The following is a 57671-nucleotide window of genomic DNA, read 5'->3' as shown; positions in this document are numbered from 1 at the left end:
GGTGGTCGGCACGCCGCGGGTGAGGACATCCGCGGCAGGCCCGTCGAAACGCGGGAACTGTACGGCCGCAGCATCATCGGTGCGGCCGTGCAGGGTGATCAGGGGATCGACATCCCCCAGGTCCAGGTTCCAGCGGCCCTTGCCCGCTTCGGTGAAGCGGTGTCCCAGCGAGCCATTGGGTACGGCCGGTTGCCCGTCCGCGTCCAGCAGAACCGTCTGGAATTCGACGCCTTCGCCCGCATGCCCGAGATCCGCGGCGGTGAGGAACTTCCCGGGCACGGCCACGCCGTCCTTCTCGTCGAGGGTGACGAGGTACGGCAGATCGGTGTAGCGCTTGATGTAGTCGGTGAAGTACGGGGTGGTGCGGTCGACGAAGAATTCCTTCAGCACCACGTGGCCCATGGCCATGGCGAGGGCGGCATCGGTGCCGGGGCGCGCGGGCACCCATTCATCGGCGAACTTGGTGTTGTCGGCGTAGTCGGGGGAGACCACCACGACCTTCTGGCCGCGGTAGCGAGCCTCGGTCATGTAGTGCGCGTCCGGGGTTCGCGTCACCGGGACATTGGAGCCCCACATGATGAGATAACCCGCGTCGAACCAGTCCGCGGATTCGGGCACGTCGGTCTGGTCGCCGAACACCTGCGGGGAGGCCACGGGCAGGTCGGCATACCAGTCGTAGAACGACAGCATCGACCCGCCGATGAGCGAAATGAAGCGCGCGCCGACGGCATGGGAAACCATCGACATGGCGGGAATCGGGGAGAACCCCGCCACGCGGTCCGGACCGTACTGCTTGATGGTGTAAACGTGTGCGGCGGAGGCGATTTCGGCGGCCTCCCACCATTCGGCCCGGACGAACCCGCCCTTACCGCGCTCCGACTTGTAGGCCTTGGCCCGCTCCGGATCCTCGACAATGGATTCCCATGCCAGCACCGGATCCTTGAGCGTCTTCTTGGCCTCGCGGTACATCTCCAGCAGCGTGCCGCGCACGTACGGATACCTGATCCGCGCAGGTGAATACGTGTACCAGGAGAAGGATGCGCCACGCGGGCAGCCGCGCGGCTCGTACTCGGGCTTGTCCGCGCCGACCGAGGGGTAGTCGGTCTGCTGCGACTCCCAGGTGATCACGCCGTCCTTGACGTAGATCTTCCACGAGCACGATCCCGTGCAGTTCACACCATGCGTGGACCGCACCACCTTGTCGTGCGCCCATCGATCCCGGTAGAAGTCGTCCGCGTCGCGCCCGCCTACCTGGTGCAGGGTGCGCAGATCTTCGGACACTTCACCGCGGTTGAAATATTTTCCCAGCCGAAGCAGTGCATCGGCGGACGATTGTCCGGTCCGCGTGTTTGCCATAACGCCCCCTTCGAGCTGAAAAACCGGGCTGCTGGCTCGACTGTAAAGACGTCGTTCCTGGCATCAAAACGGTTATCGCACAGTGCGCTCGACGGCATTGTGAGTTGTGAGAACGCCGCAACATCCCGGTCACTGTGGGATTGCGGCGCCACCCCACCCCATTTCCCTCGACCTGGGCGTATGCCTCCGACCGCTCGAATTAGGCTCGGTAACAGCCGCTTCCGGCGGGTGCCGGTGATGCTTTGGAAACGGTCGGTTCTTCGACGGTTTACATTTGTTAACACGTTTCGGAAGGGCGGCTGTACGCGATTTTCCGCCAACCGGGCAAACTCGCCACGCTTCTCATCACCCGCCGATTTCCCCGCCCGACCCAGTTAGCTGACAGATCGCGGCCATATATCCCGCACCTTGTCGGTCTGCCCGAATATCGTGCTGTCATGCACCGATTCGACGGCACCATCCACCCCGCGAACGGCGGCGGCGCGTATATCCCCATTCCCCCTGCCATCCTCGATGCCCTGGGCGGCGGCGGCCGAATCCCCGTCCAAGCCACCTTCGACGGCATCCCCTACACCGGCTCCATCGCCAATATGGGTGAAGGCCCCTGCCTGGGCATGCTCAAATCCATCCGCGAGACCCTGGGCAAACAGCCCGGCGACAAGGTGATCGTCACCGTGGAGCGCGACACCGCCGAACGCACCGTCGAGATCCCCGAAGACCTGGCCGAGGCCTTGTCCTCCGCCAACCTCCGCCCGGCCTTCGACGCACTCAGCTACTCGAACCGCCGCGAACACGCCAATGCGGTTGCGGATGCCAAGCGCCCCGAGACCCGAGCCCGCCGCATAGCGAAGGTCCTCGAGTCTCTGGGCGGGTGATCCCTTCGCGTGACTCGGGGCCTGGGTAGAGCGGGAAAAGAATGCGGGGTGACTCGGGGCTTGGGTAGAGCGGAAAAAGAAGTAGCGTGGTTGCGTCGCCTGCCGTACCCGGCTTGAGCTCCCCCATCGGGTGCCGTCGGCCGCCTATTCCGGCCTGGCTGGAAGGTTGTGGTCCCGTTCCGGGACCAAACCCCAAAGAGCAAAACCCAAAAGCGCCCGGACAAGAAGAGACGAACCTCGAGAACAAGACTCGAGACGCTCCGGCCGTGGATGCCCTCCCCCTGGCTCGCTGCGCTTCGCGTCTCGGGGCCTCGCTGCGCATCGCCTGCCCCTGCCTCGCTGCGCTTCGCGACACACCCCTCGCTTCGCCTCGACACGCCGCCCGCTCCCACCTCTGAGGCCACTTCACCCCCGTTTCCTGCACGTCACCCACGGAACAACAGGGGTGGAACGAGGGTGAGGTGCACGAAATCTGGGTGGAGTCACCGGGATTCGGCGTGTCGTCCCCTGCGTATGCGTGTCACCACGTGTCTTCGGCGAAGGGGCGAGCAGCGAGTGCGCCGAGCCGCAGGTGGTGGGTGAGGGAGCTGTGGTGGTGGAATTTGTCCGAATTCCCCACCACCACAGCTCCCTCACTGCCCTCACCGGCGTGTCGCCCCCGCGCCCCGCGCGCGCCGGATCCCGTTTTCATCGAAAGGGCTTCCATGGTGGCGACACGCCGTGAAACTCCGCCATGGAAGCCCTTTGATCGTCTGTCCAGCAATGGAATCGGGCGAATCGGCTGCGGAAAGCCTTGCCGGGCAGGGTAATCGAACGAATCGGCCCCACCCACCCACCGACCCGGCCTGCCTCACCCCGCCCACCCAGCCACCCCACCCCAGCCCAGCCACCCGCCCGGCCTTGCCCTCAGTCGGCCCACCCGCCCGGCCTGCCTCACCCAGCTCAGCCGCCCCTGCCCACCCAGCCCAGTCGGCCCTGCCCACCCAGCCACCCCTGCCCAGTCGGCTCCGCCAGCTCAGCCACCCGCCCACCCAGCCCAGTCGCCCCCGCCAGCCCAGCCCCCCACCCCAGGGGTCGGTCGCCCACCCACCCGGCCATGCCTCACCCAGCCCAGCCACTCAGCCAACCCATCCACCCAGCAGTCGGTCGCCCACCCGCCCGGACTTGCCCCCAATCGGCCCGGCCACCCCGCCCAGCCCGGCCAGCCCGGCCCGGCCCGGCCGGCCTAGCCACCCAGCCCGGCCCGCCCAGCAGTCGGTCGCCCACCCGCCCGAACTTGCCCCCAATCGGCCCGGCCACCCCGCCCAGCCCGGCCCGGCCAGCCACCCAGCGTGTCGTCGAGGGGACATGAGCCGGAGTTTGCCTGGATTGTCATGCCTCATGTCCCCTGAATGCGTCCCACCTTGGGGGTGCGCCATATCGGGTTGGGCGAAGCGAAGCGAGCCGGACCAGGTTCTTGTCCTTCTTGTCCAGGCGCTTTTAGTCTTTAGTCTCTTGTCCTTGTCCCTACTCCGCGATGAGCTCGGCCTCCGAGTCCAGGGCCTGCTGGATGTCTTCCGACACCCCGACCACACCCGGCCGGTAAGTGACCGACCGGAGGTTCCCGGTGTACCGGAACACTCCATACCGCTCCCGCAGATCCCAAGCGACCGGCCCGCGGGCGTCCAGTCCGACGGAGATGCCGGTCCACGGTGACATGCCGATCAGCTGCACCTGATCCGCGAGGTGCGCGGCGCGGACACCATCGATGCCGAAGGTGAAGTCCCAGCGGAGGTGGGGGCGGACTATGGCGGAGACGGTGAGATGCTTGCTGCCGGAGGGGATTTCACCGGCGTCGACCGTGGTGTAGCGGCCGTAGGCGTTGTAACCGAAGACGAGTCGGTTGTTCTCGACGTACAGCAGGTAGCCGCCGAGCGGATCGCCGTGTGCGACGAGTACGCCCTGATCGCCCGGGCGGTAACCGTCCAGTTCCACGGCAATCGTGAAGTCGCGGTAGGCGATCAACCGCTGGGAGCGGTACCGCTCCAGCGTCGGAGTGCCCGGGAGAATGCGCACCTTTTCGCCGAAGCGAGCTTCTTCGGGCCGACGCTTGGCCAGATCCTGGCGGGTGATCAGCGGGAAAACGGTGTTGTGCCAGGCGGCTTCGTCCCAGGCCGCCGAAAGTTCGGCGACCTTCTCGGGGAACTGGTCGGAGAGGTCGTGGAGTTCGGTGGGGTCGGTGCGGACGTCGAAGAGTTGCCAGAGCGGGTTGTCGATGCCCCGGGCGGGGTCGTGCAGGGCGAGGAGTTTCCAGCCGTCGCGGTAGAAGCCTCGGTGGCCGGTCATTTCCGAGTATTGCTCGACGTGCTGGGAGACCGCGGTCGGGTCGCGGAGGACATCCACGGCGGATATCCCGTCGAAATCTTTGGCGGGCAACCCGTTGCGTACGGTCGGGCGGTCCAGTCCTGCGAGCTCGAGGAGGGTCGGGGCCAGATCGGTGATGTACACGTATTCCTGGCGGACGCCGGTCTCGGTCGCAGTGGAGGGAAGACCCTTCGGCCAGGACAGGACGAAGGGGACTCGGACGCCACCAGCGAAGGTCTGGCCCTTGTAGAAGCGGAAGGGGGTGTTCGAGGCTTGGCCCCAGCCGCGGGGGTAGTGGACGCCCAGTTTGGCGGTGCCGATCAGTTCGTCGTCGTGGGGGACGTCGCGTTCCCAGTCCGGGTCGTCGACCTGCGCGAACTGGGCGAAGTAGGTGCGGGTGCCCTCGGGGCCGCCCTCGGCGGTGCCGCCATTGTCGGAGGTGAAGACGATGATGGTGTTCTCGAATTCGCCGAATTCCTCGAGGGTTTCGACGACCCGGCCGAGGCTCTGGTCGATGCTGTCGACCATGCCCGCGTACACCTCCATGTAGCGCTCGAACCGCGACTGCTGTTCGGGCGTCAGCGAATCCCATTCCTGCGCTTCATAACCCGGTTCGGTATTGCGCGGCTTCTGCTGGGTGCCTTCGGGGAACAGCCCTTGCGCGAGCTGTGCGGCGAAACGGCTCTGCCGCAGGCGATCCCAGCCCTCCTTGTACCGGCCGCGGTACTTGGCCTGGTCCTCCGGCTTGGCCTGCAATGGCCCGTGCATGGCGGTGTGGGCGAAGTAGAGGAAGAACGGCTTGTCCGCGTCGTGGGCGCGCAGTTCCTTCAGATAGCCGATGGCGCGGTCGGTGTAGTCGTCGGTGAGGTAGTAGTCCTCGGGGTACTCCTCCACATTCACCGGGGAGTTGTCGGAGATCAGCTGGTTCGGGTGGTAGAAGGAATTCAGACCTTCCAAAGAGCCGTAGTAGCGGTCGAATCCGCGCTGGGTGGGCCAGGAATCCCGTTGGGCGGCGGGGTGCAGCGTGGCGTCGCGCACCAGATGCCATTTGCCAACGGCGTAGGTGGCGTATCCATTGGCGCGCAGGATTTCCGGCAGGGTCAGTACATCGTCGGCCAGTTCCAGGCGCAGTCCGGGATAGCCGGGATCGGCATTGGCGACGAAGCCGAATCCCGCGCGATGCGAGTTGATTCCGGTCAGCAGTGCCGCCCGTGACGGCGAGCACAGGGGAGTGGTGTGAAAGTTGGTGAGGCGCAACCCGTTCGCGGCCAGTCGATCGAGGGTGGGAGTGTCGATCTCCGAGCCGAAGGGCCCGATATCGCTGAAGCCCATATCGTCGACCAGGACAACGATGATGTTCGGTGCGCCCGCGGGGGCGGCCGGGGGATAGGTCCACTCCGGGGTGGAGTCGGCGGTGGTGCGGCCGATCTCGCCGGAGAAGTTCTCATAGCCGCGGGCATGGGAGGGGACAGGCATCCTCTCAGCAAAGTTCGGTATCGGGGCTGCTCGCCAGGGTTTCACGCACGCTGCGCGCAACCGCTGATCGAGCGTCGAGCGACTGTTAGCGTCGCCGCATGCACATCAGCCGACCCTGCACGCCCTGCGCCGGAATGCTCCGGACCGCGCGGGCGCAGCGCTGTCGCCGCTGTCTCTGAGCACAGCCGTGCCGGATGCGCAGGCCCGCGCGTCCACCATTTCTCAAGTCCCCCGGTGCTTTCACGCACCCGCCGCCCCTTCGCGGCACGTATCTCGAGGATTTCCAGATGAATTCGTCCCCCGGTGGACTCGATCGCCGTCGTTTTCTGCGTGGTTCCGCGGTCGCGGCCCTCGCCATCTTCGGCGGCGGCGCGCTGGCCGCCTGCACCTCGGCGGTCAATCAGGCCAAGGGCGGCGGTGACGACAATGCGCAGCCGGTGCGCGGCGGCACCCTGAAGTACGGCGTGGGCCTGGACCTCATCCCGGCGAATATCCTCACCAATACCGGAACCACTCCGTGGGTGGTCGGCCTGGTCTTCGAGTCACTGGTCCGCTACCCGCACGACAAGCTGGAGCCGCAGCCGCTGCTGGCCAAGAGCTGGACGCTCGCGCCGGACGGCAAGTCCATTGCCCTGGAACTGCGCGATGACGTGAAGTTCCACAGCGGCCGGGCCTTCACCTCCAAGGATGTCGAGTTCGCGCTGCGCACCTACGCCGACCCGAAGTGGTCCGCGCAGTTGAAGAGCACCGCCGCGGCGATCACCGCCTTCGACACGACCGATCCGCACAAGATCGTGCTCACCCTGTCCCAGCCTTTGAGCAATCTCTTCGACCTGCTCGACACGGTGCCCATCCTGGATAGCGAGTCCATCGACCAGCTGGCCACCGGCGACAAGCTCGTCGGTACCGGGCCGTTCCGATTCGTCTCACGGATTCCCAACTCGCAGTTGGTGTTCGAGAAGAACCCGAACTACTGGATCCCGGACCGCCCGTACCTGGACCGGGTCGAGTTCACGGTGATCACCGACAATCAGGCGCAACTCAATGCGCTCAAGACCGGCCAGATCCATCTCGCGGACGCCATCACGTACCGCGACAATGAAAACCTCGGCAAGACAGCCGGATTCAAGACAATCCCCTACGAGGGAGCCGAGCTCCAGACGTACGTCGGTGCGAACGTGCAGGATCCGGCGCTCTCCGATGTGCGGCTGCGCCAGGCCATCGCCTACGCGATCGACCGGGAACGCATTGTCGCCGAGGTATTCCGGGGCGCGGGCTACCCCGTGAGCCTGCCCTGGCCCAAGGGTTCGCCCGCCTTCGACACCACCCGCAATGCCCGGTACTCGCGAGATCTGGCCAAGGCCAAGCAGCTGCTGTCCCAGCTGCCCAAACCGCCGAAGCTGCCGCTGACCTACAGCACCGCCTACAACGCCTTCGAGGCGACCGCGCAGATCGTGCAGGCCAATCTGGCGGAGATCGGCATCGAGGTCGAATTGCAGCCGGTGGAGAACGGCACCTTCGTCAAACAGCTGATCGGCGCGCAGTTCCCGGGCCTGTGGCTCACCGATCACTCGTGGGCGCAGCTGGTGCCCTCGACCCTTGCGGTGAGCGCCTACCCGTTCAATGCACGCAAGAACTCCTCGCACTACGAGTCGCCCGCCTATGTGGCCGCCTCCGACGCGGCCTGGAAGCTGCCGCAGGGCACCGGGCCGGAGGCGGTGCAGGCGTACGGGGCACTCAGTGATCAACTGCTGGAAGGGCTGTTCCTCATCGAGATCGGCGTCCGGTATCAGCAGGGCGCGGCCACCACCAAGCTGCACGGCTTCAACTGGACCAAACGCCGCGAGACCCTGTTCACCGAGGCCTTCCTGGCATGATCAACTATCTGCTGCGCCGGGTGCCGTCGGCGGTGGCGGTGTTGTTCGCCGCTTCCGTGTTCATCTTCCTGCTCCTGCGGCTGGTCCCTGGCGATCCGGCCACCATCCTGGCGGGGAATGACGCCAGCCCGGAGGCGATCGCGGCCATCCGGCATCAGCTCGGACTGGACCGCTCCATCGCGGCCCAATATCTGAGCTGGCTGCACGGCGTGTTCACCGGGGATCTGGGCCGGTCCTACATTATCGGCGGGCAGATCTCCGATCTGGTCGGGCGCGGGCTCACCAATACGCTGGTCCTCGCCGCGTCCTCGCTGTTCCTCGCGGTGACAGTGAGTCTGGCGGTGAGCATTTCGTCCGTGCTGTGGGACCGGCGCTGGCTCAATGCCCTGGTGGCCGCAGCCAATACGGTGGCGGTCGCGGTGCCGGTATTCGTGACCGGCGTGCTGCTGGTGCTGGTGTTCGCCATCGCGATTCCGGTTCTGCCCGCGGGTGGTATTCCGCCGGACGGGTTCCTCGCACGACCCGATATCACCGTGCAATACCTGCTGCTGCCGTCGATCTGCCTGGCATTGCCGGTGACCGCCGCACTCACCCGGTTCCTCACCGAGTCGCTGCGCACCGAACTGCGTAAGCCGTATGTGCTGACGGCGCGGGCGCTGGGCGTCTCGCACCGGCAGATCGTCACGCGGGGCGCTCTGCGCAATGCATTGCCCACCGCGCTGACCGCGCTCGGCATTCAGACCGGCACGCTATTGGGCGGAGCCGTGCTGGTGGAAGCCGCGTTCGCCTGGCCGGGCATCGGGCAGCTCATCGAACAGGGCATCAACCGCCGCGACTACCCGGTGGTGCAGGCGCTGCTGCTGTTCTCGGTGGCGGTGTTCGTGGCCATTCAGCTGACCACCGACGTCGTGCACGCCTACCTCGATCCGCGCATTCGCATCGGAGGCCGCGCATGACCGACCTGACTGTGGCAACCGATACCGCTGTGACATCCGAGACCGACGCGGCATTAGAGACCGGCGCGGAAACCAGTGCACGCCAGCCGGATTCGGCACGGCCGCTGTTCCATGCCCTGCGTAGGGGGCAGGGTTTGGCAGGGGTCGTGCTGGTCGCGGTCATCGCGCTGGCGGGACTGGCCGCCGGTGTGCTCACGAAATACGGTCCGCTGGAGCAGATTCAGGGAGCCAATCTACTCGGCCCGAGCGGTGAGCATTGGCTCGGCACCGACAAGCTCAATCGCGATCTGTTCTCGCGAGTGCTGCACGGTATCCGCATCAACCTGTTGATCGGTTTCGTCGCGGTACCGCTCGGCGCGCTGATCGGTTCGCTGGCCGGTCTCCTGGCCAGCGTGAACGCCATTGCCGATGTGATCACTCAGCGCCTGTTCGACCTGATCCTGGCCTTCCCGGCGCTGATCTTCGCCATCGCCTTGTCCGCCGTCACCGGTCCGGGCGCGCACGCGGTGATCATCGTTATCGTGGCCGCCGAGATCCCCATTTTCGGCAGGCAGATCCGCACCGCGATTCTCGCCGTGCGTGAGCAGGCGTTCGTGGAGGCCGCCGAGGTGATCGGCGCAGGCACTTGGTGGACGCTGCGAAAGCATGTGCTGCCCAATGTGATCGAACCCCTCACGGTGCAGTTGGCGCTGTCCATGTCCCTGGCCGTATTCATCGAGGGGGCCATGAGCTTCATCGGTATCGGGGTGCGGCCGCCGGATCCGTCGCTGGGCTCGATCATCTCCGAGTCCACCGCCAATCTGGACGCCAATCCGGCGTTCGCGGTCGGGCCACTGCTGGTGGTGTCCGGCCTGACCCTCGGATTCCTTTTGATCGCCCAGGCATTGGGCCGCGCCCGGAGGATCGGATGAGCGACAACGCTGACTCCAGTCGAAATACCGAACCGCTGCTGGATATTCGTAATCTGGCGGTGCGATTCGGTGACCGCGTCGTGGTGGAGGGCGTCGATGTCCACGTCGGACGCGGCGAAACCGTGGCGCTGGTGGGCGAATCCGGCTCCGGCAAGTCGCTGACCGCCCGCGCCGTACTCGGCCTGCTCCCCGACGGTGCCACCGCCTCCGGCTCGATTCGACTGGGCGACACCGAGATCGTCGGTACCGCGGATGCCGACCTGCGCCCGCTGCGCGGCACCCGCGCCGCCATGGTGTTCCAGGAACCGCAGACGGCGCTCAATCCGGTGCAGAAGATCGGCACCCAGATCACCCAGGCGCTGCGCGCGCACAATCCGATCGGTAAGGCCGAAGCCCGCAGCCGCGCCATCGAACTCCTCACCCGGGTCGATATTCCGGAGCCGGACAAGCGCGTCGACTGGTATCCGCATCAGCTCAGCGGCGGGCAGAAACAACGCGTGGTCATCGCCCTCGCCCTGTCCGGCGAACCGGATCTGCTGATCGCCGACGAGCCCACCACCGCCCTGGATGTCACCGTGCAGGCCGAGATCCTCGACCTGCTGCGGGACCTGCAGCGCCGCAATGACACCGCGATCCTCTTCATCACCCACAACCTCGGCGTGGTTGCCGAGATTGCCGATCGTGTCGTGGTCATGAATGCGGGGCAGGTCGTCGAAACCCGTCCCGTGCATGAGCTTTTCGCCGATCCCCGGGAGGCCTATACCCGCGTCCTCCTCTCGGCCGTTCCCACCCTGCCCGGCACCACCGCCGCGCCCCACCTGGAAACCGCCGTCGCGGAATCGCTCCCGCCCGCGGACCCAGCCGAGCCGGTTCTCCGCATCAGCGAGCTGAGCGTCGTCTACCGCAGCCGCCGCAAGAACTTCCAAGCGCTGAACCGCGTATCCCTGACGGTCGCCCCCCGCGAGGTCATCGGCCTGGTCGGTGAGTCCGGTTCCGGTAAGAGCACACTCGGCCGCACCGCCCTCGGCCTGATCCCCGCCACGACGGGCGAAGTGGTGTTGCAGGGCGTGCCGCTCACCGGCCTTTCCCATCGTGAATTGCGCGGCCTGCGCAAGCATGTCGCCCTGGTGCATCAGGACGCCACCGCCTCCCTGGATCCGCGCCGCACGCTCGCGGATTCCATCGGCGAGCCCCTGCTCGTACACCGCGTGGCCGCCGGGTCCCTGCTCCGCGCCAAGGTGGGTGATCTGCTCGAATCCGTGCGGCTCCCACGCGACTACGCGACCCGCCGCCCCGGCGAACTCTCCGGCGGGCAGCGGCAGCGCGTCGCGCTGGCCCGGGCTCTCGCCCTGGCTCCGCGGCTGCTGGTGGCCGATGAGCCGACCAGCGCGCTCGATGTGTCGGTGCAGGCGCAGGTGTTGGATCTGTTCACCGATCTGCGTGAGGAGTACGGGTTCGCCTGCCTGTTCATCAGTCACGATCTGGCCGTGGTGAATCAGATCGCCGACCGGGTCGTGGTGCTGCGGCAGGGCGTCGTGGTCGAAACCGGGCCGGTGAACGAGGTTTTCCGCAGTCCGCGCGAGGAGTACACCCGCCGTTTGCTGGATGCCGTTCCCAATCCCGATCCGGGGCAGGCGCGTGCGGGCCGGGACGCATCGGATTCGGTGCCGTTGGCGCTCGGTGCGTAACGACTTCTCATAGCCGGAGGATGTCAGATTGGATGGTCGCGAAATGCATCACATTCAAACCAGTCGGTTTGCCAGACAGGCTTCGTGACGCGTCATAAGATCGGCCCTGTAGCAACGATTTCGGCAGTGGATTTCGCCGACGCCAGGTGTGACTGATCGCTCACTGATACCGATAGGAGTATCCGGTGATACAGATAGGGAAAGTCGCGCAGAACAGTTCATCCGAATGCCTGTGGAAGAGTCCACCGCGAACGAGAACTCGGCCTTGACCGAGTTCTAGGGGGTCCGGGGATATCTGACGAAGGAGACGGCGGTGGTCGCACATGCTGCATGCGGACGAGATTCTCGAGGACTCGAGGCCCCCACTTTCGGAAATCTACTGCGCCGCCTGCGCGATGATCGTGGTGTTTCCCGCGAACGCCTGGCATTCAATGCCGGGGTGAGCGCCAGCTACATAACGCATTTGGAGAAGGGCGACCGTGGCAATCCCACCCGCGAGGTGGTCGAGGCGCTCACCCGCTACCTGGACCGCCTGGACACCCTGACCGTCGCCGACCGCCGGCAGCTCTCCGACCTGGCGGGTCTGCCCGAAGGCGACTTCCCGACCGTGGACGAGCTGCGCGCCGCCATCACCCCGGAGATGCGCCAGGTGCTCGACATGCACCGCCCCAACCTGGCCGCGCTCATGGACCTGCGCTCGAATGTGCTTGCCTGCAACGACAGTTGGGAGGACGCCTTCCCCGGCGTGCTCGAGGACGGCAATATGCTCCGCTGGATTTTCGGCAATGAGCTGGCGACCCGCGTCATGGTGAATTGGGAATCGGATATGCGCCAGGTCGTCCGATGGATGCGCGGGCTGATCGGCCGTTCCGGCAATGTCGCGGGATTTGCCGATTTGATCAGTGAACTCGGCCAATTCCCGAATTTCCGCCAGGCCTGGTCCGAGGGCGGCGTGGAGTTCGCCCCGCACGTCTGGACGCTGCATCTACGCAATCCCGTGACGGGCCTGCGCCGCAAGATCTACGCCCAGACCGGCCGCATGGATGGTGCGGCATATCCGGGCCATGTGCTCGCGATTCTCGGCCTCCCGGCCTGACTTCGGCGGGCGCTGTATGTTTACTGGCCGGGATTATCCTGGTGGGGAGTGGATCGTCTCCGGTAGGGCGCTAATGGGCATGATGAAAACCCCTGCACCGCAAGGGTTTTTCTGCGTGCTCCTGATTTGACAGCCCCGAAAGGCTGGCCATAGCCTGTTGCTGGGAGTGTACCGGTCGACCGCCCAGCTGTCTTGTGAGCGCCGTCTCGGTAAAGAAGGAAGCGAGTCGTCTCCAATGTCTGAAGCGGGCTCAAGTCACACAAGCGGGGCGGCGACCACGCATGTCGGCGACACCATCCCGCTGCACCCGCTGCTGCTCCCGGCGGAACCCGCTGCCGCGGCCGAGCTGCTCGGGCGCGAGGTCGAGCGGGCCTACCGGGGTGGGCTCGCCCTCGCCCCGATCACAAATCCCGCACATGCGCACTATCTTCCGGCGTACGTACCCGATACCGCGGCGGTGGTGCTGTCCACCTCGGGATCCAGCGGCATCCCGAAGCGAACGCTGCTGCCCCGCGCCGCGCTGCGGGCCTCGGGCCGGGCCACCTCGGAACGCCTCGGCGGCGACGGTGATTGGCTGCTGTGCCTGCCCGCCGGATTCGTGGCGGGCTTCCAGGTGATCTCCCGCGCCGTCCTCGGCGGGACCCGGGTCACGACCCTCGGCAGCGGTCACTTCGACCCGGCCGAATTCAGTGCGGCCGCACGCCGAATGCGCCCGGGCCGCCGCTACACCTCGCTCGTCCCCACCCAGATCAAGAGACTGCTCGCCGATCCCGAAGCCACCGCCGCGCTGGCCGAATTCGACCGGGTCCTGATCGGCGGGGCGGCCCTGGACGCCGAGACCGCGGCACGCCTGCACGCGGTCACCGACGGCGTGCTGACCTACGGCATGACCGAGACCTGCGGTGGATGCGTCTATGACGGGCGACCGCTCGATGGCGTCCAGGTGCGCATCGTGGACGGCATCATCCATATCGGCGGCGAGGTGGTGGCGGGCGGCTACCTGGAATCCTCCGACACGGAATCCGGTGGCTTCTATACCGAATCCGGTCGGCGCTGGTACCGGACCGCCGACCGGGGTCACCTGGACGGCGACCGCCTGATCCCCACCGGCCGGGTCGACGACCTCATCAATACCGGCGGGGTGAAAGTCTCCGCCGCCGCCGTCGAACGGGTGCTCGCCGCCTCGGATCTGGTCGATACCGCTGTGGTCATGGGCATACCGGATCCCGAATGGGGTGAACTCGTCGGCGCGTACCTCGTTGTGCGCGAGGGGATCTCGACATCCGATATCGAGCTGCTCCGGGACCTGATCCGGGACCGGTTGGGTCGCGCGTCCGTCCCCAAGCGGATTGTCGTGCGCACCGACCTTCCGCTGCTGCCGAATTCGAAGATCGATCGCCGCACGATTCGTGAACGTCTGATCCTGGCCGCCGACGGCCCTGCCGGAAGGGATTGAAAGCCGGTGGGGAACAGCGGGTTCACGGAGTCGGCGGGGGTGCTCGTGTGATGCGGGATGCGGTGATCGTGGCGGCCGTGCGCACCCCGATCGGGCGCGGTAAACCGGGCGGGGTGCTCGAGGGTCTGCACCCGGTCGACATGATGGCGCACAGTCTGCGGGCCATCGTGGACCGCACCGGCATCGATCCGGCGTTGATCGACGAGGTGATCGGCGGTGTCGTCAGCCAGGTCGGCGAGCAGGCCACCAATGTGACCCGCCGCGCCGCGCTGGCGGCAGGCTTCCCGGAATCGGTGCCCGCCACCACCATCGACCGGCAGTGCAGCGCCAGCCAGCAGGCGCTGCGCTTCGCCGCGCACGCGGTCATCGCCGGTGACTGCGAGGTGGTGGTGGCCACCGGCGTCGAATCGGTGAGCCGCATCCCGATGGGAACGAGCCTCCTGGATGCCGACAATCTCACCGGCGCGGCTTTCCTGGAACGCTATCCGCAGGGTGTGCCGTGGCAGGGCATCAGCGCCGAACTCATTACGTCGCGTTGGGGATTGAGCCGCGCGCAACTCGACGATTACGCCTTCGAGAGCCATCAGCGCGCGGCCGACGCCACCAAGAACGGGCTGTTCGAGGCCGAGCTCACCGACCCGATCGCGGGCGTGGCCATCGACGAGGGCATTCGCTACAACGTCGACCGGAACGCCCTGGCAAATCTGCCGCCCTCCTTCCGCAATGACGTAATCTCCCAACGCTTTCCGGAGATCGACTGGCACATCACCGCAGGCAATGCCAGCCAGCTCGGCGACGGCAGCGCCGCAGTACTGGTCACCACCAGCGAGAACGCCCGCCGCCTCGGCCTGACTCCCCTCGCTCGCATCCGCAGCCACATAGCGGTGGGCGACGACCCCTTCCTCATGCTCACCGCCGTAGTCCCCGCCACCGCGAAAGTCCTGCAGCAGACCGGCTTACAACTCTCGGACATCGACCTCATAGAAATCAACGAGGCCTACTCCAGCGTCGTCCTGGCCTGGGCCCAAGAAACCGAAGCCGACCTGGCCCGCGTAAACATCCACGGCGGCGCCATCTCCCTCGGCCACCCCCTCGGAGCCAGTGGCGTCCGAATCACCGCCACCCTGGTCCACGCCATGCGCGAACGCGGCGCCCGCTACGGCCTCCAAACCATGTGCGAATCCGGCGGCCAAGCCAACGCCATGCTCCTGGAAGCGTTGTAGATCAGTCGCGTAGTAGGAGCCAGCGGCGTCCGGATCAACCCGCCACCCTCGGACACGCCATGCGCGAACGTGATGCGCTACGACCTCCCCCTTCGGGGACTCGCGTCGACGTCTCGGTCGGTCAGCCCCGCAGCGGGAGGAATTCGACCAAGGCCCCGTCCTCGGCTTCGGCGGGGACTATGACCAGGCCGTCGCGATTGAGCAGGCCCGCAAGGTGATTGGTGCGGATGTGGACGTCGGCGGACCAACCGCCTTCGGGGACGACTCGGGCCGTGGCGACTCGGGGAGTGGAGCCGGAGACTTCGCCCGCATTGTGTAGGGGGCCGGTGATGGTGCGGGCAGGGACGGTGCCGGTGAGGCCTTCGACCAGGGCGGCGCCCAGGCTCATGAAGGTAGCTACGGCGGCGAAGGGATTGCCCGGGAGGCCGATGATGACTGTGCCGGAGGGGGATTGGGCCACCACCGTGGAACCGCCGGGGCGTAGGCGGAGGCCGCGGACCAGGATGCGGGCGTCGGAGCGGTCCAGGGCGGAGCGCAGTTGATCGGCCGCGCCGCCGCCGGTCGCACCGACTATGACCAGCAGGTCGCAATCCGTGGTGGTGGCGAGGACCTCGTCGAAGGCATTGCTGGTGTCGCGCAGATGCACGCGGTCCACGGTGTCGATTCCGTACCAGGACAATAGGTCCGGCAGGATCGGGCCGATGGAGTCCCGGGTCTGTCCGGCATGCAGTGGGCCCTCGCTGCGAATCTCATCGCCGGTCATGACGATTCGCGCCCGCACCGGACCACGCACCGCGACCGAGCTCACCTCGGCGCTGGCCGCGGTGGAGATGAGGGCGGCGGTCACCGGGGTGCCCGCCGGGGCCACCTCGTCGCCGGGATTCCAATCCTCGCCGCGCCGCCGGATATCGCTGCGAATCGGGGTGTCCGGCAACCGATGCAGCAGTCCGTCCTCGCCGATCTCCACGAATTCGTCCCGCATCACGGCGCTGGTGCCGTCGGGCACGTGCGCGCCGGTGGCAATACGCACCGCCTCCCGATGCAGCAGCCCCACCGGGCGCTGGCCCCCGGCGAAGCCGATATCGCGGCGAATCTGCCACGGCCCGTCACCGCTCACGGCGTAACCGTCCATGGCCGAGACGTCGAAGCGTGGCAGCGCATCCGCGGCGCGCAGCGGTTCGGCCAGCGCCGCCCCGCGTGCCGAGCGGATCGAGGTCCGGCGCGCCGGAATGCGGGAAATGCGGCGGCGCAGCGCCTCTCGTGCCTCATCCAGGGGCAGCCGGGCGGTGGCACGCTCGGCGATCGCGCGGGCATCGCTCACCTGCTCGGGAGTGTCGCAGTCATCGACACCGGCCAGTGGAACCATGGCCGTATCGATCGGCACGATCGCCTTCATCGGCCGATTCACCAGGGAATCCAGTCGATTCAGCGATTCCGACAGGGCGCTGCGCCGCCACACGCCGACCAGGTACTGCGGCCGCCCCGAAGCGTCCGCCGCGAACACCGCGTCACTACCGGATTCCTTGGTATGCGTAATCAGTTCGTCGATGGCCTGCGCGCTCAGGAACGGCATATCCGCCGCCAGCACCACGATCAGCCCGGCCGGAAACTCGCAGCCCGACAGCGCCTGGAGTCCGGCCGCGATGGCCGCCACCGGACCGGTTCCGGCCGGGATCTCCTGCGCCTGAAGGATTTCCGGCGGCAACTCGGGCCGGTGCGGCCCCACCACCACGGTCCGGTCGGCCGCCGCGACCGCGCCCAGCGCGGCCTCCAGCATGGATTGCCCGCCCACCACGATGGCGGGTTTGTCCACGCCGCCCATCCGGCTCGCCCGCCCACCGGCGAGCACGATCGCATCGATGGTCGTCACGAGGCGCAATCCGGCGCGATGCTGATCATGGCGAAGATGTTAGTGGTTCGTGGGTTCACACTCGAATGTGACGCTAGCTAAGCAATTGCTCATGACTTACACAATTCCTCATGCGTTGCAACACATGGGAGAAACGATCACGTTTTGAACTTACATGCACTCGCATATGGCAGTATCCGAAACTGGAACTGGTGGCGTACGTGGTGATTCACCGGTTTCCCCCTGGTGTCACGACGAGTCCCGTCGCTCGGTATCGGCGGGTCCCCGAGCGATGAAGGTTGGTTTGCTGAATGTTTGTGGAGAGGGAACACCATGGTGCTGCCCGTGCGGCCTGACCGGGACTCGGAGGAACTGCAGCCGCCCACTTTCGGCCTGCTGCTGCGTCGGCTGCGCGACGCCCGGGGCGTATCACGCGAACGTCTGGCGTTCAATGCGGGCGTCAGCGCCAGCTACATCAGCCATTTGGAGAAGGGCGATCGCGGCCACCCCACCCGCGAGGTCGTCGACGCATTGGTGCGATACCTGGATCGAATAGACCCGCTCTCCGCGGTCGAACGCCGACACCTGCTCGATCTGGCCGGGCTGGGCGTGAGCGAATTCCCGACCGTGGAGCAACTCCGCGCCGAACTCACCGAGGACATGCGCCGCGCACTGGATCTGCACGAGCCCAATCTCGCGGCCTACGTCGATACCCGCTGGAACGTGCTGGCCTGCAACAAAAGCTACGCCGACGCCTTTCCCGGCCTGGTCCGCGACGTCAATATCCTGCGCTGGCTGCTCGGCAATCCGAGGGCCAAACAAGTCGTCCTGGAGTGGGAGGAAGAGGTCCGCCTGACCGTGCACTGGTTGCGCGGATTGATCGCAGGCTCCGGCGATACCGCCTGGTCACAGGAATTCCTCGCCGAACTCGGCCGCTTCGATCTGTTCCGGGAAATGTGGGATGAGGGGGTCGCGGCATATGGCCGCCCCCGCGCGACCATGCACCTGCGCGACGCCGAATCCGACCATTGCCGCGCCATTGCGGTGCAGATGTTCAGCGTCTTCAGCGCGAGCTACCCGAATCAGATTCAAATCTTCCTCGGGCTACCTACGCTATGCCCGGAATCAGACGAGCACGGCGGCCTTTTGCATTAGCCGGATCAAAAGCGGTGCCACAACTTCCGGGTGCGTCCAGACCGCGCCGTGTCCCGCACCCGGAATGGTCACCACCCCATCCGCGCCGGACAATCCGGCGGCCATGGCCTCCGACTTCTGTGCGGTGCTGGCGCCGTCATGACTGCCGCGCACGATCAGCGCCGGGGCGGTGATCTCGGGTAGTCGATCCAGCATCGAACGCCGATCCATCAGGCACCGGGTCGCCGGTTCGATGGCCAGGCGATCCGAGGTGTACCAGCGGCTGGTCCAGGTCCGCCATAGTCGCGGATCGGTGCCGCCGATCAACTGCGGGGCCAATTCGGCGACCAGCGGGGCCATCGGCTCCGAACCGCACCAGCGCGCGAAGAAAGTGCGATAGAAGGCGAGTTCCGCGGGCGTGCAGGCATTCGCCTCGGTATCCATGAGCGCCAGACCCTGCACTCGCTCCGGCGCGAGTAATGCCATTCGCAGCGCGGTATAGCCGCCCTGGCTCATTCCGCCGACCACGGCCCTTTCCACGCCGATCGCATCCAGCACCGCGAAGGCGTCGGCGGCCATGTCCCAGTAACTGAATGGTTCGCCGTCCGGTGTCTGCGTGCGTCCGTGGCACCGGCCGTCGACGGTGACCAGATTTATCCCGGCTGCTGCCAGGGGTTCGCGGAGTGGTTCGAACATGGATTCGTCCATGAGAAACCCATGCGCGAGGAGCAATGTCGGGCCGGGGATGTCGCTGGTGACGAAATGGACTGTGGCGGAACCGGATCTCACATAAGGCATGGTCAGACCGTAAAGGGTGGTATTGGTCGCTTCCTAAGGTTTGCCCGATGGGTGCTGGACACTGTTCTGTGCGGTTCCTGATGGGTACCCACACTGGCCAGTGTCGGTACTGCTAGGGGTTTGCCGGAGATGTACTAACCCCTGGACAAAAAGACCGCGCGGCATTTCTAATCAGGCCGTAGCGCTTTGGGATAAAGCGCGCAAAACAGGGAGGAAATAAATGTTCGACATCACCACCGCGGCCCGGCGCAATGACTTCCGGATCGATCGCGGTGCGGGACTGCGCGAGTCTCTCGAAGGACTACTGCTGCACGATGGCGTCGGTCTCGATGCTCGTATGCGTCATGCCATCGCCGCCGTCGTGCATTTGGCCGTCGATACTCCGCTGGGACCGCCGGAGGATGCCGAGGAATTTCTCGGACGGCTCGACGCCGGTTGGCTCTTCGCCGCCTGGAATCAATCCGATACCGAACTCTCACTGCTCAATACCCTCGCCGGCGGCGATGTGCCCGCGCTGAGCTGGTGCGAACTCATGTTCACCACGGCGCTCGCGCCCTGGTCGTCCACCCCGGCCGCGGTGCACGCCCGCCGCATCTTCCTCACCGGCGAACAGTCCCGGCTGGCCTCCGTCGGCGACTGCGCGATGGGACACGCATAGCTCCAGCGCTATTGACGATTTCAACGAGCACAAGTACCGAAACGTTTGAAAGGGTGTACGAAGTGAAACTGCTATTCACGAATTTCGACGCGATGTTCGAATCCCTCACGCGCCCGGAGGGTTCGGAGTCCGAGGCATGGCATCTGCGCGCACTGTGCACCCAGACCGATCCGGAGGCGTTCTTCCCCGACAAGGGCGGCTCCACCCGCGAGGCCAAGCGCATCTGCTCCTCCTGCGAGGTGCGCAAGGAATGCCTGGACTACGCCCTCTCGCACGATCAGCGTTTCGGCATCTGGGGCGGGCTGTCGCCGCGGGAACGCCGCCGCCACGAACGCGGCGCGGCCTGACGGGCTCGCACTGGGGGCTCGCGATAGCCCTCCCGGTTCTGCTGATGCTGCGCGGGGAAGCGCCAGTGTCAGTCGGAATCCGCTTGTAGTAGGCAGAATTCATTGGTTTCCGGGTCGGCGAGCACCACCACCGGATCATTGGGCGGGGGAGTACCGGCCTTGACAGGGAAGGCGCCCGCGGCGCGCAGCCGCGCCGCCTCCTCGGCCGGATCGTCGGTGGGGAACGCGATCAGATCCAGATGCAACCGGCTGCGCTCGCACAGCGCCTCGGGCGTGCGCAGGAACTCCAGCCACGGTCCCTGTCCGGTCGCCGAACGAATTCCGGCATATCGGGCACTGTCATGGGTGACCGGCCACCCCGACGCCGTCGACCAGAACTCGGCCAGCCGCAATGGATCCTGGGTATCCATGACAATGGCCGCCACCGCGCCGGTATCCACATAATGCTCGCGCGGCTCCAGCACACAGAACTCATTGCCCTCGGGATCGGCCAGCACCGCCCACGGCACCGCCCCCTGGCCGATGTCCAGGACCCGCGCACCCAGCGCCAGCGCCCGATCCACCTGCATCTGCTGGTGATCCAGGGAACGACTGGACAGGTCCAGATGAATGCGATTCTTCGCCGACTTCGACTGGCGTGCGGGCAGGAACGTGAGCGCCACATCCAAGCCGTCCGGATCGGGTGCGGCGACATCGACCCCATCGGGCCGATCCACCGTCACCTCCCAGCCCAGGAGTTCAGACCAGAATCGAGCCACGACTCGAGGCTCGATCGCATCGAACACCACGCATGCCAGACGGGTGGACATGACTTCAACGGTAACCGCGCTCAGGGGTACCCCGTATCAGGTTTCGACTAACCGAATCCGCGTGTTGCCGCGGCATCACTCAAGTCGATCCGGCCGGGCGCGCGGCAATCAGAAGACGAATCGGGCCCGGCGCAGGTCCACGCGGCCGTCCACCATCGGGCAGCCCTCCGCGCGTAGCTCGTCGAGTTGCCTATGCGCCAAATGTGGTGCGGGCGTACCGTTTGCGCGCAGCACCCGATGCCACGGCAGATCGGCGGCATCGGTGCGCATGATCCAGCCGACGGTCCGGGGTGTAGACAAACCCGCGGCGGCCGCGATATCGCCGTAGGTGGCGACCCGGCCGGGCGGAATGGCGGCCACCAATTCCCGGACCCGCTCGATATCGGCATCGGAGGTGGGCATGGCTGAACTCTTTCAGAGCATGGTGCGGACGAGGGCGGCGGTCTGCTCGGGGCGGGCCTGCGCGACCATGTGATCGCAGTCGAATTCGTGCACTGTCAGATGATCGCCCAGATGCGCGGAGAGCGCGGCCCGGAACGCCGGAGTCACGAAGGGCGGATCCACCTTCATCGCCTGCACCAGAATCGTGGGCAGCTCGCGCGGGGGCAGCACGAAATCCCGGGCCAGCTGACCCCAATAGGCGATCATGGCCGCGAAGGTCAGCCGCCAGGCCATCCGGCCATCGGGGGTGGGGACCAGATGCTCGGCCAGTTCGTCCTCCAGCACCCGCGGATCCACCTCGGCCCACGCGGTTTCCACCTTGTCGAAGCGTGCCTGCTCGACGCTCGCGTAATCCGGGTTCTCCAGCATGGCGGCCGCGATCTGCAACATGAATTCCGGATCCAGCCCGATCGCCGGATCGAGCAGGATGAGCCCGCGCACCAGCTCCGGATGCCGCGCCGCCAGATGCACGCCCGCGCCCGCGCCGAACGAATGCCCGAGCAGTACCACCGGTTCGCTGGTTTCGGCGCGCAGCAGCTCCACCAGGTCGGTCACGATCGTTTCGAAATCCCACGGCGGCACGCCGGTCGACCTCCCGTGACCCCGCAGATCCGGCGCAATAATCCGGACACCGGGCAGATGCTGTTCGGCCAGCGCCTGCCAGCGCTTGCCGTGACCCGTCAGCCCATGGAGAGCCAGCACGACCTGACCGGTCGACGGACCGAAGCGATGAATATGAAGATCCGACACCCCGCCCATTCTGCTGCGTACGGGCGACATGAACAGCCTCTGAGCTGTGATCGGCAGCACGGCCAACCAGTGGCAAACGTAATCTGTCAGAGCGATCTGTTGAAATAGCCGACGTGATGCGATCGGATAGCTCGGTGCAATTGGTGCGCCGGCTCGACGCCGAAACTCCCGCCCGGGAGTGGGACGCCGCGATCCGGCCGCTCTTCGACGACCTCGGCGCAGACCCCGGATGGCAGCCGTGGCAGGTGCTCGGCGGGCCCGGAACCGGAAAGACCGCTCTGCTCGTCGAGCTGGCCGCCACCCGCATCCTGGCCGGGGCAGATCCCGAATCGGTGCTTGTGCTCACCTACTCCAAGCGCGCCGCCACCGCCGTCCGCAATGCCATCACCCTCCGCATTGCCGAGGCCGATCCGGCACTCGGTGGCGTGCCCGGGGCGACCCGGGGGCCGTTGGTCCGCACCATCCACTCCTACGCCTTCGGCCTGCTGCGTGGTTTCTCCGCCACCCACGGCAACCCGCCGCCCCGCCTGCTCACCGGCTCCGAACAAGACATCGTGGTCCGCGAAATGCTGCGGGGCGAAATCGCCGACGGCGCCCCCGACTGGCCCGAACGCCTGCACCCCGCCCTCCCCACCGCAGGCTTCGCCGAACAACTCCGCGACCTCATGCTCCGCGCCACCGAACGCGGCCTCGGCCCCGAGGACCTCATCGACCTCGGCCTCGCCCACCGCCACCCCGAATGGGTAGCCGCAGGCCGCTTCGCCGAACGCTACGAACAAATCATGATGCTCCGCTGGTCCGTAGGCATGGACGTCCCCGAAGCCAGCGCCCCCGCCCTCGACGCCGCCGAACTCGTAGGCGCAGCCCTCGACGCCTTCACCCTCGACGCCGATCTCCTTGCCACAGAACGCAACCGCCTCCAAACCCTCCTCATAGACGACGCCCAACACCTCGACCCTCACGCCGCTCAACTGATCCGCGCGATAGGCGGCGGCCCCGCCACCACAATCCTCGCCGCCGACCCAGACCAATCCATCTTCACCTTCCGAGGCGCAGACTCCCGCTTTGCCCTCGACCCCGACACCCCACCCGCCCGCCGAATCATCCTCCGCCACAACCACCGAAGCCCCCTCCCCATCCAGGAAGTGGCCGCCCGCATCACTTCTCGCCTCCCCGGGCTCGCCCCCCATCGCACCCCGCCCAACGACCTCCAAACCACCACCCCCACAACAGATTTCCTCCGTGAGATCGCGCCCCACCCCGGCGACCCGGCGGAGTTCCTGCGGGAATTCGAACCTGCCCCGGACGAACAGGACGACCGCGACGGCCTGACCGCCGCCGACCTGTTCCCCGATCGCGCCCAGTCGGAAGGTGAAGTGCGCGTTCAGGTTCTCACCACCCCGGCCAAGGAAGCCGCGCTCATCGCAGACCACCTGCGCCGAGCCCACCTCACTCACGGCGTCCCGTGGTCCCGCATGGCCGTCATCGTCCGCTCGGTCCCCCTCTCCCTTGCCCCTCTCCGCCGCGCCCTGCTCGCCGCCGGTGTCCCAGTCCGCCAGCCCCCCGCCGATGTGCCCCTGGCTCGCCGCCGAGGTGCCGCATGGATGCTGCTCGCCCTGCGCGCGGTCACCGCCGGAGACCCCACCGCAGTCCGCAACCCCCGCCCGATCCCCTTCACCGCCGACGACGCCCTCGACCTCCTCGCCGGTCCCCTCGGCGGTGCCGACCAGATCAGCCTCCGCCGCCTCCGCCGCGGCATCCGCCGCACCGTCCTGGAACTCGGCTACCCCGAACGCGTCCCGAGCGACGAAGACGGCGACGAACCCACCGCCCAGGGTGAATCCACTGTCCCCGGGCAGAATTCGGAAGCTGTTACGGGTAGCGGTGCCGCGTCCGTGATCGACGCAGGTGTGGCTGCAGCTGTTGCGGCTGCCGGGGGCAGTGCTGCGGCGGCTCGTGTGGTGGGGCGGTCCGGGGAGTGGCGGGGGGAAATCGGTGAGGATGGGGAGGGGTTCGATCGATTCGCGGATTTGGATCGGTCGTCGGCGGAGATTTTGCGGGATCTGCTGGTGGGGGCGGGGAATTGGGCGATTCTGGAGCGGCTTACCCCGGTGGAGGCCGCGCCACTGCGGCGAGTGTTGAAGGCGATCGGGCGGGCTCGGAAGTCGCGGCGGGAGGGCGGCGGGCTCGAGGATGTGATGTGGGCGGTGTGGACCGGGTCGAACCTCGAACGGAGGTGGGTGGGGCAGTCCGAGCGTGGGGGAGCGGTCGGGATGCAGGCCGATCGGGATCTTGACGCGGTGGTGGGGCTGTTCGAGGCGGCGGCTGCTTATGTGGATCGGCTGCCTCGGGCTACGGCCGAAGGGTTTGTGGAATATCTGGAGCAGCAGGAGATTCCGCAGGACAATGCGCCGGTCACCGATCCGGGGGAGGCGGTGACTATTTGCAGTGCGCATGCGGCGGCCGGGCGGGAGTGGGACACCGTTGCGGTGGCGGCTGTGCAGGAGGGGATTTGGCCTGATCTGCGGCCTCGCGGGACATTGCTGGGGGTTGAGGAGTTGGTGGATCTGCTTGCGGGCGTGGGAGGTACGGGGGAGCGGGTGAGCCGGGCCGCGCCATTGCTCGCGGAGGAGCGGCGGCTTTTGCTGGTGGCGTGTAGTCGGGCGCGGCGGTCACTGCTGGTGACTGCGGTCGAATCCGTCACGGGTGACCAGGATTTGGTGCCTTCGCGGTTCCTGGCCGAGCTCGACGCAGACGGTGAGGATGGTCAGCCCGGGCGGATTCCGCCGCCCGTGGATCCGGGGCGGGCGCTGGCCATGCATGCGCTCATTGCCGAATTGCGTGCCACCGCATGCGATCCCGAGACCACGCCGGAGCGACGTGCGCGGGCGGCCCGGCAGCTGGCGCGGCTGGCCAAGGCGGGAGTTCGCGGCGCGCACCCCGACGACTGGTACGGCACCGCCGAACTGTCCACCACCGACCCGCTGTGGGTGAGCGAGGACGGCTCCATCTCGCTGTCCCCCTCCACCGTGGAGCAGCTCAAGACCTGCCCCCTGCGCTGGGCCCTGGAACGCCACGGCGGCGGCGACGGCGAGAACCCGCACGCCCTCAAGGGCAATCTCGTACACACCCTGGTGCAGGCCCTGGCGGGTCAGGTCACCGAATCGCAGGTCAAGCTGGCGCTGGTCAAGGCATGGAAGAAGGTCGACCCCAGCGCCCGTGACGGCGAGAACTGGCATTCCCGCGCCGAGCTGCGCCGCACCGAAACCATGGTCGACACCTTCCTGGCCTGGCTGCGCAATACTCGCGACGAACTCACCGCCATCGGCGTCGAGGTCCCGGTGGATTGCGTACTGCCGCCGCGCAATCCGGGCGAGCATTCGGTGCGAATCAGCGGTCGGGTGGACCGGGTGGAGCGAGATCCGCTGGGCCGCTTCGTCATTGTCGATGTGAAGACCGGCAAGACGCCCATCTCCAAACAGGCCGCCGAGGAGCACGCCCAGCTCGCCACCTACCAGGTGGCCGCCGCCGCGGGCGCGCTCGGCGAGGGCGAACCCGGAGGCGCACGCCTGGTGTACGTCGCCAAGCCCAATGCCAAGGAGGGCGCGACCCAGCGCACCCAGCCGCCCCTCGACGCCGAGGGAATCGACCTCTGGCGCACGGTCATCCACGATGCCGCCGACTCCTCCAAGGGCCCCAGCTACCTGGCCATGCGCAATGACGGCTGCCGTCACTGCAAGGTCGCCGGTAGCTGCCCCGTGCAGGACACCGGGCGGCAGGTGACCGACGAGTGAATGCAGCATCGCGTAGCGATTCGGTGGGGGGCGGTGGTCGGGCGACGGGTGGGCTTACGCCGCGTCAACTCGCAGACGCGCTCGGCCTGCCGCCACCCACCGACGAACAGGCCGCCGTCATCTCCGCCCCGCCCGGCCCCACCCTGGTCGTGGCGGGCGCGGGCGCGGGCAAAACCGAGACCATGGCCGCCCGCGTGGTCTGGATGGTCGCCAATGGCCTGGTCGAACCAGAACAAGTGCTGGGCCTGACCTTCACCCGAAAAGCCGCCCAGCAGCTCACCACTCGCATCCGCACCCGCCTGGCGCGCCTCGCCGGTGCCCCCCTGCTGCGCGATATCGACCCCACCGGCCGTCTCCGCGCCCTCCTCACTGGCTCCGAACCCGAAATCAGCACCTACCACTCCTACGCGGGCCGCCTCCTCACCGAATACGGCCTCCTGCTCCCGGTGGAACCCACCGCCACCCTCCTCACCCAAACCCAGCTCTGGCAGCTCGCCTACCGAGTCGTCTCCACCTGGGACGGCGACCTCGACACCGACCGCAGCCCCGTAGGAGTCACCGAAGCAGTCCTGGCCATCTCGGGCCAACTCGCCGAACACCTCGTAGACCCCGCCCAATTGGCCACGGCCCACATCGAACTCGAACGCCTCGTAGACACCCTCCCCGCAGGCCCCAAACAAAAAGGCGGCCCCAAAAAAGCCCTCCTAGACCTCATCAAAGTCCAGCACGAGCGAACCGCCCTACTCCCCTTGGTAGACCGCCTGGCCCAAGAGCTCCGCCGCCGAGGCGCCCTGGATTTCGGCGCCCAAATGTCCCTCTCCGCCCGCCTGACCGCCCTCCACCCCGAGGTAGGCACCGCAGAACGAGACCGCTTCCGCCTAGTCCTCCTCGACGAATACCAAGACACCGGCCACTCCCAACGAATCCTCCTCTCCTCCCTCTTCGGCGCAGCCACACCGCCGACCTCCGCCGGAGGTTCGCCGCGGCCGGAGGTTGCTGGTCGCGGCTCTGATCGTGAGGGTGAGCAGTCATCGGATCGGGCGTCGGCCGCTGCGCCGACCTCCGCCGGAGGTTCGGGACGGCCGGAAGTCGATGGTCCCGGCTCTGATGGCGAGGGCGCGCAGTCACCCGATCGGTCGCAGGACGTGCGCGACTCCGAGGGGCGGCCGAGGCAGCGGCTGGCGGTTACCGCTGTGGGTGATCCTATGCAGTCGATCTACGGCTGGCGTGGAGCTTCGGCAGCCAACCTGCCGCGGTTCGCTACCGACTTCCCTTGGGCTCCAGGGGTTCCCGCGCCGGTTCTGCCGTTGCTGACCAGTTGGCGGAACCCGCCGGAGGCGCTGGATCTGGCGAATCTGGTCGCGGATCCGTTGCGGATCAAGGCCGCCCAGGGTGGCGGTGTGACCGTGGATGCACTGCGTCCCCGGCCGGATGCCACCGCTGGAGTGGTGGCCTTGGCATTGGCGGAAACCGTTGCTGAGGAACGGGATTGGCTGGCGGAACGGATCGCGGCGGAGTGGGAGGCGGCGGCCGACGCGGGAGAGGCCCCGCCCACGTCGGCGGTGCTGGTGCGGCGTAATGCGGATGCCGCGCCGCTGGCGGAGGCATTGCGGGAGCACGGGTTACCCGTGGAGATCGTCGGGCTGGGTGGGCTGCTGCATACCCCGGAAGTCGCGGATATCGTTGCCACGCTGCGGTTGATCGCGGATCCGTCGGCGGGTAGCGCGGCCATGCGCATTCTGACGGGTGCGCGCTGGCGCATCGGGGTGGCCGATATCGCGGCGCTGTCGCGGCGGGCGCGGGAGTTGTCGATCCGGCGGCCCGGCGGACAGAACGCGGAGATCACCGATACCGGCACGCTGGACGAGGCCTTGCGAGAGGTCGCACCGGAACCGTCGGAGCGGGCGGGATTGGGTGATGCCATCGCGGATCCCGGTGAGGCGGACCAGTATTCGGTGCCGGGCTTCGCGCGTATCGAGGCATTGGGCCAGGAATTGTCGGCACTCCGGGAACGTGCGGGGCAGCCGCTGCCGGAATTGGTCGCCGATGTGGAGCGCACCATCGGCGTCGGCGTGGAGACGCAGGCGCGGCGCGCGGTGGCCGCCGCGGGGCGCGAACACCTGGACGCCTTCTCCGATGTGGTGGCCGGTTACGCCGCCGATCACCGCTCCTCGCTGTCCGGTCTGCTCGACTTCCTTTCCGCCGCAGAGGAAGTCGAGAATGGCCTGGAACAAGGCGAGGTGGAGGTGGCGCACGACCGCGTCCAGATCCTCACCGTGCACGCCGCCAAGGGCCTGGAATGGGAGGTGGTCGCGGTCCCGCACGTGGTGGAGGGCACCTTCCCCTCCGGCACCGGAACCACCACGTGGATGGGCGCTCTCGCCGAACTCCCCACCCACCTGCGCGGCGACCGCGAACAGGACGATGCCACCGACGGCGTCCCCGTCCTCGACCTCGAGGACATCTACGACCGCGCCGACCTCGAACGCGCCCTCGACGAGCACAAGAAGGCCCTGGCCCGCCGCCGCCTCGACGAGGACCGCCGCCTGTTCTACGTGGCCCTGACCCGCACCGAGCGCGCCCTGTTCGTCTCGGCGCACTGGTGGGCGGAGACCGGCTCGAAACCCAAGGGCCCCTCCGACTTCCTGCTCGAGCTCAAGCAGGCAGCCGAGGTGCCGGGCTCCGCCCTGTCCCGTGGCGTCCGCATCGACCGCTGGGACGATCCGCCCGAGCCTGATACCGCCAACCCCTTCACCGACAACCCGCAAACCGCCTATTGGCCCCGCGACCCGCTCGGTTCCCGCCGCGAATTCGTCGAGGAGGGTGCGACTCTGGTCAAATCCGCACTCGTCGACCTGCACGCCGAATCCCGCCCCCGCCAGGCCGAATTCGACTTCGGCCCCGAATTCGGTGGCACCGAAGAGGAATCGGACCCCGACCCCGACGAGGACCCCGAGGGCTGGGCCACCGACGTGGACGCCCTGATCGCCGAGCACCTCGCCGCCGAACAGTCCGTCCGCGAGGTCGAGCTCCCCGGCCAGCTGGCCGCCACCGCCCTGGTCGACCTGCGCGCCGATCCCGCGAAACTAGCTGCCCGCCTGCGCCGCCCACTCCCATACCCGCCGAGCCCATTCACCCGCCGAGGCACGGCCTTCCACGCCTGGCTGCAACGCTGGTTCGCAGGCACCCGCCTGCTCGGCTTCGAAGAACTCCCCGGCGCGGAGGACAGCACCGACAAAGACGCCGACCTCATGCGCCTCCAAGAATCCTTCCTCGCCTCGCAATGGGCCGACCGCAACCCCATCGAGGTGGAAGTCTCCTTCGAAACCACCCTGGCAGGCACCGTAATCCGAGGCCGCATGGACGCCGTCTTCCGCAACCCCGACGACACCTACGTCGTCGTCGACTGGAAGACCGGCGCAGAACCCTCTGCCGCCGAGGAGGATTCGGTCTCCATCCAGTTGGCCGTCTACCGCCTCGCCTGGGCCCGCCTCGAAGCCACCCGCACAGGCCTCCCCGAATCTGACCTCCTGTCCCGTACCACCGCCGCCTTCCACTACGTCCGCACCGCCCGCACCATCTCCCCCGACCACCTCCCCGGCCCCGCCGAACTGGAACACCTCATCCACACCGCCGCCCCTACCCGCACACCCCCGGTCCCCCCGCCACCCGCCGACGACTACCCGCCCGACCCCGACGACCAGGGCCCACCAGAGCCGACCGACGTCGAGTCCCTGCGCTACCCCAATCCCGCTGCGCCGCAACCCGTCAACAATGCCGACCCGACCCGCGAACCCGTCGCCCCCGCACCTCCGCCGGACTTCGAGCCGCCCCCGGACCCCGAATCGCTCCCACCGGACCCGATTCGCTGAGGGCATCGGCGGAGTACCGCCTTTGAACCCCGAGTCGTCCCCCGCAGCACCACTGTCCTCCGGCGCAGCATCCAGGCCGACCGCGAATGCCGCTGCGCCGTATGACGACTTCCCGCCGCCGGATTTCGAGCCGCCGCCGGACCGGGAGTCGCTCCCGCCGGACTCGATTCGCTGAGCGCTTCGACGGAAGTGCCGAGGGGACTCGGTTCAGCCGCTTGGTCGGCGCGCGGGCGGGCGACAAGGCATTTGGGTGGTTCGGGCGGTACGCTCCGACCCTGTGCCGCAGCTAGCAGCGTTTGACTTCACTGAAATGTCCGGTGATTCGCATGTTCGGTGATTCATCACGAGGGTTGGCCAAGCTGACCGACCGGCCGGACTTCGCACTGGTCGGGGTTCTGCGTGTGCCGACCGCGCAATCCAGTCCTTGGACCGCGCTGGCCCGGCGACTGCTGTTGGCGGTGCTGTTGCTGGCCGTTGCCACCGGGGTGGTGTACTTCGGCCGCAACGGCTATCACGACAATGCCCGCGAGGAGATGTCGCTACTGGACGCGGCCTACTACGCGACGGTGTCGCTCTCCACCACCGGCTACGGCGACATCACTCCGGTGACATCGGAGGCGCGGCTGGTCAATATTCTCGTCGTCACGCCGCTGCGGATCCTCTTCCTCATCGTGTTGGTCGGCACCACCCTGTCGGTGCTGACCGAACGGTCCCGGCAGGCTTTCAAGATTCAGCGATGGAGGCACAGCGTGCGTAATCACACCGTGGTCGTCGGCTATGGCACCAAGGGCCGCACCGCGGTCGACGCCATGCTCGGCGACGGCGTCCAGCCCAGCGACATAGTCGTGGTCGACACCGACCCGCAGGTGCTGGAGACCGCCGCCAATGCGGGCTTGGTCACGGTGCAGGGCTCGGCCACGCGCTCGGATGTGCTGCGGCTGGCCGGAGTTCAGCGCGCCTCGGCCATCGTGATCGCCCCCAATCGCGATGACACCGCCGTGCTCGTCACCCTGACCGCGCGTGAGATCAACCCCAAGGCACGGATTTCCGCCGCCGTCCGCGAGGCCGAGAACACCCATCTCCTACGCCAGTCCGGCGCGGATTCGGTGGTCGTTTCCTCCGAGACCGCGGGCCGCCTGCTCGGCATCGCCACCACCACCCCCAGCGTGGTCGACATGATCGAAGACCTGCTCACTCCGGAAGCCGGTTTCGCCATCGCCGAACGCGAGGTGGAGCAGGAGGAAGTCGGCGGCTCCCCTCGCCACCTGCGCGACATCGTCCTGGGCGTGGTGCGCGGCGGCACCCTCATTCGCGTTGGGGAACCCGAAGTGGATGCCCTCGAATCCTCCGACAAACTCCTCTATCTCCGCCACGTGCAGCCCTGACCCCGCGTTGCCGCCGAGGCGCGGCGGGCCGTCCGGCTAGTCTCGATCTGTGTCTGAGTTTCAGCTGAATGCGGTCCCGGTGCTGTCCCGTTCCACGCTCCATCGAGCGGAACACCTCCGCGCGGATGAGCAGGCCCTGAAAGAGGGCTGGGCGCAAGCCAAGTTGCTGCGCATGAACAAGCGCGGTCAGGTGCGCGTCGACGGCAATACGGTGGTGCTGGAGGAGGCGATCAGCCTCGCCTCCGAACGCGCAGCCGAAGCCGTGTTCCTGGGCGTCGACGGCGACACCCACCTGTGGGCGGTGCGCGACAACGACATCGAAGGCAACCTGGCCGACCTGCGCGCCTTCGGCACCACCCTCGAACTCGACGATTTCGGCACCGGCGTGCTCTCCACCGCCATCGCCCTGCTGAACTGGCACGACAAGGCCCACTTCAGCTCCGGTGACGGCACCCCGACCGTGGCCACGAATGGCGGCTGGTCCCGCACCAGCGAGGCTGGCCATGAGGAATTCCCGCGCATCGATCCCGCCATCATCTGCCTCGTCCACGATGGCGGAGACCGCGTCCTGCTCGCCCGTCAGCACACCTGGCCGAAGGGCCTGTTCTCGCTGCTGGCCGGATTCGTGGAGGCGGGCGAATCCCTGGAGCGCTGCGTCGAACGCGAGCTGAAGGAAGAGGTCGGTCTCGATGTCACCGATATCCGCTACCTGGGCAGTCAGCCCTGGCCGTTCCCGCGTTCGCTCATGCTGGGTTTCTCGGCGGTCGCGGATCCGGAGCGGACGGTGACCTTCCATGACGGCGAGATCGCCGAGGCCTACTGGTTCACCCGTGCCGAGGTGCGCGCGGCGCTGGCGGCCGGGTCGTGGGGGAGTGACCCCGATGCCCGCCTGCTGCTGCCGGGCTCCATCTCGATCGCCCGCACCATTGTCGAATCCTGGGCTGCCGAAGGCTGATCCGGACAGCAATAAGCCGCGCACTCGGTAGCTACCGGTGCGCGGCTTTCTTTATTCGAGACTGGCTCAGCCGAGGGCGGCGAGCGCCTGCTTCACCTGCGCGAGGCTCGGATTGGTGGCGGTGGAGCCATCGCGATACTTCAGCGTCGGCACCACGTGATTGCCATTGTTGACACTGCCGACGAACTCGGCGGCCTCGGGATGGTCTTCGATATCGATCACCTCGTAGGTGATCCCGGCCTCGTCGAGCTGGGTCCGGAGCCGGCGGCAGTAGCCGCACCAGGTGGTCGAGTACATGGTCAGGTCGGTTGCAGTCACGGATCGTGCAACGCCCTCTCTGCTGATCGTGTTCCCGGGGTTGACGGGTACATAGTATGCGCGCATACTAAATCTATGAACATCATCGCCACCGCAACCGCCACTTCCACCGCAGCTCCCGAGGCCTTTTTCGGCAAATGGGCCGATATGGCCACCTGGCCCGAATGGAACCAGGACACCGAATGGGTGAAGCTCGACGGCCCGTTCGTTCAGGGCGCGACCGGCACCCTCAAGCCGAAGGGCGGCCCGAAGGTCGGGTTCGTCGTGGAGAAGCTCACCGACACCGAATTCGTGGACGTGTCCAAGCTCATCGGCGCCCGCCTGACCTTCGCCCACCAGGTCGCCACCGGTGACCGCACCACGGTCTCCGTGCAGGTCGGCATTGACGGCCCGCTGCGCTGGTTCTGGACCAAGATCATGGGAGCCGATTTGGCCAAGTCCGCCCAGCCCGACCTGACCGCGCTGGTCGCCGCCGCCGAGGCGGTGCGGGCATGAGCGGCAAATACTGGCTGGCCGTCGTCTCCCGCGACCACGTACACCGCGGCATGGAACTCGGTATCGCCCAGGCCAATCACGGCAAACGCGCCGCAATGGAACGCATGCGAGCGGGCGACGGCCTCGTCTACTACTCGCCCAGAACCGGCATGCGAGAAGGCGACCCAATCAAGGCTTTCACCGCCCTCGCCACCATCGACGACCGCCCCGCCTGGCAAGCCGAAGACCAAGGCGGCTGCTTCCGCCCTTGGCGACGCGCCGTCACCTACGACCCCGCCGCCCGCCAAACCCCCATCGACGACCTCCGCGCCGACCTCGACCTCACCAGCACCCCCAACTGGGGCATCGTCCTACGCCGCGGCCTGATCGAACTGACCGCCCACGATTACGCCATCATCTCCCGAGCTATGGTCGGCCGGTGACCGCCCACCATGCCGCCGAGGAAAGCGCCACACCCGAGCAAAGCGCCGGATCCGAACATTCCGACACCGCCGCGGGATTGGCGACCGGATCCGAACATTCCGACACCGCCGCGGGATTGGCAACCGGATCCGAACATTCCGACACCGCCCCGGGATTGGCAACCGGATCCGAACCCTCCGACGCCGCCTCGGGATTGGCGACCGGCTACGAGCACGCCGACGAAAGCCCCGGCCTCTTGCTCTGGCAGGTGACCAACCGCTGGCAGGCGGCCATCCGCGCCGCCCTAGCCCCCTTCGACCTCACCCACGTCCAATTCGTCCTCCTAGCCTCCCTGACCTACCTCACCGGCAAATCGGGCGGCGCCCCCGTCATGCAACGCGACCTAGCCACCCAAGCCGCCACCGACCCCATGATGACCTCCCAGGTCCTACGCACCCTCGAACAAAAAGGCCTCCTGGAACGCCGAGGCCACCCCACCGACCGCCGCGCCAAATCCCTGATCCCCACCAAAGCCGGTGCAGCCCTAGCCAACCGCGCAGTAGTAGCAGTCGAATCCTGCGACAAAGCCTTCTTCGCCCCCCTATCCACCCAAACCCCCCAATTCACCACAGCCCTCCGCCGCCTCCGCGACCGCGCCTGACGAACCGCCGCAAGTGCGCCCGTATTCGACGGTGGAGGACATCTACTGCCGCACAGCTCCGAGGCACGGAGGACTCTTCGCGAATCGCGCCGCCTCGGCATTCGGTGAGGGAGCAGTGGTTGCGGGTGACACGCTGATTCGACGCCATGAGTGCTCCCTGACCTTGTGAGCCTTCAGGATTCGGGGTTTCGAAGGCGGAGGGCACCTGCCGCCGCACAGCTCCGAGAGCCCGAGGACTCTTCGCGAGCCGCGCCGCCACGGCATTCGGTGAGGGAGCAGTGGTGGCGGAAAATGTCCGGATTCCGCGCCGCCATCGCTCCTTGATCTTGTTGCGCTTCAGGATTCGCGGTGGGGAGTGCGGTGGGGGCGGGCGGGGCGGGAGTTGGTGCGCCACTTGCCTGCTGACCAGGTCTCCCATAGCAGCGGCCAGAGGACCAGGGCGGTCAGGCCGCACACGATTGGGAGTGCGCCGAGGTGGGGGCTGGCCGCGCCGAGGATTACGGCTATGAGTGCGCAGGGGAGGGGCCAGATCAGTGTCCAGCGCCAGCCTGCGCCGCTGCGTGCGCCGGCGAGGGCGGTGATCAGGAAATAGGCTGCGGCACCACCGCAGAGCGCCCAGCCGATGCCGGTGGTCAGGTGGCCTTCGGCGTGGTCGATGGCCAGGCCCAGGCCTGCGGCGAGGGTGGCGATCGCGCCGGTGAGGCCGCAGTGGCCGAGCATGATGTGCTGCCAGGGAAGGCTTCTGGGCAAATCGGTCTCGCCCATGAGGCGCGGCACGAATCCGTACATGAGGGTCAGCGCCCACAGCCCGGCGAGAATCACGAAGGCCGCGAACCCGAGCCCCAGTACCTTCGCATCCCAGGCGACGCCGCCCACGGCATTGATGACCGCGATGATGCCCTCGCCGAGCACGATGATCACGTACAGGCCGAGCCGTTCCCCGAGGTGCGCCGGATCGGCGCGCAGGGCCTTGTATTTCGGCACCCGATCGGGATCGATAGTGATCTTGCGGCTCAACTGCTCCAGCCGGTTGTCGAGTCGCTTCTGCGCGTTCTCGAGGAACAGTTCGCCGCTGACCGCGAACATCACCCACAGATCGATCGCCATACCGGCCGCCCACAGCCAATACTTCCCCGGCTCACCCACCCACAGTGACACGACCCACGGCAGCGTTCCGGCGCCGAGCTGCACGGTCGGCCAGTCGACCACGATCCGCCCGCGCCCGAAGATCTGATCCGACCCGATCCGCACGATCACGAAAATGGCCGCGAACGCCGTCGCATGCCGTTCCGGAATCCCCGCGACCGCCGCCGCCATCACCCCCAGCCCGAGCATGGCCGCCAGCATGAACGGCAGCTTCGTGTGATCCCGCGCGATATTCCCGTACATCGTGATGCTCGCCCAAACCATCCAAAAGGCCAGGTACAGCACCACATACAGCCCAAAATCCCCCAGCGACGGGCCTCGATGCAACAGATGCGTCAACTGCCCGATTCCCGCGACCGCCACGAGGTCGAAGAACAACTCCATCCAACTCGCATGCCGCTCATGGGTGGCATTGCCCTCGGCAGACGTCTCATTCACCACCGGGGCACGCTATCCCGCCCACGCACCTCCCGCTCGCAGGCCGCGTGGCGGCGATTCGGCGGGGCGGCGCGCCGTGGGTGGGGTGGGGTGTCGGGGGGCACTGTCATGATGGTGCGCGTGACTGCCGCGACGACCAAGGCTGGGCTTCGGCTCGACGGGCTCGATGCTGAGCAGACGGCGGCCGTGCGGGCTCCGCGCGGGCCGGTGTGTGTGCTGGCGGGGGCGGGGACGGGTAAGACGCGGACGATTACGCATCGGATCGCGCATTTGGTGTCGGCTGGGCATGTTCGGGCTGATCAAGTGTTGGCGGTGACGTTCACGGCGCGGGCCGCGGGGGAGATGCGGAATCGGCTGCGGGCGCTGGGGCTGGGGGGTGAGGCCGGGCAGGTGCAGGCCCGTACCTTCCATGCCGCGGCATTGCGGCAGCTCAAATACTTCTGGCCGCAGGTGGTCGGGGATGTGCCGTGGCGGTTGATCGATCGCAAGTTCCCGATTGTGGCGCAGGCCGCGGGGCGTGCGGGGCTGCCCACCGATACCGATACGCTGCGCGATCTGACCAGCGAAATCGAATGGGCGAAGGGCACGCTCATCGCGCCGGAGGATTACGCGACGACCGTGGCCCGCCTGCAACGGGATGCGCCGTTCGAGGCGTCGAAGGTCGCGGCGGTGTACTCCGCGTATGAATCGCTCAAGACCACGTCTGACGGCCTGCTCCTGGACTTCGACGATCTACTGCTGCACACCGCCGCCGCGCTCGAGGACTATCAGTCCGTCGCGGACGAGTTCCGCGGCCGCTATCGCTCCTTCGTCGTCGACGAATATCAGGACGTCACTCCGCTACAACAGCGCGTGCTCGACGCCTGGCTCGGCGATCGCGACGATCTGACCGTGGTCGGCGACGCCAACCAGACCATCTACTCCTTCACCGGAGCCAGCCCGACTTTCCTGCTCGACTTCTCCCGCCGCTTCCCGGACGCCACCGTGGTGCGCCTGGAACGCGACTACCGCTCGACCCCGCAGGTCGTCTCCCTGGCGAATCGGGTGATCGGCGCGGCGCGCGGCCGCATCGCGGGCACCCGCCTGCAACTCATCGGCCAGCGCGCCGACGGCCCCGAACCGGACTTCGCCGAATACGACGACGAGCCCGCCGAGGCCGCCGCCGTCGCTCGCATCGTGAAGAAGCTCCTCGGAAACGGCACTCCCGCATCCGAAATCGCGATTCTCTACCGCATCAACGCCCAGTCCGAGGCGTACGAGCAGGCCCTCACCGAGATCGACATCCCCTACCAGGTGCGCGGCGGCGAGGGCTTCTTCGCGCGCGCCGACGTGCGCCAGGCCGTGCAGGAGCTACGCAAGGCCGCGGCCCGCGACGACCTGCCCGATGCCCGCGGCGCGGACCTGGTCACCCTGGTGCGCGCGGTGCTGGCACGCCTGGGCCTGACCAATGAGGAGCCCGTCGGCGTCCAAGCCCGCGAGCGCTGGTCCTCGCTGGTGGCGCTGGTCGCCCTCACCGAGGAACTCACCGGCCACGACGCCGAACTCGATCTCACCGGCCTGCTCCGCGAGCTGTCCGCCCGCGCCGAGGCCCGGCACCCACCGACCGTGCAGGGCGTCACCCTCGCCTCGCTGCACGCGGCCAAGGGTCTGGAGTGGGATGCGGTGTTCCTGGTCGGCCTGGCCGACGGCACCCTGCCCATCCAGCACGTACTCGGCCCGGACGGAACGGTTTCCGACGAGGCCGCTCTGGAGGAGGAACGCCGCCTGCTCTACGTCGGCGTCACCCGCGCCCGCGAGCATCTGCACTTGTCCTGGGCCCTCGCCCGTTCCGAGGGCGGGCGCAAGGTTCGCCGCCGCTCCCGTTTCCTGGTCGGCCTGGTACCCGAGGAATCACCCGCCTCGCGAATTGCCAAGCACACCACCGATCGCCGCGGCCCCAAGCGTGTGCACCCCACCTGCCGGGTCTGCGGCAAGCCGCTGCTCAATACCCAGGCCACCATGCTCGGCCGCTGTTCACGCTGCCCCGCCGATATCGATCCCGCGCTGCTCTCGGCGCTGCACGACTGGCGCAAGCTGAAGGCCGACGAGCTCAAGGTCCCGCACTTCGTGGTCTTCAGCGACACCACGCTGACCGCCATTGCCGAACAGCGCCCGGCCGATGATCGCGCCTTGGTCGCCATCCCCGGCATCGGAGCCAAGAAGTTGCAGACGTACGGGGCGGATGTCCTCGCCATCGTCCGCTCCCGCGACAACGGCTGAACGGGCTCACGCCATGGCCCTCGATGTGAACTACGCAACCCCCCAAAACCGCTGGTCAAAAATAGGTTGTGCGCATTCGTATATCTCCCTAGGGTGGTCTCATGCACTCGGGAGGACATCCCGGCGCGCATATAAACCGATCCAGCAACGAGTACAGGAGGGAGGCAGACCGATGAGCAACGCAGTGAACATCTCGATTACCGGTAGTACCGGCGATTTGGCGACGGCGAGTGCTGTGAACGTCATGTCCGCCTCCCGGGGGATCCTCGCAGCCATGCAGCAGGGGATTCGTCTGTCCCGCGTCGAGCGCGATCTTGTTCTTATGGGTTTTGCAACCAAATCCCAAGCGACAGAGCAGATCGTGATCAAGCAGGACAAGCCCAACGGCGGCTGGCACCCGGTATTCGCCTATGCGGCTACCGACGCCTTCGCAGTCGAAACCGGACACAACCCGGCAGAACTGCGGGCAGCCCGCCTCCGCCCGACCCACCCCCCAGCGACCGTGATCAGTAGTCGACACCGAAGTCGACTCAGGTAAGGGACAACTCCCAGACCTTCTGGCCACGGATCGCCTCGAAGCGAAACCGTGGCCATAGTTTTATCCCCGGCCCCTCAGCCGGCGGCACCGGTTTCGCGGAAGACAAATGCAGTACTTCCACAAGAAACGACCGCTGCACGAGCTGAAGGAGCACGACGTGTCTACCCCGGTTATCCGTGACCGCATGACATGCCGCAACACCGTGGCCCCGACTACCCGCATCCGCCGGGGAGTCACCATGTCCCTGCCTTGCCGAGACGGCAACCCTGATCTGTGGTTCGCCGAGAGCCCTGCCCAGCTGGAAGAGGCCAAGACGCTGTGCGCGGCTTGCCCCATCCGGCAGGGCTGCCTGTCCGCCGCGATCGATCGCGCTGAGCCGTGGGGTGTTTGGGGCGGTGAGATCTTCGACCAGGGTGTCGTGATCGCCCGCAAGCGCCCGCGTGGTCGCCCACGCAAGGTCGCGGTGGCATGACCGGCCTGAGCGCCGGGGGCCATGAACGCATACAACCCGCTTACCTCGTCGGTAAGCGGGTTGTTTTGCGTCTGAGGGAGATTCGCGGTGTCGCGGGTCAGGCGCGCGGCCGGTGCGGGCGGCGGCGCACGGCCATTCCGTCGGCGACCGCCACTATGAGGGTGACGGTGTCATCGGTGTGCGCCCACCAGCGGTGCTTCGTTCCCGCTGCGCAGTAGTAGGTGTCGCCGGTGGACAGGGTGATCTCCTCGTCCGAACTCGCGACCGTGATCGCGCCGCGCACCACATAGATCAATTCATCATTGTCATGGGCGAATTCGCGTTCGCCGCGGTCCTTGCCGCCGGTGAACTCGAGGGCTCGAAGGTCGCGGCCGCCGTGTACGAGGGAGCGCACCGAGCCATCGCGTTCGGCTTGGGTGAGGCCGGTGTCGTCACCGGCACGCACCACCACGTCGCTCGGCGCGGTGTCGGCCTCCGAAAGCAGTTCGGTGGCCGTGGTTTGCAAGGCGTCGGCGATCCGCTGGAGTGAACGCAGGCTGGTATTGGTCCGCCCGTTCTCCAGCTGACTGAGGAAGGACTGCGACAGCGCGGTCTGCTCGGCCAGTTGCGCGAGGGTCAGCTTGGCGGTGAGCCGCCGATGGTGCACCACATCGCCCAGCCGCTGCCAGCGTTGTCCCTGCGTCGCCTCGTTCTGCACACCCAGCCTCTCCGTCCGGCCTCATTATCGGGGCGAATGGTCTGAAACCCAGCTTTAACGTCACGGTGAACCGAAGTCTTCTCCCGTGACCCATCCTACTGAATATTCAGTATCACTGAATGTTTAGGAGATGTGGTGGAGCAGAACACGCTCAAGCGCCGGGGCACCGGACTGATCGATAGTGACCCGGAGCTGGTCTCGCCCGGCTACACGCTGTACGCGCCGCTGGCCGGGCGCGGCCTGGTGGACCTGGTGGATGTGAAGGGCGAATCGGTGCACCGGTGGAACCTGCCGCACCGCCCGGGTCGGCATGCGCGGATTCTGGCCGACGGCGTACTCGCCTACAACGGTGCGACCCTGGCGATTCCGCCGCTGTTCGCCATGTGGCGCAAGTACAGCGGCGGCTCGATGGGCAAATACGACCCGAAGGGCGTGCTGCTCAGCGAATTCCGCGACGACCTCCAGCATCATGACGCCCACCACTACGACGACGGCCGCATCCTCTACACCGCCGTCGAACCCCTGACCGGTGCCGCGGCCGCACGCGTCGAAGGCGGCGTACCGGGCACCGAAGCCGACGGCATCGTCTGGGCCGACACCATTCGCGAGGTAGCCGCCGACGGCACGCCCCTCTGGGAGTGGAAGGCGTTCGAGCACCTGAATCCCGCGGAATTCGGTCTACAGCCGCACTATTGGCGCGAACACTGGCCCTTGATCAATAGCGTGTACCCGCTCGACGAGCACACCGTCGTGGCCAGTCTGCGCAGCGTCTCGGCGGTCATCCTCATCGACCGTCGCACCGGCGAGTACACGAAGCTCGCCGATCGCTCGACCGTCGCGCAGCAGCATCACGCAACGCCGGTGGGCGACAACAAGATCCTGATCTTCGACAATGGCACCTTCCGCACCGGCGAATCCGTCACCTACAGCCGAGTGATCGAACTCGACGCGACCACCGGCGAAATCACCTGGAAATACCAGGATCCCCACCGTGAGTCCTTCTTCACCCCCTACATGGGCGGAGCCCAGCGCCTCCCCAACGGCAATACCCTCATCACCGAAGCCGCCTTCGGACGAATCTTCGAAGTGACTCCCGCGCAGCAGATTTGCTGGGAATACGTGGTGCCCTCCTTCACCGAATACCCGGACCCCGACACTGCCCAGGTCTTCCCCGGCCTCTCCAACGCCATCTTCCGCGCCTACCGCTATGCCGCCGAAGACATCCCGTGGCTGGAGGGCCGATGAGCACCGCGAACCTCGAGGCCACCACCCCGGGATCTGCTGCGGGCGTACATCCGGTGGACGAGGTGCCGCCGGTCGGGCGCATGCTGGCTGGGGCGGTGCAGCATCTGGTCGTGATGGCGGCGACGCCGATCGCTTCGGTGTTATTGATCAGTCGCAGTCTGCATCTGGATGATTCGAGTGCTCGGGCGCTCTTGAGTGCGGTGCTGCTGTGCTGTGGCGTCGGGACGATCTTGCAATCCAGTGGGCGATTCGGGCTCGGGGCGGGGCTGCCCTTCGTCATGCTGCCGGGTGGAGCGGCGGTGGTGCTGTTCATTCAGATTGCGCAGGAATCGAATCCGGCCACTGCCAGTGGGGCGGTGATCATTACGGCGGTGGCGGGGGTCGCGCTGGTGCCGGTGGCCCGGCGATTCGTGACGCGGCTGCCCGCCGTGGTGATGGCCTGCATGATCGTGGTCATCGGCGTGAATCTGGTGAAGGTGGCCGGTGGATTGATCGCCGGGTCGGGCGGGTCGACGCCGATGTGGGCGGTGGGGCTCGCGGGTGTGACCATCGGGGCGACCGTGGTGCTGCACCGGGTGCTGCCCGTGGGGTGGCGGCGCTTGTCGGTGCTGCTCGGCATGGCGGTCGGTGGAGCTGTTGCGGCCGCTATCGGGCGCTTCCATCTGCAATCCGGGTCGGCGCTGGTGCAGACGCCGGAGTTGTTTCCGTTCGGCACACCACATTTCGATCTGCTGGCGGCGGTTCCGCTGCTGGTATTCGGGCTCGGTTCGATGGCGGAAGCGACCGGGCAGACGGTCCTGAACGCGGAAGTCGTTGGCAAGCAGATCGATACCGGAGTGACGGTGGGGCGCACCATTCGCGGGGATGCGGTGTCTTCGCTGCTGTCCGGAGTGCTCGGCGGGCCGACCATGGTGACCAGTGGGGAGAATATCGGGCTCATCCGGCTCACCGATGTGCGCAGCCGCTATGTCACCGCCCTGACCGGCGTATTGCTCGCGGTGGCAGCGTTTTTCGCGCCGATCGGGCGAATCGTGAACTCGCTGCCCGGGCCGGTGGTGGGCGGGACCGCCGCCATTGCCTTCGCCATGATCATCGTGGCGGGGCTGGGCATGTTCGATCGGGTGGACCTGAGCTCGGATCGGGTGCTGATCACCGCGACGGCGGCGCTCACCGCGGGCCTGCTCCCGATCCTGACACCCGGTCTCTACCAGGCTTTCCCCGCTGACCTGCGATTGCTGCTGGGCAGCGGGGTCACCATGACGGCCTTGACCGGTGTGGTGGTCTACCTCGTGTTCAGCTGGCGGTCCGGTACTCGGAGTAGCCGGGCACCCAGTCCTGCATGAGCTTCATGAACGGCATTTCGGCGTCGAGCTGAGCACAGATGCCGATCGAGCCGCCGAGTACGCGGAAGATCATGACGTGCTCGGCGGGAAGCTGGAGGGCTCGAGCGGTTTTCATCTCCGGGGCGGAGATATCGGTGGCCTTGCCCGCCACCCGTTGCATCCAGCGGCGGGTGAAGTGGAAGGTCTCGGTCTGGATGGGATCGGTGAAGGGGCGCAGGTAATCCTGAAGCTCCTGATGGCTCACCGTCTTACCGGGGATGACCCAGCCGTGGTCGTGCATGAGGGCGGTGAGCTCGTCGAAGCGCTCCTCGACGGCCAATGCCACCATCTGCCCGAGGATCGGCGGGAAGCCATTGGGCAGCGGCGCGCACGCACCGTAGTCGATGACGGCGAGGCGGCCGTCCTCGAGCATCATGAAATTGCCGGGATGTGGGTCGGCGTGCAGCAGGCCCGCGATCGACGGTGAGCTGAAATGGAATTCACCCATCAGCCCGGCGACGCGATTGCGCAGTTCGACGGTGCCCGCCGGATCCGCATTGCCCTGCTGGATGATCTTCGAGACCGGGGTGGCATTGTCCAGCCACTCGGTGACGATCACCTTCGGCGCACTGGCCACCACCTTCGGCACCAGGAAACGCGGATGCCCGTCGAAGGCCTTGGCGAACTGCCGCTGATGCCCACCCTCGATGCGATAGTCCAGCTCTTCCTCGGTGCGCTCGCTGATTTCGGCCAGCACCGGCTTCACATCCGCGCCGGGAATCATCGCGCCGATCATGCCCGCCATGCGGTTGAGCGTCTTGAGATCGGCGCGCAGCGCGTCGTCCGCCCCCGGGTACTGCACCTTCACCGCGACAATGCGCCCATCGGACCATTCGGCCTTGTGCACCTGGCCGATGCTGGCCGAGGCGGTGGGGGAGTCGTCGAACTCCCGGAAGCGTTGCCGCCAGCCGGTTCCCAGCTGCTGATCGAGCTGCCTGTGCACGTCCTTGGCGGGCATGGGCGGCGCGGCGGCCTGCAATTTGGTGAGCGCCTCGCGGTAGTGCTCGCCGAATTCCTCCGGCACCGCGGCCTCCATGACGGACAGCGCCTGCCCGAACTTCATGGCCCCGCCCTTGAGCTCACCGAGCACCGCGAACAGCTGTTCCGCGGCCTTCTGATTCAGTTCCGCATTGATTTCCTGCTTGTCGCCCCCGGCCAGTTTGCGGCCGAATCCCACGGCCGCCCGTCCCGCGATGCCGAGTGGAATCTTGGCCAACTTGGCATTGCGGGAGGAGCGCTTGCTCACAATCTCTGACACGTTCCCATCATGCCGATGTCCCAGACGGTGCGCCATGGGAATCGGGTGTTCTCGGAGGTGGCGGGCGGTAGTGGTATCCATCACACCCACTCGTTTTCGCTATTTTCGCCTTGGAGGCAGCCGCAATTCGGATGTACCGGCCACGGACGGTGATCGATGTGCGGAGAATCCAGATCCAATTCGAGGGTCGTGTTCAGGGTGGCGGGTGGGTGTTCCGCGCTGCCGTGCGCAATGGTCTCGACCTCCTGCAATGCCAGTGCGGTCGCGGCGGCGATGCCCGCGGTGGAGGCGTAGCCGACCCGGCCCAGCAGCTGCGCGCTCAGGTGCGGCCAGTCCGGATCTCGATCGCAGCGGTGCAGATCGGCACAGCGCAGACAGCTGGTCTCGCCGGGCAGCACCAGCGGGCCGACCACCCCGCGCCCGTCCCGCATCCGCACCTGCAAATGCGGAACTCCGTACTCCATGAACTCCGCCACCAGCGCCGGATCCGGCACCAAGGCATCGGCCAGCACCACCAGTTCCGGCCGGTCCGGTCGCGCGAATTCGGGTATGCCATCCCGCGGCTCGGCAGTGTCACGTTCGCTGGAACGGCTGGGGCGCAAGCCGATCCGGCGCAGGCCCTCCGCCAGCGCATCGGACAGTGGCCCGCGCCCGTGCACCCGCACGGTGCGCAGTCGCGAGCGTGGTTCGTCGTGCGCCAGCAGGCCCGCGGACGCCATCTCATCGAGCAGGGACTGGGTGGCCTCGCCGTCGAAGCCCAATGCCCTGGCTTGCCACAGGATCTCGGGCTGGGTGCGCATGCCGTCCAGCAGCCGCAGGAAGGCGGGCATCGCTTCGGCGGGGCCGGGTGGTTGCAGGATGACCGCGGTACTCGGATCCCAGCCGAGCTGAACAGCGCCATTTCGGCGCACCAGCACCGTGATTCGAGGATGCAGCATCGGTCCGTGGTTCCGCGTGAGCGTGGTCATGTCGCCAGTGTGCGCGGCCCCGAATACGGGAAAACCCGCGGAAACGCTTATCCATCAGCGCTTTCGCGGGTTATCCACAAGTCACGAGAAGGGGCTTGACCCTATCCACAGCTTCGGGCGAGGCCCGGAAACTCAGGACTTCGCGTCACCTTCGGCATCGCCGGGCTCCTCGGGCTTCTTCTCGAGGTCCGCCTTGCCTTCCTTCTCGGCCTTCTCGGCGCGCTCGCGCGCCTCCGTCTCGGCCAGTTGCGCCAGCGGGTCGTCGAAGACCGCCGCGCCGCCGCCCAGCACCGAATCGATGAATCCGGCAGGCGAATCCAGATCGGCGGAGTCGGGAAGCAGGTCCGGATGTGCCCACACGCCGTCGCGCTTCTCGGCCCCGGCATCGCTGGTCAGCCGCCGCCACAGCGCCGCGGCCTCCCGCACCTTGCGCGGCCGCAGTTCCAGCCCGACCAGGGTCGCGAAGGTCTGTTCGGCCGGTCCGCCGGTGGCGCGCCGCCGCCGCAGTGTCTCGGCCAGTGCACCCGCACCGGGTAGCCGGTCGCCGACCGCATCGGTCACCACGGTCTCGACCCAGCCCTCGATCAGTGCGAGGAGGGTTTCGAGTCGTTCCAGCGCGGCCTTTTGCTCGGGCGTGGTCTGTGGTTCGAAGGTGCCCTGCGAGAGCAGTTCCTCCAGCTTGGAGGGATCCTGGGCCAGCGCCATTGGATCGAGTCCGGCCGCGGCCTGCTCGATGGCCGAGAAGTCCATCTTGATGCCGCGCGCGTAATCCTCGACCGCGCCCAGCACCTGCGGCCGCAGCCACGCCACATGCGAGAACAGCCGCTGATGCGCGGCCTCGCGCGCGGCCAGGTACACCAGGATCTCGCTCTCGGGCTGTTCCAGCCCGGCGCTGAATTCCGCGATGGCCGTGGGCAATAGCGCCGCGGTGCCGCCGGGGCCGAGCGGCAGGCCGATATCGGTGGAGGTCAGTACCTCCTTGGCGAGCTGGCCGAGCGCCTGGCCCAGCTGCGAACCGAAGGCGAGCCCGCCCATCTGTCCGAGCATGCCGACCATCGGGCCCGCGAACTGCTGGGCCTCGGCGGGCAGCGCGGAGGTCCACATGCCGGAAACCTGTTCGGCCACCGGATCACACAGCCGCTTCCAGGTCGGCAGCGTCTCCTCGATCCAGTCATTGGCGGTCCACGCGGTGGTCTTGGTGGCCCCGGCGGGGAAGGTGGTGGCCGCGTCCAGCCAGAGCTCGGCGAGGTGCGCGGCATCGGTGACGGCGCGTTGCTGGCCATCCGCGATCGGCGGCACGCTCGAGCCGAGTTGCTGGCGGGCGAGCCGCTTGGCGATGTCGTAATTGACCGGACCCGCCCCGGCGCCGCCGGGCTGGCTCATGCTGGTGAACATCTGGCCGAGCTGCGAGAGCATCTGGCCGAGCTGGGACGGATCGAATCCGCCGCCGCCCGGGCCGCCGATACCGAATCCGAACGGGTCGTTTCCACCGGAACCACTGGACTCGTCGCCGGGCTTGCGCTCCGGGTCGTCGTCGTGGTTCGAGAATCCGAACGGGGGGTTACTCATACCCACCACGGTACTGGAGCCGCGGACACCGCGAACCGCCGAGCAAGCGCGGCAATCACCGGCATCACCAGTACCCTTGGCCGCGTGAACCGTCGGATATTCACCCTGCTGGCCGCCTTGATCCCCGTATTGGTGCTGGGGCTCGTGGGCAGCGCCGTCCATGTTCCATTCGTGGCGCTCGGACCTGGGCCGACCTTCAACACCCTGGGCGAGGTGAATGGAAAACCGGTGGTCGAAGTGCGGAATGCGCAGCTCGATCCGACCACCGGCAATCTGAATATGACGACGGTGTCCGTTCGCGATCAGCTGAATATCTTCGAGGCATTCGGCCTCTGGGTGAGCGGCGATCATGGATTGGTGCCGCGCGCGGAGGTATACCCGCCCGGCGTCTCACGTGACGAGATCGACAAATCGAACCAGCAGGAGTTCAAGAACTCCGAAGACAATGCCGAATTGGCGGCGCTGCATTATCTGAAGCTGCCGACCGTGGTCCGGCTGACCAATGTCACCGAGGACGGGCCCGCCAAGGACGTGCTGCGCAAGGGCGATGAGCTCGTCACCGTGGACGGCAAGCCGATCTCGACCGCCAAGGATGTGGTGGCGGCGGTGTCCTCCGCCAAGCCCGGCACCGCGATTCCGGTGGTGTTCCGCCGCGACGGCGTCGAGCAGACCGCCGAGATCACCCTCGGTGCGCGCCCGAACGACGCCGAGAAGGGCTATCTGGGCATCACGCCGGGCGAATTCGCGGGCGGGCCGATCCAGGTCGACTTCAATCTGGCCGAAATCGGCGGTCCCTCCGCGGGTCTCATGTTCACCCTCGCGCTGATCGACAAGCTCACCCCGGGCGAGCTCAGCGGTGGCAAGTTCGTCGCGGGCACCGGCACCATCGATCCCGACGGCAAGGTCGGCCCCATCGGCGGCATCCAGTACAAGATGATCGCCGCCCGTGAGGCCGGTGCCGAGACCTTCCTGGTCCCCGCCCTCAACTGCAATGAGGCCGCCCAGCGCACCCCCGACGGCCTGCGCCTGGTGAAGGTCGAGAACCTCGGTGGCGCGGTGCAGGCCCTGGACGACATCAAGGCGGGCAAGGACGCGCCCAGCTGCGGATAGTGACTCGAAGACGACTGTGCCCCGCTACCCGAGGTAGCGGGGCACAGTCGTTTCAGGCCTGCGATCAGAAGTCGTCGGGATCGTTCTCGAGCGTATTGCGCAGCGCCTCGACCAGATTCGACGCCAGATTGGGTGCGGTGCGGAGCTCGAGGTCGCCGAACGGATCCTCCTCGTGCTCGGCCGGACGGACCTGGATCAGCGATAGCGAGGCGCCGTTGCGCAACACGCCGACGAACAGCCGGGCGTCGCGGCGATCCGGATGGGCGACGGCGGCCTGACGACCGGCCAGGTCGGCGGCTTCCGGATCGGCGAGCAGCGGTTCGATGGCGTCGTCGAGGGTCTGCTCGGCGGCGGGCGGCAGCACCACGATCTGCTGCACCAGCACGCAGCCCTCGACCGACTGCGGCCAGCTGGTGGTGGCCAGAAATGCGTCCAGGGCCATGGAATATCCGGTGAGGTCCTCCGGGAACGGTTCCTGCGCAATGGGAGTCAACGCGTCCTCGGAATCGAGCTGATCCAACAGCGCGGGTTCGGCCGCGACCAGGTCGACGGTCGGCACCAGCGCGAACATCTGCGGCGGGCGGTTCCAGCCCTCGCCGTCGACATACTCGGCGACTTCGCGGATGCACCGGTACAGGGCGGATGCGGCCCAGGCCTCAGGGTTCACCCCGCAATCCTCGCATCGTGACGCGGCCGTCCCGATCGCGGGTGGAACAGGCTCGCTCGACGGTAGCCAGGCCGGTGTGAATGGGTCTGCGGCGCTTGCCAAGCACTCGAGGTGGCAGGTGTTGGGTCCAATGTCGGGCGTTTTACGTAGAGTGGGGCGCGAATGGTCCCCTGGGACCAACTCGCATCATCGGACTGCGGCGCACCGGCCGGTCAACTCGGCGCGGGCGTCGCCGGACCCTGGGAGAGTGGCATCGTGGGCATGCGCCCCCCGAGCGGCTTACCTTCGCTGTCCCGTCGCAGCCGCGTGCTGTTGGTGACGGCCTTGGCGCTGGCGGCTTTGTTACTGGTCGGGCCTCGCCTGACCGACGCCTATACCAACTGGCTGTGGTTCGGGGAGGTGGGATTCCGAGGCGTCTATCACCGGGTGTTGCTGACTCGAACTCTGCTGTTCCTGGTGGTCACGGTGGTGGTGGCGGCCATCATCTGGGTGGCGCTGCTGTTGGCGTACCGCTCGCGGCCGGTCTTCGTGCCGTCTTCGGGTCCGGGTGATCCGATCGCGCGCTACCGCACCACCGTCATGAGCCGGCTGCGGCTGTTCGGCCTCGGGATTCCGTTGCTGATCGGCGTGCTGTCGGGTCTGGTGGCGCAGTCGAGCTGGGTGACGGTTCAGCTGTTCCTGCATGGCGGCACGTTCGGCCAGCAGGATCCGCAGTTCCATCTCGACGTCGGCTTCTACGCCTTCGACCTGCCGTTCTATCGCATGATCCTGAACTGGTTGTTCGTCGCCGTGGTGATCGCGTTCTTCGCGAATCTGGTGACGCACTACGTGTTCGGCGGTCTGCGGCTGGCCGGGCGGGAGGGCTCGCTGAGCAATTCGGCGCGGGTCCAACTGGCGATCATCGCGGGACTCTTCGTGCTGCTCAAGGCGATCGCGTACTGGTTCGACCGGTATGCGCTGCTGTCGAGCACCCGCAAGGATCCGACCTTCACCGGCGGTTCCTACACCGACATCAACGCGGTGCTACCGGCGAAGCTGATCCTGCTATCCATCGCGGTGATCTGCGCGGTGGCGTTCTTCGCCGGTGTGGTGTTGCGCGACTTGCGGATTCCGGCCATGGCGGCGGCGCTGCTGGTGCTGTCCTCGGTGCTGGTCGGCGCGGTGTGGCCGCTGCTGGTCGAGCAGTTCTCGGTGCGCCCGAACGCGGCCACCAAGGAGAGCGCCTATATCGAGCGCAATATCGCGGCGACGCGGCAGGCGTACGGGCTCACCGATGACAAGATCGAGTACACCGATTACAAGGGCGTGGCCCAGCCGACCCCGGACGGCAAGGTGTCCGCGGTCGATCAGGAGACGATCAAGAACATCCGCCTGCTGGATCCGAACCTGATGACGCAGACGTTCGTGCAGCGCAATCAGCAGTTGCAGAACTTCTACGGCTTCCCGGATCCGCTGGACGTCGACCGCTACAAGGTCGGTGACGAGATGCGTGACTTCGTTGTCGCCGCGCGAGAACTGGTGCCGCAGAACCTGACCGGCAACCAGACCGACTGGATCAACAAGCACACCGTCTTCACGCACGGCAATGGTTTCGTCGCCGCCCCGGCGAACCAGGTGAACGCCGCGCCGCCGAAGGAGGACAAGGAGGCGGCCGGCAATACCGGCAACAACAACTCCGGCGGCTACGGCTACCCGGTCTTCAATGTCGGCAATCTGAAGACGGTCAGCGACTTGTTCACGCCGGAGGCCGAGCAGGCCATCCCGCTGAAGGAACCGCGCATCTACTACGGCGAGCTGATCTCCAAGACCGATTCGGACTACGCGATCGTCGGGGCCAACAATCAGGCTCCGCGCGAATACGATTCGCAGGATCTGCAGTACACCTACAACGGCGCGGGCGGCGTGCCGATCGGCAACTGGTTCAACCGCCTGGCCTTCGCGGCCAAGTACGCCGAGCGCAACATCCTGTTCTCGGGAGCAATCGGATCCGATTCGAAGATCATCTTCAATCGCAATCCGCGCGATCGAGTGCAGAAGGTCGCGCCGTGGCTGACCGCCGACGGGGAGACCTATCCGGCGGTGGTGGACGGTCGCATGGTGTGGATCGTCGACGCCTACACCACCCTCGACAACTTCCCGTACGCCCAGCGCACCTCGCTGGACGGCGTGACTGAGGACAGCATCGACCAGACCACCGGCCGGTTGCTGCCGCGCAAGGAGGTCTCGTACATCCGCAACTCGGTGAAGGCGACCGTCGACGCCTACGACGGCACGGTCAAGCTCTACGAGTTCGACAAGACCGATCCGGTGCTGAAGGCGTGGATGGGTGTGTTCCCGAACGTGGTGCAGCCGGAGAGCGCGATCACCGATGATCTGCGAGCGCATCTGCGGTATCCCGAGGACCTGTTCAAGGTGCAGCGCGAGATGCTGTCCAAGTACCACGTGAACGATCCGCGAGAGTTCTTCACCAACAACGCCTTCTGGTCGGTGCCGAACGATCCGACCCAGGAGGGTGCGGCCGCGGGCTTGCATCAGCCGCCGTACTACGTGCAGCTGGGTGATCCGAAGGGCGGTTCGACGTTTGCGCTGACCGGTGCGATGGTCGGCTACAAGCGCCAGTTCCTGTCGGCCTATCTGATGGCTCCCTCGGATCCAGGCAAGTACGGCAAGCTCCGAGTCATGCGTCTGCCGAACGATTCGCAGACACCGGGTCCGGGGCAGACGCAGTCGTCCATCACCCAGGACGGCAATGTGTCGCAAGCCCGGAACCTGCTGACCACGGGCAATTCCAACAAGATCCGCATGGGCAATCTGCTGGCGCTGCCCTACGGTGACGGCGGAATCCTGTATGTCGAACCCTGGTATCTGGAACGAAATACCGGCACCCAGAATGCGCCGGCGTTCCCGCAGCTGGTGAAGGTGCTGGCCAGCTACCAGGACAAGGTCGGCATGGGTGCGACCGTCGAGGAAGCCCTGAACGCGGTGCTACCCGGCTCGCCGGGCAGTGCGGCGACCACCCAGCCGCCCGCGAACCAGGGCAATGCCAACCCGCCGCCCAGTCAGCCCTCGACCGGTTCGTCCGGCAAGGACGCGGCGGTGCAGCAGATCAACGATGCGCTCAAGGCGGTGTCCGATGCGCAGAAGTCCGGTGATCTGGGCGCTCTGGGCAAGGCGCTGGAGCAACTCCAGACTGCCGTGAACAGCTACCAGAAGGCAGGCAATTAGCCTGTAGCGCAGGGTTGTTCACAACAAAAGGGTGCTGCCGTCTCCATTGACGGCAGCACCCTTTCGCTTCTTCCGGTATGGGAAGGAGGCTTGGTGTCAGCGACCCCAGGACTCGATGAGGGCCGCGTTCTGATTGAGGATCTGGTTGTACTCGCCCGTGACGCCGAACTGGTCGGCGAGACCTCCGCCGACGCTCTTGGCCTGCTCGATGAGAGCTTGGCGATCGGTGGGGGCGACGGGAGCCACGACGGGCTCGGGGGCGGGAGCCACTTCCGGCTCGGGCTCGGTGACGCCGGTGCGCAGATACTGGCCGCAGACCGGCCAGGCGCCGACGCCCTGGGTGGCGAGCACATTCTCGGCCACGCGAATCTGTTCTGCCTTGCTCGCATTGGCGGGCGAGCCGGCACCACCATTGGCCGCCCAGGTGCTCTGCGTGAACTGCAGACCGCCGTAGTAGCCATTGCCGGTGGCGATGCCCCAGTTGCCGCCGCTCTCGCACTGGGCAACGCCGTCCCAGTCGTGAGTCGGGGCGGCCGAAGCGGTTGCGGAGAAGCCGAACGGGACGGCAACAAGGGCGCTGGTGACGGCCGCGAGGCCGAGGACGCGGGTGTTGATCTTCCGGTTCTGTTTCATGCGATGTCCCTCCCTGCGCTCACCGACCAGCGGTTTCTCGCTGTGTCCCTGTCCCCAGGGGGTCGTGGCACCTAACCGCGGGACAGGGTTTCCGGCGTGCGGCGGTTCGGTTCGAAGCCCATCACGGTTTGGTCCGGGCCGAGATTGACGGTAACGAATGAATCTCGACAGATCACGTCTTGATAACTTCAGAATTGCATGAAGCGAATAACGCTTGAAATGCCATTGATGCAGGTTAGCTATGCTGTATTTGCATAATCCGATCGGTCTGTTATCTACCCGTGATGTGTCCTAAGTCACTGATCAACTGTGAGGTGAGTCACGTTTTCACACACTTTTTGTGGAGACGCACGCGTGAACCGGACATCCAGCGAAGGTCTTCGCACCCCCCGCACCCCGCCCGGTACGCGGTTTTCGCCCGAAAAACGCCCTCTGACCAGACGATTTACGTTCTACGCCCAGGTGTGTGTAATGTTGTCCTCACACCGACGCGGGGTGGAGCAGCTCGGTAGCTCGCTGGGCTCATAACCCAGAGGTCGCAGGTTCAAATCCTGTCCCCGCTACTAGCGAAATGGTCCGGAACCTTTTGGTTCCGGACCATTTTCGTTTCTGGCCAGCCATCGGGGATGCTGCTGGTCCGCCCAGTCCCGGTCGACGTGGCCGGTCCGCATGCCACGCCGGGCCTCCGGGTCCTGGAACGCCTTTCGAATGTGGCCGGCCAGGACTGCCGCGATGGACCACGCGAAGACGTCGTGTACGAAGATCGCGCTGGTCCGGGAGATGGCAGGGAGCAGATGGATGAACCACATCAGCAGACCCGTGGACATCATCACCAGCACGGCACCGGCGATCCAGCCTGCGTAGAGCTTCTGCCCGGCGTTGAATTTGCCGGCGGGACGGTCCGCCGGTTTGGTCAGGCCCCGACGGACCGCGCTCAGCCAGCGCCGGTCGTACGGTGCGAAGCGGTTCAGCCTGCGGAGGTCGGCGCGGAAGGCGGGCGAGAACAATCCCAGCAGGACCGGCACGGGCAGTAGGACGCCCGACCACTCGTGGATGGTCGCCACGATGTTTCGTTGACCAACGAGTCGAGCCAAAGGCCCGATATAGAGGAAGGCTGCGGTTGTCGCGCATAGCAGCATCAGTGCTGCGGTGGTGCGGTGGACCATTCGTTCGGCTCTCGTGAACCGCCGCACACCGCCGCGCGGTTCAGTTCTTGCCATCGAGCCAGCCGTCCACGTCGTATCCGCGCTCCTCCCAGTAGCCGGGAACGACCCGGCTGGTGACCGATATGCCCGATAGCCATTTGGCGGACTTGTAGAAGTACATCGGCGCCACGTAGAGCCTGACCGGGCCGCCGTGCTCGTGCGTGATCGGCGCGTCCTGCATCCGCAGGGCCACCAGGACGTCGGAGCGCCGGGCCTGCTCGAGCGTGAGGCTCTCGGTGTACGCGCCGTCGAAACAGTTGAAGCTCAGGGCTTTACCTCCGGTACCGACCCCGGCGTCGTCCAGCAGGTCGGACAGCTTCACACCCTCGAAGGGCACTCTTTCGACGCGCCAGCCGTCGGTGCATTGCACGTCGTGGACGACGCGGGTCTGCGGCAATGCGCGCAGGTCCGCGAGGGTGTAGGTCCGCGGCCGGTCCACCAGGCCGTCGATCTTCAGCTCGTAGTCGGTTTCGCCCTTGCGCGGAACCGAGCGGACGACGTTGTAGTAGCGGAACCCGCCCGGGTTCGGGAGCAGTCCGGTGAGGCCGGTCGGATCATTCTGGGAAGCCTTGGCCAGCAAGCCTTCCCAGCCCGACTGTAGGTAAGGCGCCGTGATCAGCCCCGCCGCGCCGACGCCGAGCATGCCCAACAGAGTTCGCCGGGCGACGGGTGCGCCATCGGGCATGTTCTCAGGTTCGGTCTCGGGCATCTTTCGGCTCCTTTCTTCGTCGTCTGGAATGTGGTCCGGGCCCGACCTCCATCGAGAGGGCGGGCCCGTCCAGGGGCGGATCAGGGAGTGGGTGCGACGCAGCGGAAGCTGGCCGGGGACGCCGGGTCGCCGTCGCCGTTGTAGCGGGAGACGAACGGGAGACGGCAGAGGTCGCGCGAGACGGTCTGGCCGGTGGCGGTGGTCAACTCGGCCCGCAGGACCTCCGGCGCTTGGCCGTGCTCGACCCACGCAGTCAGGGCGGTCAGGTCGTTGCTGCCGGTGAGGGCGCAGTGCGTGACGCCCGGGGCCAGGAAGACGCGGTAGAAATCGTCGACCTTGGCGGTGCCGCCCAGTTGCGCGTCCACGCGGTTGCGGTAGTCGACGGTGCCGGCGGTGGGGATGAGCTGGTCGGCGTCACCCTGCCAGGTGATGATCTTGCCGCCCGCGTCGCGGAAGGCCGACAGGTTCGGGTCGGCGGTGCCGATGACCGAGTCGAACTCGGAGCGGGCCTGCTGGAAGATCTGATCGAACTGCGCGTAGGTGAGATTCGCGGTGTCGAAGGCGGGCTGCTTCGCCACGAAGTTGGCGACCCACTGGGCGGGGACGGGGAACGGCGCGCCCACGGTGACACCGTCGGGGCTGGTGGTGCTGGCCGTCAGGTTGCTGAAGTCGGCGCCGATCGGCAGGCCGTACCAGAGCCGCTGGCCATTGCCGTCCCGCGGACCGTCCCAGATTTTGCGGACCACTTCGGCATCGGCCTCGCTGATCGTGTACTCCTTGCCGTCGCACGCGACCTTGGTGCCGATCAGGCTGCGTGGGTCGAAGTCGCAGTGGCTCGGCTCACTGATCAGACCGTCGGCGACACCGTCCTGCGGGTCGCAGGCCTTGACCGCGGCCTGGTTGAACGCATTGAACTCGCACGTGGTCGGGTAGGTGTGCGACTCCTTCATCACCACCTGCGGCCAGAGTGTGGCGACCTCGAACTGATTCCAGTTGATGGCCGGGGCGTCGGCATTGATGCCATTGAAGTCGGTCGGGTACTTCTGGGCCTCCATGTAGCCCTGCCGTCCGCCGGTGGAGCAGCCGTTCCAATAGGAGTAGGACGCGGCATGCCCGTAGACATCGTTGACGACCTGCTTGCCGACGACGGCCAGCTCGTGCACCGAGCGGGAGGAGAAGTTCTCCAGCAGGGCGGTGTTGATCCGGCCGTCCGAGTTCAGCGCCCAACTGCTGTTCAGGCCGCTGGTATCCACGCCGGCGTCGGTGGTTCCGACCGCGTAGCCCTGCTTGACGGCCGTGGCCACGCCCCCGATGTTCCCGGCGGCGTAGGCGGCGCCACCGACCGCTTGGAAGCGGCCGTTCCAGCCGGACTCCGGCAGCCAAACCTGCACCTTGGCATGGTCATTCGCGCCGGGGTGGGTCAGGGTGACCGTCACTTCGCAGTGCGCGGGGACGTCGGGCACGGGGTAGCCGCCCAGCGGCGGGGTCCCGGGGACCTGGAATGTTCCCGCGGGGACGGCGGTCGCGGTCAGGGACTCCACGGTGGCGCCGGCCGGTGCGGGTATCTGAAATGTATTGCAGTTGGCGGCATTCGCGCTCGCCGGTGTGGTGGCGGAATCGTCCGACCTGTCCACCAGTGCGTAGATCGCGGCGGCGCCTGCCACCGTGACACCGACGGTTGCGAGTGCCAGTACTCGTCGCTTCAAGATCTCTCCTCGATTGGAATTGCACTCACTGTGTCCGGCGCGCCACCACCGACACATCAGTCAGGTGACGTTCGGCCGACGTAATTCGGGTTCAGGCGAGGCTTTCGGTGAAGAAGTCGGTGAGCTGCTCCACGGCCGGACCGACGTACTGTTCCTTGTCGTAGAGGGCGACGTGACTCGCACCTTCGATCCAGTGAATCTTCTTGGGCCCCACTGCCTTCTGGAAGGCTTCGAGGCCCATCCAGGCGGTGATGGCACGGGTGCCAAGGATGAAGAGAAGCGGGCGCTGCCCGATCAGCGGCACCGGCGCGAAGGCGTCGAACGCCGCGAGTTTGTCGATGCTGGTCCAGTCGAAGGCCTTCGCGGAGCGAGGATGCTGACCGCGCGGGGTGCAGTAGTACTCGAAACCTTCAGCGCCGTACTCGCCGCCGAGTTCGCGGGCCTGCTCGATCGTTTCGGGGAAAAGGGGCAGGGTGTCCGGCTTTTCTCCCCTCGCCGCCACCGTGCGTGCGTGTGCCGCCGCGTCGAGCATGCCTTGGAAGACCGCGGGATCCTGTGCGCCGTCGGGACCCAGGCGGAACAGCCGAGCCACATCCACGCCGCTGACGGTCGCGGCCGCTTTCACTCGATGGTCGCTGCCGGTGGCCGAGAGCACGTATCCGCCGGACGCGCAGATGCCCAGCGCGCCAATACGTTCGGCGTCGACCTCGGGTCTGGTGGTCAGATAGGACACCGCGGCCTTGATGTCTTCGACCCGGTGGGCCGGGTCTTCCAGGCCACGGGGTTCGCCGCCGCTCTCGCCCTGGTATGCGGCGTCGAAAGTCAGTGTCACGAAACCCTTTTCGGCAAGGTTCGATGCGTAGAGCCCGGCGGCCTGCTCCTTCACGCCGCTGGCGGGGTGACTGACGACGATCGCGGGGCGCGGGCCGTCCGCGGACTGTTCGGGGATGTAGAGATGACCGGCGAGAGTGATACCGGCGCTGTCGAGAGTGACGTTGACCTTGGCCATGAGATTCTCCGTTACTTGTGATTGCCAAGAAGAGCTCGTCCGAGCTATGACCGCCGCAGCAGATCCGCGGCGCGTTCGGCGATCGCGTAGACCGTCGCGTTGGTGTTGGCCGACGGAATCGCCGGTATGACCGATCCGTCGGCGATCCGCAGCCCCTCCAGCCCGTGGACTCGCAATTCGGAATTCACGACGGAGGACTCGTCCTCACCCAGGGCGCAGGTGCCGACCGGGTGGCAGTAGGAGCCGAAATTCCTTCGGGCGTAGTCGCGGAGCATCGCCTCGTCGGTGACGTCGAATCCGGGCGCGACTTCGGCGACGCCCCAACCGGCCAGTGCCGCCGAACCCGCGATCTCGCGAGCGGCCTCGATGCCGGAGACCACTGCCTCGACATCCGCTGCCGCCGTGAAGTATCCGGGGTCGAGCAGCGGCGGCGCGGATGTGTCGGCCGAGGTGATGCGCAGGGAGCCCCGGCTCACCGGAAGCAGCGGCGAGACGCCGATGGTGAAGCCGTTCGGCACCGCCGCAACGGGATTGGGCAGCGGGATATCGATGAAGATGATCTGCACATCCGGCCCCGCCAGATGCGGGTTGCTGCGCAACATGCCGATGATCTCGCCATGATTCGCTCGCGGCGCGGGTACCAGGCGGCGGGAACTGTGCACCAGGTTGACGCGGGGATGGTCGTGCAGATTGCGGCCCACCCCGTCCAACGGGTGTACCACCGGCACGCTCGCGTCCCGCAGCACGGACTCCGGTCCGATGCCCGAGCACAACAGCAGCTGTGCGCTGCCGATGGTCCCGGCCGTCAGCACGATCTCGGAAGTGGCTGTGGCGCGGTGGATTTCATCACCCACGCGGTACTCGACCCCGGTGCAGCGCTGACCCTCGATAAGCAGCCGCTGTGCGAGCGCACCGGTGATGACCCTGAGGTTCGGCCGTTCCCGCGAGGGTGCAAGATAGGCATCGGACGCGCTCTGCCGTTGTCCGGCAACGATATTGAGGTCGACCGGCCCGAAGCCGTCCTCGAGTCCGCCGCTGATGTCGGTGGCGCGGGGGAATCCGACCTCGATCGCCCCGGCGAGGCAGGCCCGCAGGATCTCATTGGGCATGGTGGTCGGGCCGACGGTCAGCGGCCCGGCGGTGCCGCGGCCCGGCGCACCGCTCACGGCGGTCTCGCTGCGCTGGAAATAGGGCAGCAGATCGTCGTAGGTCCAGCCCTTGGCGCCGTGGACATTCCAGCCGTCATACGAGGTGTGGTGCCCGCGCGCGAACACCATGGCATTGATGGCCGACGAGCCGCCCAGTCCCTTCCCGCGCGGCAGCGGCACCGGTGCGCCCGAAAACCGCTGTGGCACAGTTCGATCGCCCCATCCGGCCGACGAGTTGGCCAGGGTCGGCCAGGCCGGGGGATGCGCGACCGCCTCGGGCAGTGCCGCGGCACCGGCTTCCAGCAGCAGTACCCGGAGGTTCTCGTCCTCGGTGAGCCGGGCGGCGAGCACGCAGCCCGCGG

Annotated in this window: 46 protein-coding genes and 1 tRNA gene (2 of these 47 only partly in view); 26 read left to right on the top strand and 21 right to left on the bottom strand. The window is 67.0% G+C overall.

From position 1 onward, the window contains the following. Window positions 1-1356 carry the 5' portion of a nitrate reductase subunit alpha gene (locus AB0N05_RS17335; protein ID WP_364694359.1) on the bottom strand. 2331 nt of this gene lie to the left of the window's left edge, so 1356 of the gene's 3687 nt are visible here — the first part of the coding sequence; it begins with the start codon at window positions 1354-1356; its stop codon lies off the left edge, out of view. A 437-nt stretch (window positions 1357-1793) separates the two neighbouring features. Between AB0N05_RS17335 and AB0N05_RS17330 the strand changes: the two genes are divergently transcribed. Further along, on the top strand, window positions 1794-2231 hold the full coding sequence (locus AB0N05_RS17330; protein WP_364694356.1) for a YdeI/OmpD-associated family protein: 438 nt from the start codon (window positions 1794-1796) through the stop codon (window positions 2229-2231). Between the two features lie 520 nt (window positions 2232-2751). Here AB0N05_RS17330 and AB0N05_RS17325 read toward each other — a convergent pair. Then, complete coding sequence (locus AB0N05_RS17325; RefSeq protein ID WP_364694353.1) at window positions 2752-2922, bottom strand: hypothetical protein; 171 nt, start codon at window positions 2920-2922, stop codon at window positions 2752-2754. Window positions 2923-3737: 815 nt separating this feature from the next. Next, window positions 3738-6050: an arylsulfatase gene (locus AB0N05_RS17320; RefSeq protein ID WP_364694351.1), complete on the bottom strand. Its 2313-nt coding sequence runs from the start codon at window positions 6048-6050 to the stop codon at window positions 3738-3740. Window positions 6051-6337: 287 nt separating this feature from the next. Between AB0N05_RS17320 and AB0N05_RS17315 the strand changes: the two genes are divergently transcribed. From AB0N05_RS17315 to AB0N05_RS17285, 7 genes are all read left to right on the top strand, one after another. Further along, complete coding sequence (locus AB0N05_RS17315) at window positions 6338-7927, top strand: ABC transporter substrate-binding protein (protein ID WP_364694348.1); 1590 nt, start codon at window positions 6338-6340, stop codon at window positions 7925-7927. Further along, on the top strand, window positions 7924-8883 hold the full coding sequence (locus tag AB0N05_RS17310; RefSeq protein ID WP_364694345.1) for an ABC transporter permease: 960 nt from the start codon (window positions 7924-7926) through the stop codon (window positions 8881-8883). Before AB0N05_RS17315 ends, AB0N05_RS17310 begins: the two co-directional genes overlap by 4 nt. Further along, complete coding sequence (locus tag AB0N05_RS17305; protein ID WP_364694342.1) at window positions 8880-9794, top strand: ABC transporter permease; 915 nt, start codon at window positions 8880-8882, stop codon at window positions 9792-9794. The genes AB0N05_RS17310 and AB0N05_RS17305 overlap by 4 nt, the downstream gene beginning before the upstream one ends. After that, window positions 9791-11482, top strand: a complete 1692-nt coding sequence (locus AB0N05_RS17300) for an ABC transporter ATP-binding protein (RefSeq protein WP_364694339.1) — start codon at window positions 9791-9793, stop codon at window positions 11480-11482. The genes AB0N05_RS17305 and AB0N05_RS17300 overlap by 4 nt, the downstream gene beginning before the upstream one ends. 313 nt (window positions 11483-11795) lie before the next feature. Then, window positions 11796-12578, top strand: a complete 783-nt coding sequence (locus AB0N05_RS17295; protein ID WP_364694336.1) for a helix-turn-helix transcriptional regulator — start codon at window positions 11796-11798, stop codon at window positions 12576-12578. 235 nt (window positions 12579-12813) lie between these two features. Next, the gene (locus tag AB0N05_RS17290) at window positions 12814-14034 is read left to right on the top strand and encodes an AMP-binding protein (protein WP_364694333.1); all 1221 of its coding nucleotides are present in this window, start codon (window positions 12814-12816) and stop codon (window positions 14032-14034) included. A gap of 50 nt (window positions 14035-14084) precedes the next feature. Beyond that, the gene (locus AB0N05_RS17285; RefSeq protein ID WP_364694330.1) at window positions 14085-15257 is read left to right on the top strand and encodes a thiolase family protein; all 1173 of its coding nucleotides are present in this window, start codon (window positions 14085-14087) and stop codon (window positions 15255-15257) included. 121 nt (window positions 15258-15378) lie between these two features. On the opposite strand, the gene AB0N05_RS17280 is transcribed toward AB0N05_RS17285, so the two are convergent. Further along, window positions 15379-17127 carry an NTP transferase domain-containing protein gene (locus AB0N05_RS17280; RefSeq protein WP_364694327.1) on the bottom strand — a complete coding sequence of 583 codons (1749 nt, stop codon included), beginning with the start codon at window positions 17125-17127 and terminating at the stop codon, window positions 15379-15381. Between the two features lie 324 nt (window positions 17128-17451). Here AB0N05_RS17280 and AB0N05_RS17275 point away from each other — a divergent pair, with 324 nt between their 5' ends. Further along, the gene (locus AB0N05_RS17275; RefSeq protein WP_364694324.1) at window positions 17452-18261 is read left to right on the top strand and encodes a helix-turn-helix transcriptional regulator; all 810 of its coding nucleotides are present in this window, start codon (window positions 17452-17454) and stop codon (window positions 18259-18261) included. Here AB0N05_RS17275 and AB0N05_RS17270 read toward each other — a convergent pair. Beyond that, window positions 18232-19038, bottom strand: coding sequence for an alpha/beta hydrolase (locus tag AB0N05_RS17270; RefSeq protein ID WP_364694321.1), 807 nt, complete (start codon window positions 19036-19038; stop codon window positions 18232-18234). The genes AB0N05_RS17275 and AB0N05_RS17270 overlap by 30 nt on opposite strands. A gap of 220 nt (window positions 19039-19258) precedes the next feature. Between AB0N05_RS17270 and AB0N05_RS17265 the strand changes: the two genes are divergently transcribed. Further along, complete coding sequence (locus AB0N05_RS17265; protein WP_364694319.1) at window positions 19259-19696, top strand: hypothetical protein; 438 nt, start codon at window positions 19259-19261, stop codon at window positions 19694-19696. Between the two features lie 62 nt (window positions 19697-19758). Beyond that, a complete protein-coding gene (locus AB0N05_RS17260) occupies window positions 19759-20043 on the top strand; it encodes a WhiB family transcriptional regulator (protein ID WP_364694316.1) in 285 nt (94 codons plus the stop codon). Between the two features lie 68 nt (window positions 20044-20111). On the opposite strand, the gene AB0N05_RS17255 is transcribed toward AB0N05_RS17260, so the two are convergent. The 3 genes from AB0N05_RS17255 to AB0N05_RS17245 form a co-directional block, all read right to left on the bottom strand. Further along, complete coding sequence (locus AB0N05_RS17255; protein ID WP_364694313.1) at window positions 20112-20852, bottom strand: VOC family protein; 741 nt, start codon at window positions 20850-20852, stop codon at window positions 20112-20114. A gap of 108 nt (window positions 20853-20960) precedes the next feature. After that, on the bottom strand, window positions 20961-21254 hold the full coding sequence (locus AB0N05_RS17250; RefSeq protein ID WP_364694310.1) for an MGMT family protein: 294 nt from the start codon (window positions 21252-21254) through the stop codon (window positions 20961-20963). A gap of 12 nt (window positions 21255-21266) precedes the next feature. After that, window positions 21267-22052, bottom strand: a complete 786-nt coding sequence (locus AB0N05_RS17245) for an alpha/beta hydrolase (protein WP_364694643.1) — start codon at window positions 22050-22052, stop codon at window positions 21267-21269. A gap of 107 nt (window positions 22053-22159) precedes the next feature. Here AB0N05_RS17245 and AB0N05_RS17240 point away from each other — a divergent pair, with 107 nt between their 5' ends. The 4 genes from AB0N05_RS17240 to nudC all read left to right on the top strand — a co-directional run bounded on the left by AB0N05_RS17240 (window position 22160) and on the right by nudC (window position 32049). Continuing rightward, on the top strand, window positions 22160-25837 hold the full coding sequence (locus AB0N05_RS17240; RefSeq protein WP_364694640.1) for an ATP-dependent DNA helicase: 3678 nt from the start codon (window positions 22160-22162) through the stop codon (window positions 25835-25837). Beyond that, window positions 25834-29709 (top strand): UvrD-helicase domain-containing protein, encoded by a 3876-nt coding sequence (locus AB0N05_RS17235; protein WP_364694307.1) that lies wholly within the window; start codon window positions 25834-25836, stop codon window positions 29707-29709. Before AB0N05_RS17240 ends, AB0N05_RS17235 begins: the two co-directional genes overlap by 4 nt. 326 nt (window positions 29710-30035) lie before the next feature. Beyond that, on the top strand, window positions 30036-31094 hold the full coding sequence (locus tag AB0N05_RS17230) for a potassium channel family protein (protein WP_364694304.1): 1059 nt from the start codon (window positions 30036-30038) through the stop codon (window positions 31092-31094). A 49-nt stretch (window positions 31095-31143) separates the two neighbouring features. Next, the gene (gene nudC, locus AB0N05_RS17225) at window positions 31144-32049 is read left to right on the top strand and encodes an NAD(+) diphosphatase (RefSeq protein ID WP_364694301.1); all 906 of its coding nucleotides are present in this window, start codon (window positions 31144-31146) and stop codon (window positions 32047-32049) included. Window positions 32050-32115: 66 nt separating this feature from the next. On the opposite strand, the gene AB0N05_RS17220 is transcribed toward nudC, so the two are convergent. Continuing rightward, entirely contained in the window at window positions 32116-32367 is a 252-nt protein-coding gene (locus AB0N05_RS17220; RefSeq protein WP_364694298.1) for a mycoredoxin, read from the bottom strand. A gap of 75 nt (window positions 32368-32442) precedes the next feature. Between AB0N05_RS17220 and AB0N05_RS17215 the strand changes: the two genes are divergently transcribed. From AB0N05_RS17215 to AB0N05_RS17205, 3 genes are read left to right on the top strand one after another with little or no spacing between them, the layout of a single operon-like run. Continuing rightward, window positions 32443-32862 (top strand): hypothetical protein, encoded by a 420-nt coding sequence (locus AB0N05_RS17215; RefSeq protein ID WP_364694295.1) that lies wholly within the window; start codon window positions 32443-32445, stop codon window positions 32860-32862. Next, complete coding sequence (locus AB0N05_RS17210; RefSeq protein WP_364694292.1) at window positions 32859-33284, top strand: EVE domain-containing protein; 426 nt, start codon at window positions 32859-32861, stop codon at window positions 33282-33284. Before AB0N05_RS17215 ends, AB0N05_RS17210 begins: the two co-directional genes overlap by 4 nt. Further along, on the top strand, window positions 33281-33925 hold the full coding sequence (locus AB0N05_RS17205; protein WP_364694289.1) for a MarR family transcriptional regulator: 645 nt from the start codon (window positions 33281-33283) through the stop codon (window positions 33923-33925). Before AB0N05_RS17210 ends, AB0N05_RS17205 begins: the two co-directional genes overlap by 4 nt. A 336-nt stretch (window positions 33926-34261) precedes the next feature. On the opposite strand, the gene AB0N05_RS17200 is transcribed toward AB0N05_RS17205, so the two are convergent. After that, window positions 34262-35512 (bottom strand): low temperature requirement protein A, encoded by a 1251-nt coding sequence (locus tag AB0N05_RS17200; protein ID WP_364694286.1) that lies wholly within the window; start codon window positions 35510-35512, stop codon window positions 34262-34264. A 117-nt stretch (window positions 35513-35629) separates the two neighbouring features. Between AB0N05_RS17200 and AB0N05_RS17195 the strand changes: the two genes are divergently transcribed. The 3 genes from AB0N05_RS17195 to AB0N05_RS17185 all read left to right on the top strand — a co-directional run bounded on the left by AB0N05_RS17195 (window position 35630) and on the right by AB0N05_RS17185 (window position 38778). Then, on the top strand, window positions 35630-37768 hold the full coding sequence (locus AB0N05_RS17195) for an ATP-dependent DNA helicase UvrD2 (protein WP_364694283.1): 2139 nt from the start codon (window positions 35630-35632) through the stop codon (window positions 37766-37768). 172 nt (window positions 37769-37940) lie between these two features. Beyond that, window positions 37941-38306, top strand: coding sequence for a hypothetical protein (locus tag AB0N05_RS17190; RefSeq protein WP_364694280.1), 366 nt, complete (start codon window positions 37941-37943; stop codon window positions 38304-38306). 184 nt (window positions 38307-38490) lie between these two features. Then, window positions 38491-38778: a WhiB family transcriptional regulator gene (locus AB0N05_RS17185; RefSeq protein WP_364694637.1), complete on the top strand. Its 288-nt coding sequence runs from the start codon at window positions 38491-38493 to the stop codon at window positions 38776-38778. 97 nt (window positions 38779-38875) lie between these two features. Here AB0N05_RS17185 and AB0N05_RS17180 read toward each other — a convergent pair whose 3' ends face one another. Further along, entirely contained in the window at window positions 38876-39475 is a 600-nt protein-coding gene (locus AB0N05_RS17180; RefSeq protein WP_364694277.1) for a helix-turn-helix transcriptional regulator, read from the bottom strand. Between the two features lie 135 nt (window positions 39476-39610). Between AB0N05_RS17180 and AB0N05_RS17175 the strand changes: the two genes are divergently transcribed. Together AB0N05_RS17175 and AB0N05_RS17170 are read left to right on the top strand one after the other, a co-directional pair. Continuing rightward, window positions 39611-40720, top strand: a complete 1110-nt coding sequence (locus AB0N05_RS17175) for an aryl-sulfate sulfotransferase (protein ID WP_364694274.1) — start codon at window positions 39611-39613, stop codon at window positions 40718-40720. Beyond that, window positions 40717-42063, top strand: a complete 1347-nt coding sequence (locus tag AB0N05_RS17170) for a solute carrier family 23 protein (protein WP_364694271.1) — start codon at window positions 40717-40719, stop codon at window positions 42061-42063. Before AB0N05_RS17175 ends, AB0N05_RS17170 begins: the two co-directional genes overlap by 4 nt. Here AB0N05_RS17170 and AB0N05_RS17165 read toward each other — a convergent pair. The 3 genes from AB0N05_RS17165 to AB0N05_RS17155 all read right to left on the bottom strand — a co-directional run bounded on the left by AB0N05_RS17165 (window position 42014) and on the right by AB0N05_RS17155 (window position 45897). Further along, a complete protein-coding gene (locus tag AB0N05_RS17165; protein ID WP_364694634.1) occupies window positions 42014-43396 on the bottom strand; it encodes an AarF/UbiB family protein in 1383 nt (460 codons plus the stop codon). The two genes, AB0N05_RS17170 and AB0N05_RS17165, sit on opposite strands and share 50 nt — an antisense overlap. 44 nt (window positions 43397-43440) lie before the next feature. Continuing rightward, entirely contained in the window at window positions 43441-44328 is an 888-nt protein-coding gene (locus AB0N05_RS17160; RefSeq protein ID WP_364694268.1) for a TOMM precursor leader peptide-binding protein, read from the bottom strand. 132 nt (window positions 44329-44460) lie between these two features. Next, a complete protein-coding gene (locus tag AB0N05_RS17155) occupies window positions 44461-45897 on the bottom strand; it encodes a zinc-dependent metalloprotease (protein WP_364694265.1) in 1437 nt (478 codons plus the stop codon). Between the two features lie 84 nt (window positions 45898-45981). Here AB0N05_RS17155 and AB0N05_RS17150 point away from each other — a divergent pair, with 84 nt between their 5' ends. Next, window positions 45982-47007 carry a PDZ domain-containing protein gene (locus AB0N05_RS17150; RefSeq protein WP_364694262.1) on the top strand — a complete coding sequence of 342 codons (1026 nt, stop codon included), beginning with the start codon at window positions 45982-45984 and terminating at the stop codon, window positions 47005-47007. A 64-nt stretch (window positions 47008-47071) separates the two neighbouring features. Here the strand turns inward: AB0N05_RS17150 and AB0N05_RS17145 are convergent, their stop codons facing one another. After that, complete coding sequence (locus tag AB0N05_RS17145; protein ID WP_364694259.1) at window positions 47072-47674, bottom strand: PPA1309 family protein; 603 nt, start codon at window positions 47672-47674, stop codon at window positions 47072-47074. 255 nt (window positions 47675-47929) lie between these two features. Here AB0N05_RS17145 and AB0N05_RS17140 point away from each other — a divergent pair, with 255 nt between their 5' ends. Next, window positions 47930-50899 (top strand): UPF0182 family protein, encoded by a 2970-nt coding sequence (locus AB0N05_RS17140; protein WP_364694631.1) that lies wholly within the window; start codon window positions 47930-47932, stop codon window positions 50897-50899. 96 nt (window positions 50900-50995) lie between these two features. On the opposite strand, the gene AB0N05_RS17135 is transcribed toward AB0N05_RS17140, so the two are convergent. Continuing rightward, window positions 50996-51532, bottom strand: a complete 537-nt coding sequence (locus tag AB0N05_RS17135; protein WP_364694256.1) for a transglycosylase family protein — start codon at window positions 51530-51532, stop codon at window positions 50996-50998. Window positions 51533-52021: 489 nt separating this feature from the next. Between AB0N05_RS17135 and AB0N05_RS17130 the strand changes: the two genes are divergently transcribed. Continuing rightward, window positions 52022-52095, top strand: a tRNA-Met gene (locus AB0N05_RS17130). Here the strand turns inward: AB0N05_RS17130 and AB0N05_RS17125 are convergent. From AB0N05_RS17125 to AB0N05_RS17105, 5 genes are all read right to left on the bottom strand, one after another. Then, window positions 52096-52752 (bottom strand): cytochrome b/b6 domain-containing protein, encoded by a 657-nt coding sequence (locus AB0N05_RS17125; RefSeq protein ID WP_364694253.1) that lies wholly within the window; start codon window positions 52750-52752, stop codon window positions 52096-52098. It lies immediately after the preceding tRNA gene. Continuing rightward, entirely contained in the window at window positions 52739-53446 is a 708-nt protein-coding gene (locus tag AB0N05_RS17120) for a molybdopterin-dependent oxidoreductase (RefSeq protein ID WP_364694250.1), read from the bottom strand. Before AB0N05_RS17120 ends, AB0N05_RS17125 begins: the two co-directional genes overlap by 14 nt. A gap of 80 nt (window positions 53447-53526) precedes the next feature. Beyond that, complete coding sequence (locus AB0N05_RS17115) at window positions 53527-55152, bottom strand: tannase/feruloyl esterase family alpha/beta hydrolase (RefSeq protein ID WP_364694247.1); 1626 nt, start codon at window positions 55150-55152, stop codon at window positions 53527-53529. Between the two features lie 91 nt (window positions 55153-55243). Then, a complete protein-coding gene (locus AB0N05_RS17110; RefSeq protein WP_364694244.1) occupies window positions 55244-56161 on the bottom strand; it encodes an alpha/beta hydrolase in 918 nt (305 codons plus the stop codon). Window positions 56162-56205: 44 nt separating this feature from the next. Continuing rightward, on the bottom strand, window positions 56206-57671 hold the 3' portion of the coding sequence (locus tag AB0N05_RS17105; RefSeq protein ID WP_364694242.1) for a GMC family oxidoreductase N-terminal domain-containing protein. Its footprint extends 55 nt past the window's final position; 1466 of the gene's 1521 nt are visible here — the last part of the coding sequence; its start codon lies beyond the right edge, outside the window — the gene reads right to left on this strand; its stop codon occupies window positions 56206-56208.

This window comes from Nocardia sp. NPDC051030 (assembly GCF_040683015.1).
In the GTDB taxonomy this organism is placed as follows: Bacteria; Actinomycetota; Actinomycetes; order Mycobacteriales; family Mycobacteriaceae; genus Nocardia.
The sequence above is the reverse complement of the archived record's forward strand: the minus strand, read 5'-3'. Positions and strand labels throughout refer to the sequence as shown.

Excerpts from the sequence above, each read along its gene's own strand:
- AB0N05_RS17330 (WP_364694356.1), top strand. The coding sequence starts at position 1,794 with ATGCACCGATTCGACGGCACCATCCACCCCGCGAACGGCGGCGGCGCG.
- AB0N05_RS17325 (WP_364694353.1), bottom strand. The coding sequence starts at position 2,922 with ATGAAAACGGGATCCGGCGCGCGCGGGGCGCGGGGGCGACACGCCGGT.
- AB0N05_RS17320 (WP_364694351.1), bottom strand. The coding sequence starts at position 6,050 with ATGCCTGTCCCCTCCCATGCCCGCGGCTATGAGAACTTCTCCGGCGAG.
- AB0N05_RS17315 (WP_364694348.1), top strand. The coding sequence starts at position 6,338 with ATGAATTCGTCCCCCGGTGGACTCGATCGCCGTCGTTTTCTGCGTGGT.
- AB0N05_RS17310 (WP_364694345.1), top strand. The coding sequence starts at position 7,924 with ATGATCAACTATCTGCTGCGCCGGGTGCCGTCGGCGGTGGCGGTGTTG.
- AB0N05_RS17305 (WP_364694342.1), top strand. The coding sequence starts at position 8,880 with ATGACCGACCTGACTGTGGCAACCGATACCGCTGTGACATCCGAGACC.
- AB0N05_RS17300 (WP_364694339.1), top strand. The coding sequence starts at position 9,791 with ATGAGCGACAACGCTGACTCCAGTCGAAATACCGAACCGCTGCTGGAT.
- AB0N05_RS17290 (WP_364694333.1), top strand. The coding sequence starts at position 12,814 with ATGTCTGAAGCGGGCTCAAGTCACACAAGCGGGGCGGCGACCACGCAT.
- AB0N05_RS17285 (WP_364694330.1), top strand. The coding sequence starts at position 14,085 with ATGCGGGATGCGGTGATCGTGGCGGCCGTGCGCACCCCGATCGGGCGC.
- AB0N05_RS17270 (WP_364694321.1), bottom strand. The coding sequence starts at position 19,038 with ATGCCTTATGTGAGATCCGGTTCCGCCACAGTCCATTTCGTCACCAGC.
- AB0N05_RS17265 (WP_364694319.1), top strand. The coding sequence starts at position 19,259 with ATGTTCGACATCACCACCGCGGCCCGGCGCAATGACTTCCGGATCGAT.
- AB0N05_RS17255 (WP_364694313.1), bottom strand. The coding sequence starts at position 20,852 with ATGTCCACCCGTCTGGCATGCGTGGTGTTCGATGCGATCGAGCCTCGA.
- AB0N05_RS17250 (WP_364694310.1), bottom strand. The coding sequence starts at position 21,254 with ATGCCCACCTCCGATGCCGATATCGAGCGGGTCCGGGAATTGGTGGCC.
- AB0N05_RS17245 (WP_364694643.1), bottom strand. The coding sequence starts at position 22,052 with ATGGGCGGGGTGTCGGATCTTCATATTCATCGCTTCGGTCCGTCGACC.
- AB0N05_RS17240 (WP_364694640.1), top strand. The coding sequence starts at position 22,160 with ATGCGATCGGATAGCTCGGTGCAATTGGTGCGCCGGCTCGACGCCGAA.
- AB0N05_RS17230 (WP_364694304.1), top strand. The coding sequence starts at position 30,036 with ATGTTCGGTGATTCATCACGAGGGTTGGCCAAGCTGACCGACCGGCCG.
- AB0N05_RS17215 (WP_364694295.1), top strand. The coding sequence starts at position 32,443 with ATGAACATCATCGCCACCGCAACCGCCACTTCCACCGCAGCTCCCGAG.
- AB0N05_RS17210 (WP_364694292.1), top strand. The coding sequence starts at position 32,859 with ATGAGCGGCAAATACTGGCTGGCCGTCGTCTCCCGCGACCACGTACAC.
- AB0N05_RS17190 (WP_364694280.1), top strand. The coding sequence starts at position 37,941 with ATGAGCAACGCAGTGAACATCTCGATTACCGGTAGTACCGGCGATTTG.
- AB0N05_RS17185 (WP_364694637.1), top strand. The coding sequence starts at position 38,491 with ATGACATGCCGCAACACCGTGGCCCCGACTACCCGCATCCGCCGGGGA.
- AB0N05_RS17170 (WP_364694271.1), top strand. The coding sequence starts at position 40,717 with ATGAGCACCGCGAACCTCGAGGCCACCACCCCGGGATCTGCTGCGGGC.
- AB0N05_RS17165 (WP_364694634.1), bottom strand. The coding sequence starts at position 43,396 with ATGGCGCACCGTCTGGGACATCGGCATGATGGGAACGTGTCAGAGATT.
- AB0N05_RS17160 (WP_364694268.1), bottom strand. The coding sequence starts at position 44,328 with ATGACCACGCTCACGCGGAACCACGGACCGATGCTGCATCCTCGAATC.
- AB0N05_RS17155 (WP_364694265.1), bottom strand. The coding sequence starts at position 45,897 with ATGAGTAACCCCCCGTTCGGATTCTCGAACCACGACGACGACCCGGAG.
- AB0N05_RS17135 (WP_364694256.1), bottom strand. The coding sequence starts at position 51,532 with ATGAAACAGAACCGGAAGATCAACACCCGCGTCCTCGGCCTCGCGGCC.
- AB0N05_RS17125 (WP_364694253.1), bottom strand. The coding sequence starts at position 52,752 with ATGGCAAGAACTGAACCGCGCGGCGGTGTGCGGCGGTTCACGAGAGCC.
- AB0N05_RS17120 (WP_364694250.1), bottom strand. The coding sequence starts at position 53,446 with ATGCCCGAGACCGAACCTGAGAACATGCCCGATGGCGCACCCGTCGCC.
- AB0N05_RS17110 (WP_364694244.1), bottom strand. The coding sequence starts at position 56,161 with ATGGCCAAGGTCAACGTCACTCTCGACAGCGCCGGTATCACTCTCGCC.